Origin of the sequence: Streptomyces sp. NPDC052773, assembly GCF_044547145.1 — a bacterium.
Lineage (GTDB): Bacteria > Actinomycetota > Actinomycetes > Streptomycetales > Streptomycetaceae > Streptomyces.
In genome coordinates, this window is the sequence record NZ_JBITZX010000007.1 from 57,672 (window position 1) to 113,397 (window position 55,726).

Annotated in this window: 53 protein-coding genes, 4 tRNA genes, 1 other RNA gene and 1 pseudogene (2 of these 59 only partly in view); 29 read left to right on the plus strand and 30 right to left on the minus strand. The window is 73.0% G+C overall.

All coding sequences use genetic code 11. The features are described from left to right. The 5 genes from ACIG0D_RS17565 to ACIG0D_RS17585 all read left to right on the plus strand — a co-directional run. Positions 1–448: the 3' portion of an ABC transporter ATP-binding protein gene (locus tag ACIG0D_RS17565; RefSeq protein WP_399801368.1), read on the plus strand. It extends 524 nt beyond the left edge of the window; only the last 448 of its 972 coding nucleotides appear in the window; its start codon lies off the left edge, out of view; it ends in the stop codon at positions 446–448. Beyond that, the gene (locus tag ACIG0D_RS17570) at positions 445–1,242 is read left to right on the plus strand and encodes an ABC transporter permease (protein WP_399801371.1); all 798 of its coding nucleotides are present in this window, start codon (positions 445–447) and stop codon (positions 1,240–1,242) included. Before ACIG0D_RS17565 ends, ACIG0D_RS17570 begins: the two co-directional genes overlap by 4 nt. 26 nt (positions 1,243–1,268) lie before the next feature. After that, positions 1,269–2,588 carry a sensor histidine kinase gene (locus ACIG0D_RS17575; RefSeq protein WP_399801373.1) on the plus strand — a complete coding sequence of 440 codons (1,320 nt, stop codon included), beginning with the start codon at positions 1,269–1,271 and terminating at the stop codon, positions 2,586–2,588. Continuing rightward, entirely contained in the window at positions 2,585–3,193 is a 609-nt protein-coding gene (locus tag ACIG0D_RS17580; protein WP_399801376.1) for a response regulator, read from the plus strand. Before ACIG0D_RS17575 ends, ACIG0D_RS17580 begins: the two co-directional genes overlap by 4 nt. A gap of 23 nt (positions 3,194–3,216) precedes the next feature. Further along, a tRNA-Gly gene (locus tag ACIG0D_RS17585) sits at positions 3,217–3,292 on the plus strand. 92 nt (positions 3,293–3,384) lie between these two features. On the opposite strand, the gene ACIG0D_RS17590 is transcribed toward ACIG0D_RS17585, so the two are convergent. The 6 genes from ACIG0D_RS17590 to ffs all read right to left on the minus strand — a co-directional run bounded on the left by ACIG0D_RS17590 (position 3,385) and on the right by ffs (position 12,343). Next, entirely contained in the window at positions 3,385–4,284 is a 900-nt protein-coding gene (locus ACIG0D_RS17590) for a phosphoribosylaminoimidazolesuccinocarboxamide synthase (RefSeq protein ID WP_399801379.1), read from the minus strand. Between the two features lie 68 nt (positions 4,285–4,352). Further along, positions 4,353–5,861 carry a N,N-dimethylformamidase beta subunit family domain-containing protein gene (locus tag ACIG0D_RS17595; protein ID WP_399801382.1) on the minus strand — a complete coding sequence of 503 codons (1,509 nt, stop codon included), beginning with the start codon at positions 5,859–5,861 and terminating at the stop codon, positions 4,353–4,355. Positions 5,862–6,203: 342 nt separating this feature from the next. Next, on the minus strand, positions 6,204–7,946 hold the full coding sequence (locus ACIG0D_RS17600; RefSeq protein WP_399801956.1) for a hypothetical protein: 1,743 nt from the start codon (positions 7,944–7,946) through the stop codon (positions 6,204–6,206). Between the two features lie 341 nt (positions 7,947–8,287). Then, complete coding sequence (gene purD / locus ACIG0D_RS17605; protein WP_399801385.1) at positions 8,288–9,541, minus strand: phosphoribosylamine--glycine ligase; 1,254 nt, start codon at positions 9,539–9,541, stop codon at positions 8,288–8,290. Positions 9,542–9,755: 214 nt separating this feature from the next. Then, complete coding sequence (locus ACIG0D_RS17610; protein ID WP_399801388.1) at positions 9,756–12,104, minus strand: DNA polymerase III subunit gamma and tau; 2,349 nt, start codon at positions 12,102–12,104, stop codon at positions 9,756–9,758. A 140-nt stretch (positions 12,105–12,244) separates the two neighbouring features. Next, an RNA gene (ffs, locus tag ACIG0D_RS17615) (signal recognition particle sRNA small type) lies at positions 12,245–12,343 on the minus strand. Between the two features lie 72 nt (positions 12,344–12,415). Here ffs and ACIG0D_RS17620 point away from each other — a divergent pair. Further along, positions 12,416–12,503 (plus strand) — tRNA-Ser (locus ACIG0D_RS17620). Positions 12,504–12,570: 67 nt separating this feature from the next. On the opposite strand, the gene ACIG0D_RS17625 is transcribed toward ACIG0D_RS17620, so the two are convergent. The 8 genes from ACIG0D_RS17625 to ACIG0D_RS17660 form a co-directional block, all read right to left on the minus strand. Then, entirely contained in the window at positions 12,571–13,200 is a 630-nt protein-coding gene (locus ACIG0D_RS17625; RefSeq protein ID WP_399801390.1) for a hypothetical protein, read from the minus strand. Further along, positions 13,197–13,832 (minus strand): response regulator, encoded by a 636-nt coding sequence (locus tag ACIG0D_RS17630; RefSeq protein ID WP_399801393.1) that lies wholly within the window; start codon positions 13,830–13,832, stop codon positions 13,197–13,199. Before ACIG0D_RS17630 ends, ACIG0D_RS17625 begins: the two co-directional genes overlap by 4 nt. Continuing rightward, on the minus strand, positions 13,829–15,046 hold the full coding sequence (locus tag ACIG0D_RS17635) for a histidine kinase (RefSeq protein ID WP_399801396.1): 1,218 nt from the start codon (positions 15,044–15,046) through the stop codon (positions 13,829–13,831). Before ACIG0D_RS17635 ends, ACIG0D_RS17630 begins: the two co-directional genes overlap by 4 nt. 147 nt (positions 15,047–15,193) lie before the next feature. After that, positions 15,194–17,209, minus strand: a complete 2,016-nt coding sequence (locus tag ACIG0D_RS17640; protein WP_399801398.1) for a copper resistance protein CopC — start codon at positions 17,207–17,209, stop codon at positions 15,194–15,196. 80 nt (positions 17,210–17,289) lie between these two features. Next, positions 17,290–18,063: an SDR family NAD(P)-dependent oxidoreductase gene (locus tag ACIG0D_RS17645; protein WP_399801401.1), complete on the minus strand. Its 774-nt coding sequence runs from the start codon at positions 18,061–18,063 to the stop codon at positions 17,290–17,292. Further along, complete coding sequence (locus tag ACIG0D_RS17650) at positions 18,060–18,533, minus strand: cupin domain-containing protein (RefSeq protein WP_399801404.1); 474 nt, start codon at positions 18,531–18,533, stop codon at positions 18,060–18,062. The genes ACIG0D_RS17645 and ACIG0D_RS17650 overlap by 4 nt, the downstream gene beginning before the upstream one ends. Positions 18,534–18,774: 241 nt before the next feature. Then, positions 18,775–19,386 (minus strand): GNAT family N-acetyltransferase, encoded by a 612-nt coding sequence (locus ACIG0D_RS17655; protein WP_399801407.1) that lies wholly within the window; start codon positions 19,384–19,386, stop codon positions 18,775–18,777. After that, entirely contained in the window at positions 19,379–21,514 is a 2,136-nt protein-coding gene (locus tag ACIG0D_RS17660) for a penicillin acylase family protein (protein WP_399801410.1), read from the minus strand. Before ACIG0D_RS17660 ends, ACIG0D_RS17655 begins: the two co-directional genes overlap by 8 nt. Before the next feature lie 161 nt (positions 21,515–21,675). Between ACIG0D_RS17660 and ACIG0D_RS17665 the strand changes: the two genes are divergently transcribed. The 4 genes from ACIG0D_RS17665 to ACIG0D_RS17680 all read left to right on the plus strand — a co-directional run bounded on the left by ACIG0D_RS17665 (position 21,676) and on the right by ACIG0D_RS17680 (position 23,598). Further along, complete coding sequence (locus ACIG0D_RS17665; protein WP_399801412.1) at positions 21,676–22,269, plus strand: HhH-GPD-type base excision DNA repair protein; 594 nt, start codon at positions 21,676–21,678, stop codon at positions 22,267–22,269. Positions 22,270–22,342: 73 nt separating this feature from the next. Next, positions 22,343–23,008: an HdeD family acid-resistance protein gene (locus ACIG0D_RS17670; RefSeq protein ID WP_365757245.1), complete on the plus strand. Its 666-nt coding sequence runs from the start codon at positions 22,343–22,345 to the stop codon at positions 23,006–23,008. 78 nt (positions 23,009–23,086) lie between these two features. Continuing rightward, positions 23,087–23,422 carry a hypothetical protein gene (locus ACIG0D_RS17675; protein WP_399801415.1) on the plus strand — a complete coding sequence of 112 codons (336 nt, stop codon included), beginning with the start codon at positions 23,087–23,089 and terminating at the stop codon, positions 23,420–23,422. A 50-nt stretch (positions 23,423–23,472) separates the two neighbouring features. Continuing rightward, positions 23,473–23,598: a hypothetical protein gene (locus ACIG0D_RS17680; RefSeq protein WP_399801418.1), complete on the plus strand. Its 126-nt coding sequence runs from the start codon at positions 23,473–23,475 to the stop codon at positions 23,596–23,598. A 23-nt stretch (positions 23,599–23,621) separates the two neighbouring features. On the opposite strand, the gene ACIG0D_RS17685 is transcribed toward ACIG0D_RS17680, so the two are convergent. Beyond that, a complete protein-coding gene (locus tag ACIG0D_RS17685) occupies positions 23,622–25,361 on the minus strand; it encodes a helicase HerA-like domain-containing protein (protein ID WP_399801421.1) in 1,740 nt (579 codons plus the stop codon). Between the two features lie 130 nt (positions 25,362–25,491). Between ACIG0D_RS17685 and ACIG0D_RS17690 the strand changes: the two genes are divergently transcribed. Together ACIG0D_RS17690 and ACIG0D_RS17695 are read left to right on the plus strand one after the other, a co-directional pair. Then, positions 25,492–25,788 carry a type II toxin-antitoxin system VapB family antitoxin gene (locus tag ACIG0D_RS17690; protein ID WP_003991361.1) on the plus strand — a complete coding sequence of 99 codons (297 nt, stop codon included), beginning with the start codon at positions 25,492–25,494 and terminating at the stop codon, positions 25,786–25,788. A gap of 131 nt (positions 25,789–25,919) precedes the next feature. Further along, positions 25,920–26,543 carry a LytR C-terminal domain-containing protein gene (locus tag ACIG0D_RS17695; RefSeq protein ID WP_399801959.1) on the plus strand — a complete coding sequence of 208 codons (624 nt, stop codon included), beginning with the start codon at positions 25,920–25,922 and terminating at the stop codon, positions 26,541–26,543. Positions 26,544–26,570: 27 nt separating this feature from the next. Here ACIG0D_RS17695 and upp read toward each other — a convergent pair whose 3' ends face one another. Then, the gene (gene upp, locus ACIG0D_RS17700) at positions 26,571–27,206 is read right to left on the minus strand and encodes a uracil phosphoribosyltransferase (protein ID WP_086167719.1); all 636 of its coding nucleotides are present in this window, start codon (positions 27,204–27,206) and stop codon (positions 26,571–26,573) included. 123 nt (positions 27,207–27,329) lie between these two features. Between upp and ACIG0D_RS17705 the strand changes: the two genes are divergently transcribed. The 8 genes from ACIG0D_RS17705 to ACIG0D_RS17740 all read left to right on the plus strand — a co-directional run bounded on the left by ACIG0D_RS17705 (position 27,330) and on the right by ACIG0D_RS17740 (position 31,975). Further along, positions 27,330–27,536: a hypothetical protein gene (locus tag ACIG0D_RS17705; RefSeq protein ID WP_399801962.1), complete on the plus strand. Its 207-nt coding sequence runs from the start codon at positions 27,330–27,332 to the stop codon at positions 27,534–27,536. Positions 27,537–27,837: 301 nt separating this feature from the next. After that, positions 27,838–28,380 carry a hypothetical protein gene (locus ACIG0D_RS17710; RefSeq protein WP_399801964.1) on the plus strand — a complete coding sequence of 181 codons (543 nt, stop codon included), beginning with the start codon at positions 27,838–27,840 and terminating at the stop codon, positions 28,378–28,380. A gap of 68 nt (positions 28,381–28,448) precedes the next feature. Next, positions 28,449–28,880, plus strand: a complete 432-nt coding sequence (tadA, locus tag ACIG0D_RS17715) for a tRNA adenosine(34) deaminase TadA (protein WP_399801424.1) — start codon at positions 28,449–28,451, stop codon at positions 28,878–28,880. 90 nt (positions 28,881–28,970) lie between these two features. Further along, positions 28,971–29,055: transfer RNA gene (locus ACIG0D_RS17720), tRNA-Ser, on the plus strand. 94 nt (positions 29,056–29,149) lie between these two features. Beyond that, on the plus strand, positions 29,150–29,329 hold the full coding sequence (locus tag ACIG0D_RS17725) for a hypothetical protein (RefSeq protein ID WP_043502219.1): 180 nt from the start codon (positions 29,150–29,152) through the stop codon (positions 29,327–29,329). Beyond that, positions 29,326–29,619, plus strand: a complete 294-nt coding sequence (locus ACIG0D_RS17730) for a Dabb family protein (RefSeq protein ID WP_399801427.1) — start codon at positions 29,326–29,328, stop codon at positions 29,617–29,619. The genes ACIG0D_RS17725 and ACIG0D_RS17730 overlap by 4 nt, the downstream gene beginning before the upstream one ends. A 170-nt stretch (positions 29,620–29,789) precedes the next feature. Further along, positions 29,790–30,635 carry an RNA polymerase sigma factor SigF gene (locus tag ACIG0D_RS17735; protein WP_365757229.1) on the plus strand — a complete coding sequence of 282 codons (846 nt, stop codon included), beginning with the start codon at positions 29,790–29,792 and terminating at the stop codon, positions 30,633–30,635. A gap of 398 nt (positions 30,636–31,033) precedes the next feature. After that, positions 31,034–31,975: an RNA polymerase sigma factor SigF gene (locus ACIG0D_RS17740; protein ID WP_399801430.1), complete on the plus strand. Its 942-nt coding sequence runs from the start codon at positions 31,034–31,036 to the stop codon at positions 31,973–31,975. 156 nt (positions 31,976–32,131) lie between these two features. Here the strand turns inward: ACIG0D_RS17740 and ACIG0D_RS17745 are convergent, their stop codons facing one another. After that, positions 32,132–32,326 (minus strand): hypothetical protein, encoded by a 195-nt coding sequence (locus ACIG0D_RS17745; RefSeq protein ID WP_365757225.1) that lies wholly within the window; start codon positions 32,324–32,326, stop codon positions 32,132–32,134. Positions 32,327–32,568: 242 nt separating this feature from the next. Here ACIG0D_RS17745 and ACIG0D_RS17750 point away from each other — a divergent pair, with 242 nt between their 5' ends. The 3 genes from ACIG0D_RS17750 (at position 32,569) to ACIG0D_RS17760 (ending at position 36,572) form a co-directional block, all read left to right on the plus strand. After that, complete coding sequence (locus tag ACIG0D_RS17750; protein WP_399801434.1) at positions 32,569–33,090, plus strand: MarR family winged helix-turn-helix transcriptional regulator; 522 nt, start codon at positions 32,569–32,571, stop codon at positions 33,088–33,090. 13 nt (positions 33,091–33,103) lie between these two features. Continuing rightward, entirely contained in the window at positions 33,104–35,656 is a 2,553-nt protein-coding gene (locus ACIG0D_RS17755) for an MFS transporter (RefSeq protein WP_399801437.1), read from the plus strand. A gap of 91 nt (positions 35,657–35,747) precedes the next feature. Next, the gene (locus ACIG0D_RS17760) at positions 35,748–36,572 is read left to right on the plus strand and encodes a YceI family protein (protein ID WP_399801439.1); all 825 of its coding nucleotides are present in this window, start codon (positions 35,748–35,750) and stop codon (positions 36,570–36,572) included. Positions 36,573–36,579: 7 nt separating this feature from the next. Here the strand turns inward: ACIG0D_RS17760 and ACIG0D_RS17765 are convergent, their stop codons facing one another. The 7 genes and pseudogenes from ACIG0D_RS17765 to ACIG0D_RS17795 form a co-directional block, all read right to left on the minus strand. Next, positions 36,580–37,338 (minus strand): TetR/AcrR family transcriptional regulator, encoded by a 759-nt coding sequence (locus tag ACIG0D_RS17765; RefSeq protein ID WP_399801442.1) that lies wholly within the window; start codon positions 37,336–37,338, stop codon positions 36,580–36,582. Positions 37,339–37,397: 59 nt separating this feature from the next. Further along, a complete protein-coding gene (locus ACIG0D_RS17770) occupies positions 37,398–38,870 on the minus strand; it encodes an MFS transporter (RefSeq protein ID WP_399801444.1) in 1,473 nt (490 codons plus the stop codon). Between the two features lie 62 nt (positions 38,871–38,932). After that, positions 38,933–39,478 (minus strand): annotated as a pseudogene (locus ACIG0D_RS17775) (glycosyl transferase); the annotation flags it as partial. 134 nt (positions 39,479–39,612) lie between these two features. Then, entirely contained in the window at positions 39,613–40,353 is a 741-nt protein-coding gene (locus ACIG0D_RS17780; RefSeq protein WP_399801447.1) for a response regulator transcription factor, read from the minus strand. 117 nt (positions 40,354–40,470) lie between these two features. Continuing rightward, the gene (locus ACIG0D_RS17785) at positions 40,471–41,352 is read right to left on the minus strand and encodes a DUF2797 domain-containing protein (protein ID WP_399801450.1); all 882 of its coding nucleotides are present in this window, start codon (positions 41,350–41,352) and stop codon (positions 40,471–40,473) included. 127 nt (positions 41,353–41,479) lie between these two features. Further along, positions 41,480–43,243 carry an SDR family oxidoreductase gene (locus ACIG0D_RS17790; protein ID WP_399801452.1) on the minus strand — a complete coding sequence of 588 codons (1,764 nt, stop codon included), beginning with the start codon at positions 43,241–43,243 and terminating at the stop codon, positions 41,480–41,482. Further along, positions 43,240–44,115, minus strand: coding sequence for a M24 family metallopeptidase (locus ACIG0D_RS17795; protein WP_399801454.1), 876 nt, complete (start codon positions 44,113–44,115; stop codon positions 43,240–43,242). The genes ACIG0D_RS17790 and ACIG0D_RS17795 overlap by 4 nt, the downstream gene beginning before the upstream one ends. Positions 44,116–44,385: 270 nt before the next feature. Here ACIG0D_RS17795 and ACIG0D_RS17800 point away from each other — a divergent pair, with 270 nt between their 5' ends. The 6 genes from ACIG0D_RS17800 to ACIG0D_RS17825 all read left to right on the plus strand — a co-directional run bounded on the left by ACIG0D_RS17800 (position 44,386) and on the right by ACIG0D_RS17825 (position 48,561). Next, entirely contained in the window at positions 44,386–45,348 is a 963-nt protein-coding gene (locus tag ACIG0D_RS17800; protein WP_399801967.1) for an ABC transporter ATP-binding protein, read from the plus strand. Further along, positions 45,338–46,246 (plus strand): ABC transporter permease, encoded by a 909-nt coding sequence (locus ACIG0D_RS17805; RefSeq protein ID WP_399801457.1) that lies wholly within the window; start codon positions 45,338–45,340, stop codon positions 46,244–46,246. Before ACIG0D_RS17800 ends, ACIG0D_RS17805 begins: the two co-directional genes overlap by 11 nt. Continuing rightward, a complete protein-coding gene (locus ACIG0D_RS17810; RefSeq protein ID WP_399801459.1) occupies positions 46,243–47,154 on the plus strand; it encodes an ABC transporter ATP-binding protein in 912 nt (303 codons plus the stop codon). The genes ACIG0D_RS17805 and ACIG0D_RS17810 overlap by 4 nt, the downstream gene beginning before the upstream one ends. Before the next feature lie 11 nt (positions 47,155–47,165). Next, entirely contained in the window at positions 47,166–47,885 is a 720-nt protein-coding gene (locus ACIG0D_RS17815) for an ABC transporter permease subunit (RefSeq protein WP_365757196.1), read from the plus strand. An 80-nt stretch (positions 47,886–47,965) separates the two neighbouring features. Next, positions 47,966–48,172 (plus strand): hypothetical protein, encoded by a 207-nt coding sequence (locus tag ACIG0D_RS17820; RefSeq protein ID WP_399801461.1) that lies wholly within the window; start codon positions 47,966–47,968, stop codon positions 48,170–48,172. Positions 48,173–48,476: 304 nt separating this feature from the next. After that, a tRNA-Ser gene (locus ACIG0D_RS17825) sits at positions 48,477–48,561 on the plus strand. Positions 48,562–48,625: 64 nt separating this feature from the next. On the opposite strand, the gene ACIG0D_RS17830 is transcribed toward ACIG0D_RS17825, so the two are convergent. The 6 genes from ACIG0D_RS17830 to ACIG0D_RS17855 all read right to left on the minus strand — a co-directional run. After that, positions 48,626–49,435, minus strand: coding sequence for an HAD family hydrolase (locus ACIG0D_RS17830; RefSeq protein WP_399801464.1), 810 nt, complete (start codon positions 49,433–49,435; stop codon positions 48,626–48,628). After that, positions 49,432–50,709: a serine--tRNA ligase gene (serS, locus tag ACIG0D_RS17835; RefSeq protein WP_399801467.1), complete on the minus strand. Its 1,278-nt coding sequence runs from the start codon at positions 50,707–50,709 to the stop codon at positions 49,432–49,434. Before serS ends, ACIG0D_RS17830 begins: the two co-directional genes overlap by 4 nt. 540 nt (positions 50,710–51,249) lie before the next feature. Continuing rightward, on the minus strand, positions 51,250–52,182 hold the full coding sequence (pheA, locus tag ACIG0D_RS17840) for a prephenate dehydratase (protein WP_399801470.1): 933 nt from the start codon (positions 52,180–52,182) through the stop codon (positions 51,250–51,252). A gap of 142 nt (positions 52,183–52,324) precedes the next feature. After that, the gene (gene efeB, locus ACIG0D_RS17845) at positions 52,325–53,620 is read right to left on the minus strand and encodes an iron uptake transporter deferrochelatase/peroxidase subunit (protein ID WP_399801472.1); all 1,296 of its coding nucleotides are present in this window, start codon (positions 53,618–53,620) and stop codon (positions 52,325–52,327) included. Between the two features lie 10 nt (positions 53,621–53,630). Next, positions 53,631–55,607, minus strand: coding sequence for a copper resistance CopC/CopD family protein (locus tag ACIG0D_RS17850; RefSeq protein WP_399801474.1), 1,977 nt, complete (start codon positions 55,605–55,607; stop codon positions 53,631–53,633). Positions 55,608–55,620: 13 nt separating this feature from the next. After that, positions 55,621–55,726: the final stretch of a copper chaperone PCu(A)C gene (locus tag ACIG0D_RS17855; RefSeq protein ID WP_399801477.1), read on the minus strand. 416 nt of this gene lie beyond the right edge of the window; only the last 106 of its 522 coding nucleotides appear in the window; its start codon lies beyond the right edge, outside the window — the gene reads right to left on this strand; the stop codon is at positions 55,621–55,623.

Consider the following 55,726-nt stretch of genomic DNA (forward strand, 5'->3'; position numbering starts at 1 on the left):
CTGGGACCTGGTGCGCGCGCTGCGCGACGGCGGTACGACGGTGCTGCTGACCACGCACTACCTGGAGGAGGCCGAGGAGCTGGCCGACCGGCTGGCGATCCTGCACGAGGGGCGGATCGCGGCCCGCGGCACCCCGGAGGAGGTGACCGCCGCCCAGCCCTCCCGGATCTCCTTCGAGCTGCCCGAGGGCTGGTTCCTGGGCGACCTGCCGGCGCTCGGCGAGCTGGGCGTCGTCGGACACGAGGTGGACGGCCGGACCGTGCGGCTGCGGACGTACGAGCTGCAGCGGGCGGCGACCGGGCTGCTGGTGTGGGCCCGGGACGCCGGGGTGGAGCTGCGGCGGCTGGATGTGCGGCAGGCCTCCCTGGAGGAGGCGTTCCTGGGGATCGCCGGGCGGGCTTCGGCCCTCGCGGCGCAGCACACGCGCGAGGAGGGGATCGGCGTATGAGCACGACGACTGTCACCGGGCAGAGGAGCACGACGACTGTCACGGGGCGGATGGGCGCGCTGGCGCGGGCCGAGCTGACGCTGCTGGGGCGCAGCCGGGCCACGCTCGTCTCCGTCGTGCTTGTACCGCTGCTGCTGCCGTTCAGCGTCCGGGCAGCGGTCGACGAGATGGACCTGAAGGAGGCCGGGCTGACCGTCGGCACCGTGCTGCTGCCCGCCGCCGTCGGCTTCTCCCTGCTCTTCGCCGTGTACGGCGCCCTGACCACCGCCTACGTCACCCGCCGCGAGGAACTGGTGCTCAAGCGGCTGCGGACCGGTGAGCTGCGGGACCGGGAGATCCTGGTCGGGGCCGCGCTGCCGGCCTCCGGGATCGGGGTCGCGCAGTCGCTGCTGCTCGCGGTGGGCTGCGGGGTGCTGCTCGACGTCGGAGCGCCGTCCGCGCCTCATCTGGCCCTGCTGGGACTGCTGTCGGGGATCGTGCTGTGCGGGGCGCTCGCGGCGGTCACCGCGGCCTTCACCCGCACCGCGGAGAGCGCGCAGGTGACCGCGCTGCCGATGATGTTCGTCTCCATGCTGGGCTCCGGGGTGACCGTGCCGCTGGAGGTGCTGCCCGAGCGGCTGGCCTCCTTCTGCGAACTGCTGCCGCTGACGCCGGTGATCACCCTGGTGCGGGCCGGCTGGACCGGGGACCTCTCCGGCTACGACGCCCTGGGCGCCGTCGCCACCGCGCTGGCCTGGACCGTACTGGCGGTGTTTGCTGTACGGCGGTGGTTCCGGTGGGAGCCGAGGCGCTGAACGGAGCTGACGGAGGGGGCGGTCGGGTGGCCGGGCCGAGGACGTGGTGGCGGGGCAAGAGCACGCCGGCGAAGGTGGAGACGTACACACGGTGGTCGTTCCACTTCTTCGCGGTCATCCAGGTCGGGCTGTTCGGGCTGCCGCTGCTCGCCGTTCCGGGGATGCCCGCCCGCGGGGGGCTGTTCGCCCTGCTCTTCTCCCACGCCGTGCTGTGCGCGGTGACCGGGTCGCGGGCGCTGGACTGGGTGCGCGGCAGCCGGGAACGGCCGGTGCGGCTGATGTGGGCGCTCGGCGCTGCCAGTGCGCTGCTGGCGGCGCTGTGCTTCGCGCTCGCCCGGCAGGTGACCGGCGGCGAGGACACCGAGACCGCACTGGGCACGGCGGCCGGTGGGGTGCTCGTCTTCGGCGTCGGGGCCATGACGCTCGGCGTGCGGGGCCGGCGGCCCGCCGCACTGCTGGTGCTGGGCTTCTCGGCGGGTGTCGCCGCCGTGTCCCTGGTGTGCGGTGCCTCCCCCACCGGTGCGCTGGCCGCGGGGCTCGCGATCCTCGCCGCTACCGGCTTCTTCGCCTTCACATCCGTCTTCTCCGTCTGGCTGCTCAACGCCGTCTGGGAACTCGACGCGGCCCGCGAGACCCGGGCACGGCTCGCCGTCGCCGAGGAGCGGCTGCGGTTCGGGCGGGATCTGCACGACGTCATCGGCCGCAACCTCGCGGTCATCGCCCTGAAGAGCGAGCTGGCCGTGCAGCTCGCCCGGCGGGGGCGGGAGGAGGCCGTCGCCCAGATGGTGGAGGTGCAGCGGATCGCGGCCGAGTCGCAGCGCGAGGTCCGCGATGTCGTCCGCGGCTACCGCGAGGCCGATCTCGGCGTCGAACTCCTCGGCGCGCAGGGCGTGCTGAAGGCCGCCGGTATCGACTGCGAGGTGACGGGCGTGGCCGCCGGGCTGCCCGGCGAGGTGCAGTCGGCGCTCGGCTGGGTGGTGCGGGAGGCCACGACGAACGTGCTGCGGCACGGCGATGCCCGGCGGTGTTCGGTGGGGCTGGTGATGTCTGAGGGGTGTGTGGTGCTGACGGTGGAGAACGACGGGGCGGGGGTGGGCGCGTCGGAGGCGGGCGCGTCGGAGGCGGGGGCGCCGGGCCGGACCGGTGGCGGCGGTTCCGGGCTCGCCGGGCTGCGGGAGCGGTTGCGGGCGGTCGACGGGACGCTGGAGGCGGGGTTCGCCGGGGACGGGGTGTTCCGGGTGGTGGCTCGGGTGCCGGTGGCTGGGGGGCCGGGGGCCGAGGAGGGGTGCTCGGCCGACGGGGACGAGGCGGGCTCGGAGGCCGGGCGGCGGGAGGTCGTGGGGTGACCGTGCGGGTGTTGCTCGCCGACGACGAGCATCTGATCCGGGGCGCGCTGGCCGCGCTGCTCTCGCTGGAGGACGATCTGCTCGTCGTCGCGGAGGCGGCCAGTGGGCCCGAGGCGCTGGCGATGGCGCGGGCGCACGAGCCCGATGTGGCGGTGCTCGATCTCCAGATGCCGGGCGCCGACGGTGTGAAGGTCGCCACATCGCTGCGGACCGAACTGCCCGGCTGCCGGGTGCTGATCGTGACCGGTCACGGCCGGCCGGGGCATCTGAAGCGGGCACTCGCGGCGGGTGTGCGGGGGTTCGTCCCGAAGACGGTGAGCGCCCAGCGGCTCGCCGAGATCATCCGGACCGTCCACGCGGGAAACCGTTACGTCGACCCGGAGTTGGCCGCCGACGCGATCTCCGCCGGGGACTCGCCGCTGACCGCGCGCGAGGCCGAGGTGCTGGAGCTGGCCGCCGACGGCGCTCCGGTCGCGGAGATCGCGGAGCGGGCCGCGCTGTCCCAGGGGACCGTCCGGAACTATCTCTCGTCGGCCGTGTCGAAGCTCGGGGTGGAGAACCGTCATGCGGCGGTGCGTCTCGCACGCGAGCGAGGTTGGGTATAGTTGCTCTCGCGCCACGGCGCAACGCGGACGTAGCTCAGTTGGTAGAGCGCAACCTTGCCAAGGTTGAGGTCGCGAGTTCGAGCCTCGTCGTCCGCTCCACAGAGCAAAGGCCCCCGGTTCCCGCCGGGGGCCTTTCGCGTTGCCTGGGACCTTGCCCCCGGACGGGCCGGGGGCCGGGGGCCACGGACGGCTCAGCTCCAGGTGGTGCCCGTCAGGCGCTCGTACGCTTCCACGTACTTGGCTCGGGTCGCGTCCACCACCTGCTGCGGCAGCGCGGGCGGCGGCTGCTCGCTCTTCCGGTCCCAGCCCGACTCGGCCGAGGTCAGCCAGTCGCGCACGAACTGCTTGTCGTACGACGGCTGGGCGCGGCCCGGCTGCCACTGGTCGGCCGGCCAGAAGCGGGAGGAGTCCGGGGTCAGCACCTCGTCGGCGAGGACGAGGGTGTCCCCCTCGAAGCCGAACTCGAACTTGGTGTCGGCCAGGATGATCCCCCGGTCGCGGGCGATGTCCCGGGCCCGGGAGTAGACGGCGAGGGTCACCTGGCGCAGCTGGGCGGCGGTGTCCGCGCCTACCTGGCGGGCCACCTCCTCGTAGGAGACGTTCTCGTCGTGCTCGCCGACGGCGGCCTTGGTCGCCGGGGTGAAGATCGGGCCGGGCAGCTCGGAGCCGTCGGTGAGGCCTTCGGGGAGGGCGAGGCCGCAGACCGTACGGGACTCGTTGTACTCGACCAGGCCGGAGCCGGTGAGGTAGCCGCGGGCCACGCACTCCACCGGGACCATCCGCAGCGACTTGCAGACCAGGGTTCGGCCGGCCCAGTCGGCGGGGGCACCGGCGGGCAGCTCGGTGCTCAGGACGTGGTTGGGGACCAGGTCGGCGAGCTGGTCGAACCACCACAGGGAGAGCTGGGTGAGAATCCGGCCCTTGTCGGGGATCTCGGTCGGCAGCACCCAGTCGTAGGCGGACATGCGGTCGCTGGCGACCATCACGAGGTCGCCCGCCTCGTTCTGGTACAGGTCGCGCACCTTGCCGGTGTGCAGATGCACCAGACCCGGAACCTGGATCGGCTCGGGCTTTTCGACGAATCCGGACACGGTTCCTCCCCGTGGTTCTGTCCAATGCCTCGATTGTCCCGTACGGGCACGGGCCGGCGGACAGCGGGTCAGTCACGTTTGCAGATGCGGTCCAGGAGGTTGGCGGTGGCGCGCTGGATACGAGGGTCGACGTGGCCCGGGCGGTCCAGCGCCGGGGACCAGGCGAAGGTTCCGGACGCGAAGACCCAGGCGCCGGAGGGGGCGCGGTAGAGGGAGGTCTCCTGGTGGCGGGTGACGCCCTCGGCGTCCCGGTACGGCGAGTGGGCGAGCAGGATGCGCTCGTCGTGCTCGGGGAGAGGGACGCGCGGGAAGTAGCGGTCGGCCTCGCCCGCGACCAGGCCCTCGATCGGGTCGCCCTCGTGCGCGCCGGTCGCCTCCCACAGCCAGTGGTCGGCGTTGCGGACGATCAGCGGGTGGGGTTCGGGCACCGGGCCCGCGTACTGGATGCCGAGCAGTTCCTGCTCGGGGCGGTCGATCTCGCGCCACAGCACCGGCTTGCCGGGGCCCTGGCGTTTGCGGCAGGTGAGGAGGCGGTCGGGGCTGCCGGACGGGGACGGGCCCAGCTCGACCTGCCAGTACACGGAGTTGGAGGACAGGAAGACCAGGGACGTGCCGTGGTCGCGGGCCTCCTCGGCGGCGCGGCGCATCTGCGGGGACCAGTACTCGTCGTGGCCGGGGAAGACCAGGCCCCGGTAGCGGGTCGGGTCGACGCGGCCGGCGTGCAGGTCGCGGGCGTCGGCGTAGGCGAGGTCGTAGCCGTAGCGCTCGGCCCAGCGGATGACGTCGTAGGCGTGGCCGACGTGCAGCGGGAGGCCCGCGCCCGCGTACGGGCGGTCGAAGGAGACGGTGGTCGCGGCGTCGCGCTCGCCGAGCAGCCGGCCGTCCTCGTCCCAGGCGTGGTAGAGGCTGGCGCCGGTGCGGCCGTCCTCCGGGTAGAGGTTGTACGCCTGCCAGGTGACGTCCGGCAGCACCATCAGCAGGTCGGCCGGGCGGTCGTCGCGGACGGTGAAGGGCACGTGGGAGCGGTAGCCGTCGGCGGTGGTGAGAACGGCCACGTAGGCGCCGGTGCTCCAGTGGGCGGGGACCTGGAGGCGCCAGGACAGCCACCAGTGGTGGCAGGAGACCGTGCGGTCGGCGGCGAGCGGCGGGGGCTGGAGGATGCCGGACAGGCGCGGGCTGGTGGTGATCTTGGCGGCGCCGTGGCCGGCGTAGTGGCCGATGCGGTAGACGTCGACGCTGAATTCCTGGGGCGGGTCGACGGTGATGTGGAAGTCGACGGCCTCGCCGGGGGCGACCGCGCCGGTGGACGTGAAGCCCTTGATCTGGCGGTTCACGTCGTCGGCTGAGCGGATGGGTCCGGTCGAGCCCGGGCGCGGGGCGGGGACGCGGCTGCCGGGACGGTGGGCGGCGCCGGTGCGCTCGGGGGCGGCCGGGTCGACGTACCAGGGGACGACCTGGCCGTCGTCGAAGTAGGTCTCGCTGCCGCGCAGCCAGGGGAGCGGGCCCTGGCCGAAGGGGTCCGTCACGGCGTGCGCCAGTGCTCCCGACTCCCAGCGGCGGATGTGGTCCGAGCCCATGGCGTGCTCCCCTCCCTTGGGCCCCCGTGTGTGTCGTTGTCCCGTGCGGTGTGTCGTTGTCCGTGCGGTGTGTGGTGCGTTGGTGGTGCGGTGGTGCGGTCTTGCGGTGGTGCGTTCTGCGGTCGTGCGGGCCGCGGTGGGGCGGTGGTGCGGGCCTCGGCCGGGCGGACGCGGGGCCTGCGTGGTGCGTGTGACGCTGGTGCGGTTATGAGCTTGTCGTATGTCGCAAGCCCTTGCCATGTGCGTGTTCGGTCCCAGCACATCACATTGCGCACGGACTCCGTCACCGTTCGTTTCGAATTGACCGAAAGCGGAACGGTGGACTCCGGCGGGAGCGGGGGTTCAGCCGAGGCGTACCGGTTTCTCGGGCCGTATCCCGATCTCGGTCAGCCAGGCGCGCAGGGGCGCCGGGTCGCCGTCCTCGATGAGGCTGAAGACCTTCGGGGCGAGGTCGGCCGCGCGCTCGCCCTTGATCAGGAGGGAGGGGCCGTCCAGCCAGTCCAGGCCGGGGGTGGCGCCCGCGGTGTCCATCGCGGCGCAGCAGACCATCGCCGTGATGTGGTCGGCCAGCAGCTCGCGCGGGGTGCGCGGGGGCTGGAGTGGGAAGAGCGGGAGGCTGCCGTCGTCCCACAGGGGCGTGTCGGGGCTGGTGGCGGCCGGCTGTGCGGGGAGGGGCGCCGGAGCGGCGGCTTCCTCCTCGCGGGTCAGCTCCTCGCTGAGGCCGGCGGCGAGGGCGGTGCAGCGGGGGCTGGGCACGGGCTGCCCATCGGCCTCGGCGTCGGCGTCTGTGTCGTCGACGTGGGTGGGGGCATGGGTGCGGGCGGCGGCGGGTGCCGGGGCGGGCGTCTCCTCCGCGAGGTGGTCGAGGACGCGGGCCAGGGTGGGGCCCTGGCTGTCGGGAGCGGTGCGGCGCACGCCGAGGGCGTCCAGGACGCGGTGGAGGCGAGCCGCGTCGGTGCGCCACTTGCGGTCGACGACCTCCTCCGGATACTCCTGCCAGTCCACCGGGCACCAGTCGGGCCCCGGCTCGGCGGGGCCGCCGTGGAAGAGGCGGGCGGCGAGCAGCGAGGCGGCCTCGTCCACAGCGCCGGGCTCCTCCAGCAGATCGCAGGCGGGACGCTCGCCGAGCCGGGAGGCGAAGCCCTCGGCCAGCCGGTCGCGCCGGGACAGCTCGGTGAGGGCGGCGACGACGCCCGCGTCCAGCCGGGAGGGCCAGCGGCCCATCCGCCAGGCGGGCAGCGCGACCCGGGTCAGCAGCCGGTCCCAGCCCGCGTACGCCAGGCCGACCTGTTCCTGGGCGACGATCCGCAGCCCGTAGTCCACCGCCTGTGCGCGCTCGGCGGCGGCTGCCGCGACGCCGCGCTCCATCTCGGCGGCGTGCTCCCGGCAGCCGCGCAGCAGCATCCGGGCCAGCCAGGCGACGCCGGCGCCCGGGAGCCGGGTCAGGGGGCCGCGGCCCGCGGCGGAGGCGACGGCCACCGCCGCGTCCAGACCGCGCACGAAGCGCCGGGCCGCCGCTATGTCGGGGTGCGCCGACGGTCCCGTACCGGCGACGACCGGGGCGAGGACGGCGCGCAGCTCGCCCACCCGCATCCACCACAGGAACGGGGAGCCGATGACGAGGACCGGCGCGGCCGACGTACGGCGGTGGCCGACGTGACCGCGCGGGCCACGGCGGGCGAGGCCCGGCGGGAGGCCGGGGTCCTCGGGCCGGGGCGGGCCGTGGGCCGGGTGGGTGCGGTCCTCCAGCCAGCTGTCGCAGTCCGGGGTGAGCGCTATGGCCGAGGGGGCCGGGACGTCGAGGCGGTCGGCGAGGTCGCGCACCAGCCGGTACAGATCCGGGGCGGACTCCTCGGCGATCGGGACCGTGGGACTCACGGCCGGCCGGGCGCGGGCGACGACCAGCGCGAAGCCGGCGACGGCGAGCAGCACGAGCAGGGCGACGGCACCGGCCGCCCAGCGGGCCGCGTCCCAGCCCGGGCCCGTCAGCTGCCCGGTGGAGCCGCCGGCGAACAGGACCACGGCGGCGGCGGCCGGCAGCAGGGCCACGGCCAGCGCCCGGCTGCGCACCCGCAGCACGGCCATGGCCCGGGCCCGCGCGGCCTGGGCCCCCACCTCCACACCGATGGCGGTCACGACCGGACCTCACCCCCTCCCGTCCTGGCTGCACTGGCTGTCCTGGTGTTGCTCACTCCCCCACTGTGGCACCCACCACTGACATCGCAATGCCGGTGGGCCAAGTGCCGGAACGCTTGCGCCGCACCCTAGTTGGGGGTTCGGCCCCCGTCAGCCGGAAAGGACATCGGTCACTCGATGGAATGGCTTTGGGGAAAGGTGGATGACGCAGGGCAAAGGTCAGGCCCCGGATTCCGACTGGAGTCCGGGGCCTGGATCGTGCCTGGTGGGCAGGGGTGCCGCAGCGCGCGCTACCGGCCTTCCGCCGCCTTCGCCGCGATGTCCGTGCGGTGCTGGGAGCCGTCGAGGCGGATGCGACCGACCGCCTGGTAGGCGCGCTCGCGGGCCTCGGTGAGGTCCTTGCCGGTCGCGGTGACGGACAGCACCCGGCCGCCCGCGCTGACCACGGCGTCCCCGTCGCGCTTGGTGCCGGCGTGCAGGACGTACGCGTGCGGGGCGTCCTGGGCGGCGACCTCGTCCAGACCGGTGATGGGGTCACCGGTGCGCGGGGTGCCGGGGTAGTTGTGCGAGGCGACGACCACGGTGACCGCGGCCTCGTCGCTCCAGCGCAGCGGCTCCAGGTCGCCCAGGTTGCCGGTGGCGGCGGCCATCAGCAGACCGGCCAGCGGGGTCTTCAGGCGGGCCAGCACCACCTGGGTCTCCGGGTCGCCGAAGCGGGCGTTGAACTCGATCACCCGCACGCCCCGGCTGGTGATGGCCAGACCGGCGTACAGCAGACCGGAGAACGGCGTGCCGCGGCGGCGCATCTCGTCGACCGTGGGCTGGAGCACGGTCTGCATGACCTCGTCCACCAGCTTGGGGTCGGCCCAGGGCAGCGGGGAGTACGCGCCCATGCCGCCGGTGTTCGGGCCCTCGTCGCCGTCCAGGGCCCGCTTGAAGTCCTGGGCGGGCTGGAGCGGGACGACCGTCTCGCCGTCCGTGACGGCGAAGAGGGAGACCTCCGGGCCGTCCAGGAACTCCTCGATGACGACCCGGTCGCAGGCCCGCGCGTGCGCCCGTGCCTGGTCGAGGTCGCCGGTGACGACGACACCCTTGCCGGCGGCGAGACCGTCGTCCTTCACGACGTACGGCGCGCCGAAGGCGTCGAGGGCCTCCTCGACCTCCTCGGGGGTCGTGCAGACGTATGAACGGGCCGTGGGTACGCCCGCCGCGGCCATGACGTCCTTGGCGAAGGCCTTGGAGCCCTCCAGCTGCGCGGCCTCCTTGGAGGGGCCGAAGACCGGGATGCCCGCCTCGCGCACCGCGTCGGCCACCCCGGCGACCAGGGGGGCCTCCGGGCCTACGACGACCAGCTCGGCGCCGAGCCGGGTGGCGAGCGCGGCCACCGCCGCGCCGTCGAGGGCGTCGACCTGGTGCAGCTCGGCCACCTCGGCGATGCCGGCGTTGCCGGGCGCGCAGTGCAGCGCGGTGACGGCGGGGTCGAGGGACAGGGAACGGCACAGGGCGTGTTCGCGGGCGCCGCTACCGATGACGAGGACCTTCACGGGGTCAGCCTAACCGGAGCGGGGCGGGGCGGTTTGTGCGGGCGGCTGAAGGTGTGGGGGTGGGGTGGCTGTGGGTTCCTCCAAGGCGTGGGGCGTGCCGGGCGGGCGCGCCCCTGGCGCGGGGCTGTTCGGCGGGGCTACTTGGCCGGGCTGCTCGGCGGGGCTGCTTGGCCGGGCTGCTCGGCCGGGTGTTCAGCGGGGCTGTCAGGCCGGGCTATTCGTTGGTGAATTCCTCGACGACCGTCGCTCCCAGCTCGCGCATGATCAGCTCCTGGCCGGAGAGGGCCGACTCGTCGAGGTCCGGGTCGTCGTCCTCGGGGATGTCGTCCTCGGGGGCGACGGGGACCGGGGCCGGGTCCGGGCCGGGCGGCGGAGGTACGGGGGCGGGGGCCGCGGCGGGCGCCGACGTGGCCGTGGGGGTGGTGGGGGCGGCCGTGGCCTGGGGGCCCGGGGCAGCCGGGGAGGCGGGCGGGGACGGGCGCTGCGGGGTGGCCGTACCGGCGCCGCCGTAGCCGCCGCCCGCCGCGCCGCCGTAACCGCCGGGGGAGGGCGCGCCGCCGTGGCCGCCGGAGGGGCCGCCTCCGCCGTAGCCGCCGTGGCCGCCGCCGGACGGTGCGGAGCCGCCGGACGGGTCGACGATCGCGTCGATCTTCCACTGGACGTTGAACTGCTCGGCCAGCGCCTGCCGCAGCACGTCCTCGCTGCCGCTGCTCGCGAAGTTGTCGCGGGCGCCCGCGTTGACGAAGCCGAGCTGGAGGGTGGTGCCGTCGAAGCCGGTCACCTGGGCGTTCTGGCTGAGCAGGATCCAGGTGAAGCGGCGGCGGTTCTTCACCGCCTCCAGGATGTTCGGCCACAGGGCCCGGGGGTCCAGGCCGCCGACGGGGGCGACCTGGGCGGGGGCTGCCGGGGCCGTGGGGGCGGGAGCGGGCGGGGTGGGGGCGCTGGGGGTGGTCGGCGCCGACGCTCCGGCCTGCGTGGCCGGGGGGCGGCCGGGACCGCTGCCCGGGGCCGCGGCGGTGGGCCAGCCGCCGGGGCGACGCCCGGCACCGGCACCGGCGGGAGTGGCGGTGGGCCAGGCGCCGGGGGCCGGGGAGGCGGGGGGCGCGGCGGGTGCGGCGGCGGGCGAGGCCTCGGCGGGAGCCTGGGGCTGCGGGGCGGCCGGAGGCGCGCTGGGGCTGCTCACGGGCGCCGACGCGGGCGCGGGCGCGGGGGCCGCGGCGGCCGGAGCCGGTACCGCGGCGGGAGCGGGAGCGGGGGCCGTGGGCGCGCCGGAGCCCCGTACGGCGGCGCGGGCCGCGGCAGCGCCGCCGCCCGCGGGGATCGCACCGGCCGCCGCGGGAGCCCCGTGGGCCTCCGGTCCCGGCACGTACCCCATGGCGGGCGTGGTGCCGCCCGCCGAGAAGCTCACGCCGCGCTCCAGACGGTCCAGGCGGGCCATGACGGACCGCTCGTCGCCGTACGCGGCGGGGAGCAGCACGCGGGCGCAGATCAGCTCCAGCTGGAGGCGCGGGGAGGTGGCGCCGCGCATCTCCGTCAGGCCCTCGTTGACGAGGTCGGCGGCGCGGCTCAGCTCGGCCGCGCCGAAGACGCCGGCCTGGGCCTGCATCCGCTCCAGGACGTCGGCGGGGGCGTCGATGAGCCCCTTGTCGACGGCGTCCGGCACGGCGGCGAGGATCACGAGGTCCCGCAGCCGCTCCAGCAGGTCGGCGACGAACCGCCGAGGGTCGTTGCCGCCCTCGATGACCCGGTCCACGACCTCGAAGGCGGCGGCGCCGTCACCGGTGGCGAAGGCCTCGACGACGGAGTCGAGGAGCGATCCGTCGGTGTAGCCGAGGAGGGACGTGGCCATGGCATACGTCACACCCTCCTCCTTCGCGCCGGCGAGCAGCTGGTCCATGACGGACATCGAGTCACGCACGGACCCGCCGCCGGCCCGCACGACCAGCGGGAGCACGCCGTCCTCGACGGGGATGTTCTCCTTCCGGCACACCTCGGCGAGATAGTCCCGCAGCGTCCCCGGCGGCACGAGCCGGAACGGGTAGTGGTGGGTCCGCGACCGGATGGTCCCGATGACCTTCTCGGGCTCGGTCGTGGCGAAGATGAACTTCAGGTGCTCCGGCGGCTCCTCGACGACCTTCAGCAGCGCGTTGAAGCCGGCCGACGTGACCATGTGGGCCTCGTCGATGATGTAGATCTTGTACCGGCTGGAGGCGGGGCCGAAGAAGGCCTTCTCGCGCAGCTCACGGGCGTCGTCCACACCACCGTGAGACGCGGCGTCGATCTCGATGACGTCGATGGAACCGGGCCCGTTCCTGGCCAGGTCGCGGCACGACTGGCACTCCCCGCAGGGCGTGGGGGTGGGACCTTGCTCACAGTTCAGACAGCGGGCGAGGATGCGCGCGCTGGTCGTCTTGCCGCAGCCACGCGGACCGCTGAACAGGTACGCGTGATTGACCCGGTTGTTCCGCAGCGCCTGCTGCAACGGGTCGGTGACATGCTCCTGCCCGATGACCTCGGCGAACGACTCCGGGCGATAGCGGCGGTACAGCGCGAGAGACGACACGCATACGAGGTTATAGGCGCCCACTGACAACCGGATCCGCCCGAAGATCCACAGCACCAGGCCCGAAGATCGGCCACCCGGCCGCGCAGCCACAGCCGGAGCGACAGCCACCACCGCGGCCACGGCCACACGGGCCCGGCAACGCAAACGCCCCCCACGCACCCGCCAGAGCCGACCTACCCTTGCTGCCTTCCGGCCCTGGGGGAGTTCAGTCAGATAGCGCCGCGTGAGGGGCTGCGCCCAGGCTACCTGATCCCGGGGGCAGGGAACGAGTTCGCGAGCACTCCTCTCGGTCATGTAATGTTTCCGGCGGAGGATTCGCCTAGAGGCCTAGGGCGCACGCTTGGAAAGCGTGTTGGGGGCAACCCCTCACGAGTTCGAATCTCGTATCCTCCGCCAGTGCCTCACCGGGCACGATGTCGAAGGGCCCCACCGTTCGCGGTGGGGCCCTTCGACGTGTTCCGTCTCACTTCTCGGAGGAGGACGGTGTGGGGAGCGGGCTGATGCCGGGCTCGTAGTGCTCGCGGAGGTAGATGCGGGTGCGGTCGGGGGCGTAGTCGTGGACGTACAGCTCGAAGCAGTGGTCGTCGGAGTTGGGGTCGTCCTCAGTGGGTGTGTAGCCGGGGCAGACGTCGCCGTACCGCATGCCCTCCTTGAACGACTCCGGTTCCGGGAGGCCGAGGTGGGCGAAGTCGTGGGGGGTGGGGCCGGCGGCCGCTGTGGGTTCCAGCCACTTGCCCTGGGGCGGGTTCTCCGCCAGGTACTTCTCCGCCTCGGACCGCGTGAGCGTGAAGGTGAGCAGGCCGGTGTCGAACTGGGAGGTGATCTCGTACGCGGCCTCGGCGGAGCGGGCCGTGGGCGGGATGTCGAGGCCCATCTGCTCGCTCATCCACTCCGGCGTGATGCCCTCGGCCCATGTCGAGTCGTCGGCCGGGCGCTGCGATGTGGTGTCGCCGCCGCGGGTGCCGTCCGCGTCGTCGGCCTTGCCTCCGCTGCCGCACCCGGCCATCGGGAGTGCGGCGGCGGCCAGCAGGACCGCCACGGTCCAGCGGGTGCGCCCTCGGCGCCTGATGTCGTGCACAGGGGAATCGCTCACGGGATCAGTCGCTTCTCCTTCGCCGTCGCCACCGCTGCCGCGCGGGTGGTGACGCCGAGCTTGTCGTAGATGCGGCGGAGGTGGGTTTTGACGGTGGCCTCGCTGATGTAGAGGGTGCGGGCGATGTCGCGGTTGGTGAGGCCCTGGACGAGGTGGCCGAGGATGTCGCGTTCGCGGGGGGTGAGGGTGGGGCGGGGGGTGCGGAGCTGGGACATCACGCGGGTGGCGATGGGGGGCGAGAGGGCGGTGCGGCCCTCGGCGGCGGCGTGGATCGCGGTGAAGAGTTCTTCGGGGCGTTCCGCCTTGAGGAGGTAGCCGGTGGCGCCGGCCTCGATGGCGCGGGTGATGTCCGCGTCGGTGTCGTAGGTGGTGAGGACCAGGACGTGGGGCGCGCGGGTGCCCTCCTCGGCGGGCCGCAGGATGCGGCGGGTGGTTTCCACGCCGTCCATTCCCTCGCCCAGCTGGAGGTCCATGAGGACGACGTCCGGAGCGAGCTTGCGGGCCAGCGCGATCGCCTCCTCGCCCGTCGCCGCCTCGCCCGCCACCTCGATGTCCGGGGCGCTCGACAGCAGGGCGCGCAGGCCCGCGCGGACCACCGCGTGGTCGTCGCACAGGAGGATCCGTACGGTCATTCCGGCTCCGGGGGTGGGGTCGTGGACAGGGGGATCGCCGCCGACAGGACCGTGCCCTCGCCGGGGGCCGACTCGATCGTCAGGGTGCCGCCCAGCTGGCGCAGGCGGGCGCGGATGGCGGGCAGGCCGTGGCCCCGGACGGACCCCCGGTCGGCGGGCGTACGGGGGTCGAAGCCGCGGCCGTCGTCCGCGACGTCGAGGACGATCTGGTCGTCCAGGCAGGTCAGGGTCAGTGTCGCCGTGGTCGCCGCCGCGTGTTCCCGGACGTTGGCGAGCGCGCCCTGCGCGATGCGCAGCACCGCCGATTCCACCAGGGCGGGCAGCGGGGCGGCCGGCGTGCCCTCGGTGTGGAGGCGGACCGTGAGGTCGGCGTCCGTCTCGCGCTCCGCGAGCGCCGCCAGGGCCGCCCGCAGGCCCGCTCCGCCCGCCAGGTCCGCCGGGGTCAGGTCGTGGACGAAGCGGCGGGCCTCGGCGAGGTTGTGTTCGGCGACCGAGGCGGCCGTACGGAGGTGGGAGCGGGCCGTGGCCGGGTCGGTCTCCCAGACGCGGTCTGCGGCCTGGAGCAGCATCCGCTGGCTGGACAGGCCCTGGGCGACGGTGTCGTGGATCTCCCGGGCGAGGCGCTCGCGTTCGGCCAGCATGCCCTCGCGGCGCTCGGTCGCGGCGAGGACGCGGCGGGTGCGGACCAGGTCGTCGATGAGGGCGCGCTGGCGGGCCGACTGGCGTTCCATCGTGACGAAGACGGCGGTGGCGACCGCGGCCACGGCCGGGGGCGCGAGCAGTACGTTCGGGTCCGGCCAGCCCGCCAGTCTCAGCTGGGCGGCCACCACCAGCGCGGTGAGCACCGCGACCAGGGTGACGGCGGCGCGCTGCGGCAGGGTGCGCAGGCCGGTGTAGAAGAGCGGGACCGCGCACCAGGCGAAGCTCGGGGCGAGGGCCACCAGCGCCGCCCAGGTGGCCACCACCGCACCGAGCCAGAACACCCGCCGCGCGGTGAGCCGGGCGCCCAGGACGGGGCCCAGCACGTAGAGCGCCGCCAGCAGCACCGAGAGGGCGATGATCCACGGGGTGCGCGGCTCGGGGCCGTGGCGGGCGAGGTAGCGGGCCAGGGAGGCGCCCAGCAGCACGAAGAAAGCGGTGTGCATGACGACCGTGAGGGTGGTGCGGTCGTCGCGCTCGAGTTCTCGCGCGTCGCCGTCCGTGACGGGTGCCATGCCTCGCCGCCTCCCTTCCCCTCCGGGCTGCCTTCTTCTCCGGGCCTGCCGCTTCCCGCAGTGCTCGCCGCTCCGGGCTGAGCTGGGCAAACACCTTCATTGTCGGCCCTGGGAGGCGATCCGGGGTCAGCCGTTCGGATGATGGGTTCAGGCGATCCGTACCGTCCGCGCCACCGTGACCTGGTCGAATTCCGAAACCCGCACCGTCACCTTCATCCGCCAGCCGCCCGCCACCGGCAGGTCGAGGCTGTCGGTCGCCCAGTAGCCGCCGCGGTCGGCGAGTTCCGCGTCGATCGGGCCGATGTCCTGCGCGGGGTGGGTGAAGGTGAGACGGAGTTCGGGGACCGTGGCGATGCCGCCGTCGGGCGCGAAGACGACCGCCTGGACGGAGTTCTCGCCGGTGCGGGCCGGGTCGAGGGTGATCTGGACCGTGCCGCGTCCGCCGGGGGTGCCCACGTCGAAGGGCACGGTGGTCGTGGTCGTCGGCGGGAGCCCGGTCGCCGGTCCGGCCGCCGCCGCCTCGGCCGCGGCGCGGCCCGGAAGGGTGCCGGTCAGCAGGGTCGTCAGTGCCAGCACCACCACCGCGATGGCCAGCTCGGCCAGGACGGAACGGCGCAGGCGGCGCCGGTCCGGGTAGGGCGGCGCGGGATCCGGTTCCGGCTCCGAGTCCGGCTCCGAGTCCGGCTCCGTCGCGGGCTTCGTCCCCGGCGCGGGCTTCGTCCCCGGCGCGGGCTTCGTCCCCGGCGCGGGCTTCGCCTCCGTCGCGGGCTTCGCCTCCGTCGCGGGCTTCGCCTCCGGCTCCGGCGGTGGCTGCGGCTGCGGCTCTGGGGAGCCTCCGTCCGGTTCCCCGGCCGGAGGTCCTCCGGCCCCCTCCAGCACCTTCTCCGGTACGACGCCCGCCTCCGGCACCCGCCCCTTCTCCCGTACGGCCCCCGCCTCCGGCACCCGCACCCTCTCCCGCACGGCCCCCGCCTCCGGCACCCCCACCCTCTCCCGCACGGCCCTCCCCTCCGGCACCCCCACCAGCCCCCGCGACACCCACGCCGCCCCCAGCAGCACCACCACCGCCGCGGCCTTGGCGACCAGCAGGCGGCCGTACGACGTCTGGGTGAGCGCGTCGAGGGAGCCGAGGCCGCGCCAGGACTGGTAGACGCCGGTGACGGCGAGGACGGTGACCGAGGTGAGGGCGAGGCGGGAGTAGCGGTGCACGGTGGCCGTGGGGAGGCCGCCGCGGCGCAGGCAGGTGAGCAGTGCGGCGAGGCCGCCCAGCCAGGCGGACATCGCCAGCAGGTGCAGCACCGAGGACACCATCGCCACCGGTACCTGGATCCCGGCGGACGCGTGCTCGGCGGCGGCCCAGGTGAGGGCCAGGCCCACGGCGAGCAGTGCCTGCACGATCGGCGTACGCCGCCGGGGGAGCCGTACGGCGAGCAGGAGCAGGGCCACGCGGGCCAGCAGGGCGATCCCGGGGCGGCCGGTCGCGGTGCGGGTGAGGCCGTCCGGGTCGAACGCCGTCCACGGGGCCGTGCCCGTCTCGTACGGGGCGCGCAGCAGGAACAGGGCGAGGGTGGCCGCGAGCAGCGTCCACCAGCCGGTGACCAGCAGCCGGCGCAAGCGGCCGGGGTCGGGCGGGCGGCAGACGGCGGTGAAGGCGGCGGTGCCGAGGAGGAGGGCGACGGCAAGGTAGGCGAGGTGGCGGGCGAGGGTGTGCAGGGCCTTGGTCGCCGGGTGCTCGGGCGGGTTCGGGTCCGCGGCGGCCGTCGTACGGCTGGGTTTGCCGATGGAGAAGCTGAAGGCGCCGGAGACGGGGTGGCTGTCGGCGGAGACCACCCGCCAGGCCACCGTGTAGGTGCCGGTGCGCAGGCCGTCGGGCAGGGTGACGCGGACCCTGTCGTCGCCGTCGGGAGCGTGCCGGGCCTCGCCGACGCGGACGCGCCGGTTGTCGGGGCCGAGCAGGCGCACCGAGCCGTCGAGGAGGCCGACGGACTCGGTGAAGGAGAGGGTGAGCTGCCGGGGCGCGGACTTCAGGACGGCCCCGTCACGGGGGTCGGTGCCGGAGAGCGCGGCGTGCGCGGAGGCGGGGGCGGCGGAGCCGAGGAGGACGAGCAGGGTCAGCAGTGCCGCCAGGAGCGCCGGCCGGCGCAGTCGTCCGCCCTCGTGCATCAGATCCGTACACCTCCGTACTCCTCCGGCGAGATCCACTCAGGGGTCATACGGATGCCGCGGCCCGGGCGTTCAGCCGCTCACCAGGTCGGTCGTGCCGTCACCCCGCCGTCCACGACCAGGTCGTGTCCCGTGATCCAGGACGCGAGCGGGGAGGCGAGGAACACGCAGGCGTCGCCGACGTCCTCGGGGCGGCCCAGGCGGCCGAGCGGGGCCGCCCCCTGCCAGCGCCGTACGCCGTCCGGCCAGGCCTCCGCCAGGCCCTCGCGGTCGATGAGGCCGGGGGAGACGGTGTTCACGCGGATGCCGCGCGGGCCGTACTCCAGGGCCGCCGCGCGGGCGTGCATCACGACGGCCGCCTTGGCGGCGCTGTAGTGGGCGTGGCCGGGGGCGGGTGCGCTCGCCTCGATGGACGCGATGTGGGTCACCGAGCCGCCGCCCTCCCCCATGACCTCGACGGCCGCCTGGGTGCAGGCGAACACGCTGCCCAGGTTGGTGTCGACGACCGTCCGCCACTCCTCGGCCGTCATCGCGGCCAGCTCGCGCACCGGCTGCACGCCGGCGTTGTTGACCAGCGCGGTGAGCCGTCCGCCGCCCCACTCGGCGGCCTCGCGCACGACCCGGTGGCACTCGGATTCGTCGGTGAGGTCGCCGCGTACGACCGTGGCCCGGCCGCCCGCGTCCCGGATGCGGTCCGCCACGGCCCGGGCGTCCCGCACGGCGGTACGGCAGTGCAGGGCGACCGTTGCGCCGTGCTGGGCGAACCGCAGCGCGATGCCCCGGCCGATCCCGCCGCCGGCGCCGGTGACCAGGGCGGTCTGGCCCTCGAGCAGTCTCGTGGAAGGCGTCGTCATGGACGGCACAGTTCCACGATCCGCGCGGCCTCGGCCGGATAGCGCGCCGTCAGTTCGCCCGCGTCGCCGTGCTCGTAGTCGGCGTAGGTGAAGCCGGGCGCCATGGTGCAGCCGAAGAGCGTCCAGGAGCCGCCCTCCGCGACCCGGCCGCCCATCCAGGTGCCCGCGGGCACGGTGAGCTGGACCTGCTGGCCGCCCAGGACGTCCGGGCCCAGCACGGCGGTGCGGGTGGTGCCGTCGGGGGCGAGCAGCAGCAGTTCCAGCGGGTCGCCGAGGTGGAAGTGCCAGATCTCGTCGATGGGGAGGCGGTGCAGGGCGGAGTGGTCGTCCCGGGTGAGCAGGGCGATGATCGCGCTGCCCTCGGGCCGGCCGTCCGGGCGCTCGGGCCCGGCCCAGGTACGCCGGAACAGGCCGCCCTCGCGCGGGATCGGTTCCAGTCCGTAGTGCGCGATGAGCTCTTCTGGCGTCACACCGCGAAGGCTACTCCGACGATCTCGCGGAAGGGGCCCATCCGGAGATCACGCCGGAGAGACGCCCTCCCCGGGCGCCGCCGGGCAAGTTCCCCGCGGTCCCGCCGGGCAGGCTCCCCCGCGGTCACGCCAGGCAGGCCCCCGCGGTCACGAGCGGCAGGCTCCCCCGCCGTCACGCCAGGCAGGCCCCCGCGGTCACGAGCGGCAGGCCCCCGCCGTCACGCCAGGCAGGCCCCCGCCGTCACGCCGGAAACACCACCTCCCGGCGCAGGAACGCCAGTTGCGCCCGCTTCTCCGGCAGATACACGTCCGGCAGGTCGATCTCCGGCAGGACGACCACCGAGCCCGTGTCGAAGCCCTGCCTCACAAACCGGGCGATGGCCTTCTCGTTGCGCACGTCCGGGTCGACGACGATCCGGCGCCGGTCCAGGGTGCGGAAGGCGTACGCGGTGACGGCGGCCACCAGCCCCGCCGTCCAGCCGGAGCGCGGGCCGCCGGTCGCCGTGGCGGGTGCGAGCAGCAGGTGGATGCCTATGTCGCCGGGCTGGACGTCGTAGCACTCGCTGACCCGGTCGGCCTCCGGCTCGTAGGTCTGGAGGAGCGCCGCCGGGATGCCGTCCTTCAGCATCAGGAAGGCGTGGTGGGTGTCGAGGGTGTCCATGTGGGCGTAGATATCAGCGACCTGATCCCGGGTCAGGCCGTTCATGCCCCAGAACGAGGCCCGTTCCTCGCTGACCCAGCCGTGGATCAGCTCGGCGTCGCCCTTGGCGTCGAGAGCGAGGATGCGAACGGTGCCGAAGCCGCCGACCACCTCCTCGTGGACTGTTTCACGTGAAACGTAGGCGTCAGACATCGCTCTCCTTCTCCTTCACGAGCCGGTCCCAGTCGGTGACGACCGGGACGAGTTCTCCCCCGAGCCAGAGAGGGAGCTGATCACGATGGTGCGGTGAGCCGGGCACGCCGCACGCGCCGAACGGCACGACCCACAGGCTGTTCTCACGCCGCGCCAGGTCCCACACATAGCGGGCGGCCGGTCCGCGCGCGGCCAGGTCGGTGAGGCCGGGGACGGCGGAGGTGCACAGCACGCAGTCGTGGTCGCCGGACAGGCCGGGTTCGTCGTACGAGGTGCTGCTCAGCGCTCGCCAGGGGGCGAGGCGGTGAGTGTCGCCCCACGTGCCCTGCGGGGGCTGTGCGGCGATCTCCTCCAGCGCCTCCCGGACCAGCGCCGGGCGGTCGATGCCGTACAGTTCCTCCGCGCGCAGCAGGTGTTCCAGGGCGTAGCCGATGCGCACCGTGAGGTTCAGCCAGGGCAGCAGGGCCTCGGGGTAGGCGGGCACCTCGCGGAGCGGCGCGAAGGCCGGGTGCGCGGCCAGGCGGCGGACTAGGGCGCCGCGCACGGCGGCGAAGGCGGCGGCGTCGGCGCTGTCGGCGTCCATGTGGCGGTCCCAGCGCAGCAGGCGCTCGCGCAGCCGCTCCGCCTCGGGGCCGAGGCCGTCGAGGGCGGCGAGCCGGTCCAGGAGGGGCGCGGCGGAGGCAAGGTGGGCGTCCATGTGGATGGCGGACATGTCGCCGGGAGCCCAGCGCTCCTTCTCCGCGAGCAGCGCGGCGATGCGGTCGGCGCGGTGCGGCGGGGCGAACTCGACGCCGAGCGGGGCCGCGGGACCGCGCTGGTTGGCCATGACGGCGACGCCGTCGGTGAGGCCCGCGCGGGGCATGGTGTGCCAGCCGGTCCACTCGTGGCCGGGCTCCCAGGCGGGAACGGGGCCGAGGCGGTGGGCGGTGGAGCGTTCCGGCACCCGGCCGGCGACCCGGTGCAGGGTGCCGCCCTCGGTGTCGGCGGCCTGGACGACGTTGACCGGTTCGGCCCACTGGTCGAAGGCGCGGTCGACGTCGGCCACGGTGCGGGCGCGCAGCAGCGGCAACAGGGCGCCGAACCCCAGGTCGGCGGTGACACGCGGCGGGTAGCGCAGGCTGAGGGCGAGCGGGGTGCCGTCGTCGAGGCCTTCGGGGCCGCCCGCGATGACGGGGCCCCGGTCGGTCTCGATCACCTCGACGGGCACCTTCTCCTCGCCGCGCACCTCAACGTACTCGGTGTGCCTGGTGGCCCGGTGCCAGACCCCGTCGGGCCCGAGGGCCTCCACTCCGGCGCCGGTGCGGCGCAGCCGTTCCTCGTACAGGTCCTGGTAGTCGGCCATGGCGTTGGTGATGGCCCAGGCGACGGTGCCGGTGTGGCCGAAGTGGGCGATGCCGGGGACGCCGGGCACGGCGAGGCCGATGACGTCGAACTCCGGGCAGGACAGGTGGATCTGCTGGTAGACGCCGGGGTCCTCGATCCAGCGGTGTGGGTCGCCGGCGATGACGGCCTGTCCGGTCACGGTGCGCTCGCCGGACACCAGCCAGCCGTTGCTGCCGGAGGTGCCGGGCCCGTCGGTGGCGAAGAGGCCGACGGCCTCGGGGCCGAGATGGCGCGCCGCGTGCGCCCGCCACAGCTTGGCGGGGAACCCGGCGAAGAGGACGTGGGTGGACAGCCAGACGGCGAACGGGGTCCACGGCTCCCAGCGGCCGACGGGGGCGCTTCCCTGATCGAGCGAAGCCGGGACCGTGACGGAGAGGCCCGTCCCGTCGAACTCGGGGGTGCGGCGGGCGCCCTCCGTGAGGCCCTCGTTGACGCCGTCGACGTACGCCCGGACGAAGTCCGCCGACTCGGGGTCCCGCGCGGCGAGGGCGTCGAAGCAGCGGCGGGCGGTGTCGGCGAGGCGGGCGCGGCGGGCGAGCAGGTCCCAGGCGAGGGCGTCGGAGCCGAGGAAGGACGCCGAGGTGCCCTGCGCGCGGTGCCGCTCCACCTCCAGTTGCCAGGCCCGGTCGAGGGCGGTGACCCGGCCTTGGAGGCGGGCGAGTTCGCGTGCGCCGCCGGCCCGCAGATGCGGGATGCCCCAGGCGTCCCGGTAGATCCCTTGGGCCCCGAATCTCTCTGTCGTCACCCCAGTGACCCCTCTGCGCTTTAGGTAAGCCTTGCCTAATAAGTAATAGGTGCGGAATCGTACGCGATGTGTGAAGAGCCCCCGGGAGGCGGGGCGGCCACCCCTCGCGTCCGGAGCGGCCACCGCGCGCGGCCGGCCCCCGGACGCGAGATCATCGGTGCATGGACGTCACCCTCCGCCTCGCCCAGGACCCGGACGCCGACGCGCTCCTCGGCCGCAGCCCGCTCGCCGCGCTGGTCGGCATGCTGCTCGACCAGCAGATCCCGATGGAGTGGGCGTTCAAGGGCCCCAGGACCATCGCCGACCGTATGGGCACCGACGACCTGGACGCCCACGAGATCGCCGCCCAGGACCCCGAGGCCTTCGCCGCCGTCCTGTCCGAGAAGCCGGCCGTGCACCGCTACCCGGGCTCGATGGCCAAGCGGATCCAGCAGCTGTGCCAGTACCTCGTCGAGCACTACGACGGTGACGCCGAGGCCGTCTGGAAGGACGCCGGCAACGGCGCCGAGCTGCTGAAGCGGCTCCAGGAACTGCCCGGCTTCGGCAAGCAGAAGGCCCAGATCTTCCTCGCCCTGCTCGGCAAGCAGCTCGGTGTCACCCCCGAGGGCTGGCGCGAGGCGGCCGGCGACTACGGCCAGGCGAAGTCCTTCCGCTCCGTCGCCGACATCACCGGACCGGAGTCGCTGGCCAAGGTGCGCGCCCACAAGCAGGAGATGAAGGCCGCGGCCAAGGCCGCCAAGGCGGCCGGGAAGTAACGCGCGGTCACCCGGTCGTCCGGGTGGCCCGCCCCAGGTGGCGGACGGCTCGCGCGCGGTCCAAGCATGGACCATGAGCGAGGCACCGACGGGCTCCCCGTGGGGACCCGAGTACGACGACCGCAAGGTCCACCGCACCAGGCCGGCACCCACCGGCCGGGAACCCGAGCCGCCGTTCGAGGGCCCCCTGCACGCGCTGTCCCGCGCCGCCTGGCAGATCGTGCTGCTCACCGGGGTCGCCTCCCTCGTCCTGGGCGTCCTGGTGCTGCTCTGGCCGGGCGCGTCCCTGCGCGCCGCCGGAGTCCTCTTCGGCCTCTACCTCCTCCTCAGCGGCGCCTTCCAGCTCGTCTCCGCCTTCGGCACGCACAAGACGACCGCGCTGCGCGTGCTGGCGTTCGTCAGCGGCGCGCTGTCGATCCTGCTCGGGCTGTTCTGCTTCCGCGGCCCCCTCCAGTCGATCCTGCTGCTCGGCCTGTGGATCGGCATCGGCTGGCTGTTCCGCGGTATCGCCCAGACCCTCGCCGCCGCCTCCGACCCGGGGGTGCCCGCGCGCGGCTGGCAGATCCTGCTGGGCGTCGTCACCCTGCTCGCCGGTGTCGTCCTGATCGTCTCCCCGTTCGAATCGGTCGCCGTCCTCACCGTGGTCGGCGGCTGCTGGCTGATCGCCGTCGGCATCGTCGAGATCCTCACCGCCCTCCGCGTCCGCGGCCGGGCCCGGCACGTACCGCACGAGCTGTGAGCTCCGCCGGTACGCCGCCTGAGCGGATCTGGTCACCACCGCGATGAACGCCATACGCCCGCCGGGGAGATGACTTCCGTGAGCACCACACCCAGCCGTCCGCGCCCCGCGCGCAGCCGGAACTGGCCGCGGGTCTGGCTGCGGGTGCTCGTCATACTGCTCGCGCTGCTGATGCCCGGGGCGCCCGTGGCGGCGGCCGGGCTGCCGGTCGTCGTGGCGGCCACCCCGGAGGTCGCCGAGGGCGATCCGTCGGAGGCGGCGCTGCGGCCGGTGGCGCGCGGTCCCCGGCCTCCCGTCGTGACCCGGCGCCCGGCGCCGCCCGGCCCGGCGCCCGTCCGCCCGCCGCTGCTCCTCCCGGTGCCGCCCTCGCCGTACCCCCTCAGTGCCCTGCGGTGCGTGGTGCTGCGCTGCTGACCGGGGCCCGCTCCCCGGACACGTACCCCCACGACGCAAGGAGCACAGCCATGCCTGTCGATCCGTACGCGGTGCTGCGCGCCCTGCTGCGCGCCGAGGCCGCGCGCAGCGCGCCGAAGCCGCAGGCACAGCAGCCGCGCCCACAGCAGTCCTCGGTGAAGGAACAGGGCCGCTGAACCGCCGGTACGGCCCGGCCCGCCTAGCGCCGGCGCCGGGCCGTACCGAAGAGGGAACGGGTGATCTCGCGGCCGATCTGGGTGCCGACCGAGCGGGCGAGGGACCGGAACATGCCGCTCTCGACGACCCGTTCGACGACGGACTCGTCGCTCTTCTCGCGCGACCGCGACTCCCGCTCGCCCCCTGACCGTCCGCCCCGCGGCTCGCGATCCTCGCGCCCGCCTCGCCCGCCCCGCTCGCCCCCCTCGCCCCGCTCGCCCCGCTCGCCCCGCTCGCCCCGCTCGCCCCGCTCGCCCCGCTCGCCCCGCTCGGACTCCGGCCGCGGCGCGGCCGCCGTCTCCGCCGCCCGCTGGAGCTTCTCGTACGCCGACTCCCTGTCCACAGCCTGTGCATAGCGTTCGAACAGCGGCGAACCCGTCACCGCCCGCTCCAGGGCGGCCGGCTCGACCGGGCCCATCAGCGACTCGGGCGCCCGCAGCCGGGTCGCGGCGACCGGTGTCGGCGCGCCCCGCTCGCTCAGCACCGTCACCACCGCCTCCCCCGTGCCCAGGCCCGTCAGCAGCTCCTCCAGGTCGTAGGACGAGTCCGGGAAGGTCCGCGCCGTCGCCTTCAGCGCCTTCTGGTCGTCCGGGGTGAAGGCGCGCAGCGCGTGCTGGACCCGGTTGCCGAGCTGGGCGAGGACGTCGGCCGGGACGTCCTTCGGGGTCTGCGTGACGAAGAAGACCCCGACGCCCTTCGAACGGATCAGCCGCACGGTCTGCGTGATCGACTCCAGGAACGCCTTGGACGCCCCGTTGAACAGCAGATGCGCCTCGTCGAAGAAGAACACCAGCTTCGGCTTGTCGACGTCACCGACCTCGGGCAGATCGTGGAAGAGGTCCGCCAGCAACCACATCAGGAACGTGGAGAACAGCCGCGGCTTGTCCTGTACGGCGGGCAGTTCCAGCACGGAGACCACGCCCCGCCCGTCGGCGGCCGTCCGCAGCAGCTCCGCCGTGTCGAACTCCGGCTCCCCGAAGAACGCGCCCATGCCCTCCGCCTCGAACGCGGTCAGCGAGCGCAGGATCACCCCGGCGGTGGCCGGGGACAGCCCGCCGAGGCTCCTCAGCTCGGCCTTGCCCTCGTCGGAGGTGAGGAAGGCGACGACCGCGCGGAGGTCCTTCAGGTCGAGCAGCTCCAGACCCTTGCTGTCGGCGTAGTGGAAGACCAGGCCGAGGGACTGCTCCTGGGTCGGGTTCAGCCCGAGCACCTTGGCCAGCAGCAGCGGGCCGAAGCTGGTGACGGTGGCCCGCACCGGAATGCCGTGGCCGAGGCCGCCGAGGGCGTAGAACTCGGCGGGGAAACCGGTCGGCGTCCAGTCCTGGCGCACCTCGGCGGCCCGGGAGCGCACCTTGTCGCCCGCGACGCCCGGCGCCGAGACGCCGGAGACGTCGCCCTTGACGTCGGCGAGGAACACCGGCACGCCCTGCGCGGACAGCTGCTCCGCGATCAGCTGGAGGGTCTTGGTCTTGCCGGTGCCGGTGGCGCCCGCGACCAGCCCGTGCCGGTTGAGCACCGGCAGCGGCACGCGGATCCGCGCGTCGGGCAGGCACCGGCCGTCCCACAGCAGGGCGCCCAGGTCGAGGGCGGGACCGTCGAAGGCGTATCCGGAGGCGATCTCCCGGGCCTGCGGGGGGAGGGCGGAAGCGTGTCCGGGCGCCTCGCGAGCGTGGCCGGGCGCTTCGGGCGCGGTGGCGGCGGGCGGGGTCTCGCGGTCGCTCATGGCAGCCCTCTCACATCGGCCCGGCGCGGGCACCCGGTTTCCGTTTCGCCCCGGTTCACGGCATCTTTTCCAGCGTCGCACTCCCTCTTCATGGCTGCGCCCGGAACGTCGGGACCGGTAGGCTTTCCGTGTGATCTTCAAGCGCATCGGAAACGGCCGGCCGTACCCCGACCACGGCCGGGACAGCACCCGGCAGTGGGCGGACGTGGCGCCGCGCCCGGTCCGCCTCGATCAGCTCGTGACGACCAAGCAGCAGCTCGACCTGGAGACGCTGCTCGCCGAGGACTCCACCTTCTACGGCGACCTCTTCGCGCACGTCGTGAAGTGGCAGGGCGACCTCTACCTGGAGGACGGCCTGCACCGCGCGGTCCGCGCGGCCCTCCAGCAGCGCCAGGTGCTGCACGCGCGCGTGCTCGAACTGGACTGACCCGCCCGCGGGGCGTTCTTGGCCCTTTCGGGTTCTTTCACCTTTCCCGCACGGCGTCGAGTGATCATCTGATAGGCATCGCCGTCCGGGCGCACTACGCTGCGCTCATGAGCATGCTGACTCCCCCCGGCATGGGCGGCCAGTACCGGATCACGGGGGACAAGTACCCGCGGATGCGCCGCCCCCGCAGGCGCGGCAAGCTCGTGCTGCTCGTCACCGCCTCCACCGCCGTCCTCGGCATGCTCGGCTGGGGCACCCTTCAGCTGATCGACGTCTTCACCGGCGGGGACGAGGCCTCCGCGACCGGTTCGAAGACCGCCTGCGCGACCCGCAGCCCGTCGCCCGGCGCGAGCCCGGCCGCCGCCACCGCGGTGCCGAAGCCCGGCGCCGTCACCGTGAACGTGCTCAACGCGACCACCCGCACCGGCCTCGCCAAGAAGACCGCGGACGAGCTGAAGAAGCGGGGCTTCCGCATCGGTGAGGTGGGCAACGCGCCCAAGGAGTACGACAAGAAGGTCAAGGGCGCCGGGATACTCCTCGGCCCCGCCGCCTCCCTCAACACCTCGCTGCCGGTGCTCGCCGCCCAGCTCCCGGCCGCCGAACGCCGCACCGACGCCGCCCGCAAGGGCGCCGCCGTCGACCTCATCCTCGGCGACGCCTTCAAGAACCTCGCCCCGAAGCCGGACGCCGACCGCACCCTGGCCGCGCTGACCAGGCCGGAGCCGACGCCCACGGCGTCGAGGAAGACCTGCTGAACCCTTCCGGGGGCCTGCGGCTGAGAACTACTCCGCCGACCCGTACATCCGGTCCCCCGCGTCGCCGAGGCCCGGGACGATGTAGCCGTGCTCGTTCAGGCGCTCGTCGACCGAGGCGGTCACGACCGTCACCGGCGTGCCGGCCAGCTCGCGCTCCATGACCTCGACGCCCTCCGGGGAGGCCAGCAGCACCACGGCGGTCACGTCGTCAGCGCCGCGCTTGATCAGTTCCTGGATCGCCGCGACCAGGGTGCCGCCGGTGGCCAGCATCGGGTCGAGGACGTACACCTGCCGCCCGGAGAGGTCCTCCGGCATCCGGGTGGCGTACGTGGAGGCCTGCAGCGTCTCCTCGTTGCGGATCATGCCCATGAAGCCGACCTCGGCGGTCGGCAGGAGCCGGACCATGCCCTCCAGCATGCCGAGCCCGGCGCGCAGGATCGGCACCACCAGCGGGCGCGGATGGGAGAGCTTGACGCCGGTGGTGCGGGCGACCGGCGTCTGGATGTCGACCTGCTCGGTGCGCACGTCGCGCGTGGCCTCGTAGGCGAGCAGGGTGACCAGCTCGTCGGCGAGACGGCGGAAGGTCGCGGAGTCGGTGCGCTGGTCGCGCAGCGTGGTGAGCTTGTGGGCGACCAGGGGGTGGTCGACGACGTGGAGACGCATGCCCTAACAGTAACCGCGCCCGCCGGCCCCTTCCGTTCGTCGCACGATCGACGCACGGTGGCGTCAAACCGCCCGTCCGGGGGAAAGTGGAGGGACGGACTGGGAGGTGTGCCTGTGCCCGAGCTGCCGGACCTGCCCGCGCCCGACCCGTCGGACGATCGGCCGGACGAGGGGTCCCGACCGGAGACCGACGCCGAGCGCCGCCGCCGGCGGGCGCAGTTCCTCCGGGAACTCGCCGAGGCGCGCGAACTCCGTGACCGCGTCCAGCCGCGCCGCGCGAAGGTGGCCCGGCTGCGCCACGCGATGCGTATGCGCACGTTCCGCTGGTAGCCGTACCGGTCCGCGCGCAGGTGGGAAGATCCGCGCCGCGTACGGACGTTGTGGGGGTGGGCTTGCGTGGACGGCGCCGAAACCCGCGTACGATCCGCAGGTGGCGGCAACGAGTCTGCTGGTGAGTCGTTCGCGGACGTGCGATCGAAACAGCCGGACACAGGGAGCCGAAGACGTCCCCTGAACGCTTTGTTTCTGCCACGATTCCGAGTGGGTGGGGCCGGAGCCCTGAACTCCCCGCCCGCAACCTCCGCCGGGGGGACCCCCAACCGGCACGCCTATGACCAGTGGGAGAGTCACGGTGTACTTCGCCGCACTGCTCGCGCGCACCGAAGACGGGTGGGAAGCGAGCGACACAGAGCTCGACGATGTGGAGACCCTGTCGGATCTGGCCGACCTGGCCCGGGAAGCCTCTCCCGACGAGGACACGGTGCTCGTCCTGATCGAACAGGAGGACGCCTGGTTCGGCGTCGTCCGGGTCGACGGCGAGGACGACCCCCGGATCTACGTCTCGGACGCCGCTGCGGCCGCCCGCAGCAGCTACGGCGAGATCCTGCTCACCGACGAACTGCTCGGCCGGGAGCCCGGCGACGACGACGCCGACCTCGACGCCCTCGACCTCGACGGCACCGAGGACGGCGAACCGGAGACCTTCGACGCCGACGCCGCCGACACGGCCGACGGCCCCGCCGGCGAGGCGGTGCCGCACGGACCGGTCGGCGACGGCGGGCTCCTGGAGGACCTGGGCATCGACGCCAAGGAACTGCGGGGCCTGAAGGGCGACGCGCTCAACACGATCGCCGACGCCCTCGGTGCCGCGGACGTCCTGGAGGCGGTGCGCTGACCGCCCCCGACGGCACCGGCGGCGCACCGGAGCCCGTGGACCCGGTGCGCGACCGCTGGCGATCCGCCATGCGTCTCGCCCTGGACGAGGCACGCGAGGCCGTCCGGGGCGGAGACGTCCCGGTCGGCGCGGTCGTCCTCGCGCCGGACGGTACGACGGTGCTCGCGACCGGCCGCAACGAGCGCGAGGCCACCGGCGACCCGACCGCGCACGCGGAGGTGCTGGCCATCCGCCGGGCCGCCGCGCGACTCGGCGAGTGGCGCCTCGCGGACTGCACCCTGGTCGTCACGCTGGAGCCCTGCACGATGTGCGCGGGCGCCCTCGTGCAGTCCCGGGTGGACCGGGTGGTCTACGGCGCCCGGGACGACAAGGCGGGCGCGGCCGGCTCCCTGTGGGACGTCGTCCGCGACCGCCGGCTCAACCACCGCCCCGAGGTGATCGAGGGCGTCCTCGCCGAGGAGTGCGCGCGGTTGCTCACGGACTTCTTCCGCGCCCGCTGAGCCCCGTGAGCCCGCGGTGGCTCCCGTGCGCCGGGGTGGTGCGGGAAACGGATTTCAAACCACGGCCCGGCGTGCTGTAAGGTCTCCCTCGGTAGCGTGTCCGAGCGGCCGAAGGAGCTCGCCTCGAAAGCGAGTGTGGCGCAAGTCACCGAGGGTTCAAATCCCTCCGCTACCGCTTGAGAAGGGCCCCGTCGTCAGACGGGGTCCTTCGTGCGATCATGAGCGCGGTCGACGCAACGTTCGTGGCAGGAGTGACAGGGGAGGCCGCGGTGGCGGTGAACGCCAAGAAGATCGCCGTCTATCTGGTCGTGGTCTTCGTGCTCTACGTGATCATCACGGACCCGGCCAAGGCCGCCGACTACGTGCAGATAGGCTTCGAGGGCATATCGGACGCCGCGGGGGCACTGGGCGACTTCGCGACGTGGGTCGCCAACGGAGGAAAGTCATGATCCGCCACCTGGTCCTGTTCAAGCTCGACGAGGGCGTCGACCGCGACGACCCGCGCGTGGTCAAGGGAGTCGAGGCGTTCCGCGCGCTCGACGGCAAGATCCCCGAGATCCGCTTCTGGGAGCTGGGCTGGAACCTCAGCGACCGCCCCGTCGCCTACGACTTCGCGATCAACTCGGGCTTCGACGACGCCGACGCGCTGCGCCGGTACGTGGAGCACCCGGAGCACCAGGCGGGCGTGGCGCTCTGGAAGGAGTTCGCCACCTGGGTGATCGCGGACTACGAATACTGAGCCGCGCATCCCCAGGGGGTGCCTCGCCCCCCTAGACCCCGGCCCTCCGCCGTCACGGCGGGGGGCTTTTTCGTGCCACTTATAGGGCCTTTTGCCCCAACTCATCCCCCAACACGGCGTTATGAGGTGCTTGCACACAGTGCACATGTCTTGTGATGCTATGACCGCTTTTGACGGATGAGTTGACCGATGAAGAGGTGGCGTTGACCGTGTCGGCCAGTACTGCGCCGCCCCAGGAGACCGCACCGCGCAGCCGCGGTGCCGACACCCGGGCCCTCACCCAGGTCCTCTTCGCCCAGCTCAAGGAGCTCGAGCCGGGCACGCCGGAGCACGACCGGGTGCGCGGGGCGCTGATCGAGGCCAACCTCCCGCTCGTGCGGTACGCCGCCGCCCGCTTCCGCTCCCGCAACGAGCCGATGGAGGACGTCGTCCAGGTCGGCACCATCGGACTCATCAACGCCATCGACCGCTTCGACCCCGACCGGGGCGTGCAGTTCCCGACCTTCGCGATGCCGACCGTGGTCGGCGAGATCAAGCGCTACTTCCGGGACAACGTGCGCACCGTCCACGTCCCGCGCCGGCTGCACGAGCTGTGGGTGCAGGTCAACAGCGCGACCGAGGACCTGACCACCGCCTTCGGGCGCTCCCCGACGACCGCCGAGATCGCCGAGCGGCTGCGGATCAGTGAGGAGGAGGTGTTGTCCTGCATCGAGGCCGGGCGGTCGTACCACGCCACCTCGCTGGAGGCCGCGCAGGAGGGCGACGGGCTGCCGGGGCTGCTCGACCGGCTCGGTTACGAGGACCCCGCGCTGGACGGCGTGGAGCACCGGGACCTCGTACGGCACTTGCTGGTGCAACTGCCGGAACGCGAGCAGCGCATCCTGCTGCTGCGCTACTACAGCAATCTGACCCAGTCACAGATCAGCGCGGAGCTCGGCGTCTCCCAGATGCACGTCTCCCGGCTGCTGGCGCGCAGCTTCCAGCGGCTGCGGTCGGCGAACCGGATCGAGGCCTGAGGCGGGGGACCGTCCCCGCAGACCTTCCAGGGGGCTCCGTAGGCCCCGCGAGGCGGGGCGCCGTGCGCCTTCCGGGGCGGGACACCCGTATGGAGGCGTTTGCGCACCCGGTGAATCGAACCGGCGCACAACCGAAAGCCTGATCCATCGATCACCGTCGCGAGCGAATCGCTCACCTGGGCGGTTGTGGGCGAACGCGTTCCGAAATGCCGTCAGACCCCTTGTTTCCAGGGCGTTTTCGCGTCTTGCATGTCGACATGTCACTACAGCGTGTTGCCGACATGTGACATTCTGCGGGAAGCGCGTTTGCCGGTGCCCCGGCGCCGGTATTCAGGTGAAGGCTGCGTTCCTCGGTGGGAGCGTCCGCCGCGACCGTCCCGCGACCCAAAGGGGGTGGCATGTCCGCAGACCAGGGCAGCTCGAAGGTGCTCACGCTCATGAAGAGCGAGGGAGCGACCGTCGAGCCCGACGTGCTCGACGACGTTACGGCCCTCGGGGCCGCGCCGGCCCCGGCCCTCCCGACGGCAGATGTCCCGGCGGATCTCCCGGCCGAGGTCCCGGCGCTGCCGGCCCCGGGGGACATCGACACCCGCACCCTGTCCCGCTCCCTGTTCCTGCGGCTGGCCGCACTCGACGAGGACAGCCCCGAGCGCGCCTACGTCCGGGACACCCTGATCGAGCTGAACCTCCCCCTCGTGCGGTACGCGGCGGCCCGCTTCCGCTCCCGCAACGAGCCGATGGAGGACATCGTCCAGGTCGGCACGATCGGTCTCATCAAGGCCATCGACCGGTTCGACTGCGAACGCGGCGTGGAGTTCCCGACCTTCGCGATGCCGACCGTCGTGGGCGAGATCAAGCGGTTCTTCCGGGACACCTCGTGGTCGGTGCGCGTGCCGCGGCGGCTCCAGGAGCTGCGGCTGGCCCTGACCAAGGCGAGCGACGAGCTCTCCCAGAAGCTGGACCGCTCCCCCACGGTCGGCGAACTCGCCGCGGTGCTGGGCGTGTCCGAGGACGACGTGGTCGACGGCCTGGCGGTCGGCAACGCGTACACGGCCTCCTCGCTCGACTCCCCGGCGCCCGAGGACGACGGCGGCGAGGGCTCCCTGGCCGACCGGCTCGGCTACGAGGACAGCGCGCTGGAAGGCGTGGAGTACCGCGAGTCCCTGAAGCCCCTGCTCGCCAAGCTCCCGCCCCGCGAGCGCCGGATCATCATGCTGCGCTTCTTCGCCAACATGACGCAGTCGCAGATCGGCGAGGAGGTCGGCATCTCCCAGATGCACGTCTCCCGGTTGCTGACGCGGACGCTGGCGCAGCTGCGGGAAGGACTCATCTCCGACTGACGCCGTGCGGTCCTCTTCTGACGGACCGCCGACCCAGCGGCACGGACTCGTGGCCGCCGAGGCGCCGTGATCGGCGCGTCGGCGGCCGTCGTGTGCCTGCCGTACTACATCCGTCGCACGGCTGTGGTGTGTCTGCCGTCCCCGAGGAACGGGTGGTTACTTCAGCGCGAGCCAGGCGACGGCGGCGACGATCGCGACGGCGACGACGACACCGATGATCAGACCGATCCGGGGGCCCGCCGGGGCGGACGCCTGCCGCTGGGCCTGGGGCGCCTCGTCGACGAACGCGCGGAACATCTGGGTGCTGCCTGCGGGGTCGTAGTTGCCCTGCGGGTTCTGGGTGTTGGCCATGCCCCGAGACCCTAGCGAAGAGACGGGAACGGCCCAAGGCCGGGGTTGCGAAGGGTCCACGCGGATCAGCACGGACGCGAGAGCGCGCCGGGTCCTCCCGTGACCGCTCCCACCTGCGCCTTTACAGTCGCCAATACTTGCCTTTGCCAAGTTTTTATGCCCCGCATGCCCGTTTTCGTTTGCCTGCGGCAACCATCCATTCCTATGGTTGCCCTAAGCAACAAACAATCGGGAGATGCCCTATGGCCGAGCAGGCGCTGTACGAGGAGCTGGTACGTCAGTTCAGTGCCTTCGGTGCCGTGAAGCGGGAGATGGGACGGATCCTGCCGTCCGACTGCCCCGCCGGCTCCGCCGCCGTGCTGACCCTGCTCGACCGGCACGGCGAGATGCGGATGAGCAGGCTCGCCGAGCTGCTGAGCGTCGACATGTCGGTGACCAGCCGCCATGTCGCCCACCTCGCCGAGCGCGGCTGGATCGAGCGCTCCCCCGACCCCGCGGACAAGCGCTCCCGGCTGCTGCACCTGACCCCGGCCGGCGAGGCGCAGCTGGACGAGCTGTCCCAGCGGACCACCCGGCTGCTCGCCGAGCGGCTGAGCGACTGGACCGACGAGGAGGTCGGCCAGCTCACCCGGCTCATGGCCCGGCTGCGGGCGAGTTTCGGCGACTGCCGCGCCGTACCGCCCCGGCCGCCGCTGCGGCCCCCCGCACCGCCTCAGGCCGCGCGGCCCGCTCCCACCACCCGTACACCCGCATCGACGACGTAAGAAAAGGAAGCCCATGGCAACGACCACACCAGCCGGTGTGCGGGCTCACGCCAAGCACGGGGCAGGCTCCCACTCCTCCGGCGGCGCTTCGATGACCCACCGGCAGATCATGGAGGCGCTCTCCGGGCTGCTGCTCGGCATGTTCGCCGCCATCCTCTCCTCCACGATCGTCTCCAACGCCCTGCCCGAGATCATCCAGGACCTCGGCGGCGGACAGAGCGCGTACACCTGGGTCGTCACCGCCGCCCTGCTGTCGATGACGGCATCCACCCCGCTGTGGGGCAAGCTGGCCGACCTGGTCAGCAAGAAGGCGCTGGTGCAGATAGCCCTGCTGATCTACATCGTCGGCTCGGTCGTCGCCGGTCTGTCGCAGAACAGCGGCATGCTGATCGGCGCGCGGGTGATCCAGGGCCTCGGCGCCGGTGGTCTCACCGCGCTCGCCCAGATCATCATGGCCGCGATGATCTCCCCGCGGGAGCGGGGCCGTTACTCGGGCTACCTGGGTGCGACGTTCGCGGTCGCGACGGTCGGCGGTCCGCTGGTCGGCGGTGTCATCACCGACACCGACTGGCTCGGCTGGCGCTGGTGCCTCTACGTCGGTGTGCCGTTCGCGCTGATCGCGCTGGTGGTGCTCCAGAAGACCCTGCACCTGCCGGAGAGCAAGCGCCGGGTGAAGGTCGACTGGGCGGGTGCCTTCTTCATCACCGCCGCCGTCTGCCTGCTGCTCATCTGGGTGACCTTCGCGGACGACAAGTACGACTGGCTGTCCTGGCAGACGTACACCATGGTCGGCGGCGCGATCGTGCTCACCCTCGTCTTCCTGTTCGTCGAGACGAGGGCCGCCGAGCCGATCATCCCGCTGCACCTGTTCCGCAACCGCACGATCGCGCTGGCCTCCCTCGCCTCGCTGTTCGTGGGTATCGCGATGTTCGCGGGCACCGTGTTCTTCAGCCAGTACTTCCAGCTGGCCCGGGACAAGTCGCCGACGATGTCCGGCGTCATGACGATCCCGATGATCGCGGGTCTGTTCGTCTCCTCCACCGTCTCCGGCCTGATCATCACCAAGACCGGCAAGTGGAAGGCGTGGCTGGTCACCGGCGGTCTGCTGCTGACGGCGGGCCTCGGTCTGCTGGGCACCATGCGCTACGACACCGACTACTGGAAGATCGGCGTCTACATGGCCGTCATGGGTCTCGGCGTCGGCATGATGATGCAGAACCTCGTGCTGTCCACGCAGAACCAGGTCGCCCCGCACGAGCTGGGCGCCGCCAGCTCCGTCGTCACCTTCTTCCGGTCCCTCGGCGGCGCGGTGGGCGTCTCCGCGCTGGGCTCGGTGATGTCGACCCGCATCACCCACTACGCCGAGGACACCATCGGGCAGCTCACCCCCGAGCAGCAGGCGGGTGCCGCCAAGGCGATGGGCACGGGCCAGATCCCCGACATGGACCTGCTGCCCGCCCCGATCCGCGGCTGGCTGGAGAGCGCCTACGGGCACGGCATCGCCGACGTCTTCCTCTACGTCACGCCGATCGCGTTCATCGCCTTCCTGGTGACCCTGTTCATCAAGGAGGTCCCGCTGCGGACCTCCGGCGCGCTGGCGCAGGCGGCGGAGGCCTCCGCCCCGGCCGAGGCGAAGGCGGAGACGATGGCCGAAGTGAGGACGGAAGCGAAGGCCGAGGCTCCCGCCGCCCCTGCGGAGAAGGTCCCGAGCTGGGCCACCGCCACCACCACCGAGGCCGGCCCCGAGGGCACGCGGCGGCACGCCGCCGTCGCCACGGTGGCCCCGCCCTCCGGGTCCGCCGGCGGGGGCATCCCGGTGCGCGGCCAGGTCCGCGGCGCCGAGAGCGCGCCCGTCCCGCAGGCCGCCGTCACGCTGATCTCCCTCTCCGGGCGGCAGCTCGGCCGGTCCGTCGCGCAGGCCGACGGCTCCTACGCGCTCGACGCGCCCGGCGCGGGCTCCTACGTCCTGATCGCCTCCGCCGACGGCTTCCAGCCGCAGGCGTCCACGATCGTCGTGAACGACGAGCCGGTGTCGTACGACATCCTGCTCAGCGGCACGAGCGGGCTGAGCGGTGTGGTGCGGGCCGCCGAGACCGGGCTGCCGGTGAAGGACGCGATGGTCGTCGTCACCGATGTGCGTGGTGATCTGCTGGCCGGCGCGGCGACCGGGGAGCAGGGCGAGTTCGGCTTCGCCGAGCTGGTGCCCGGCCCGGTGACCGTCGCGGTGAACGCCGCCGGGTTCCGGCCCCGCGCCCTGCCCGTCGAGGTGGGCGGCACCGGGGTCACCCGGGTCGAGATCGACCTCGACGCGGGCGCCCGGGTGCGGGGCGTCGTACGCGCCCCGCACGGTCCCCTCGCCGACGCCCGCGTGACGCTGGTGGACGCGGCGGGCAACGTCGTCGGCACGGCCACCACCGGGGCGGACGGGGCGTACGCCTTCACCGACCTGGACAGCGGCGAGTACACGGTCATCGCGACCGGCTACCCGCCGGTGGCGACCGGCCTGACGGTCGCCGGCGCCGGTGTCGACGACCACGACATCACCCTCGCCCACCCCGGCGAGTGACCGGACCCCGGCCCGTGGCGCGCGCTCTGAGCGGAGGCGCGCGCCACGGGCCGGTCTCAGTCATGCGAGAGCTTCGAAGGACACAGAGGACATGGGACTGACCGCGAGGATCCGTACCCGGGACGGATGGGCCGTGTCGCACGCGGTCGTCACGCTGACCGACATGACCGGTACGCAGGTGCTGCGGGCCGAGGCGGACGCGGAGGGAGTCGTGCGCGACACGACCGCGCTGGCGCCCGGGGCGTACACGGTGATCGTCACCGCCGTCGGGTACGCGCCGCACGCCGCGAGCGCGCTCGTCACCGTGAGCGGGCGGGCCGAGGTCGGCACGGTGACGCTGGCCCGGCAGGGCGGGGGTTCCGAGCTGCCGCCGCCGGGGCCGTGGACGATCGACCCGGCGCACTCCAGCGTCGCCGCCGTCGCCCAGCACCTGGGCATCTCCAGCGTGCACGGGCGGTTCACCGAGTTCGGCGGGGCGATCGAGATCGCGCCGGACGACGTCGTGAAGTCGCGGGTGGAGGCGGTGATCCGGGCCGCGTCCATCGACACCGGCAGCGGTATGCGCGACACCCATCTGAGGTCGGCGGACTTCCTGGACGTCGAGCGGTTCCCGGAGATCACCTACCGGTCGACGGGCCTGTCGGTGGCCGGCCCGGACCGCTGGACGGTCCACGGCGAGCTGGGCATGCACGGTGTCGTACGCCCGGTCGACCTGGACCTCTCCTACCTCGGCACCGGCGCCGACCCATGGGGCGGGACGCGAGCGGCGTTCCGCGCGACGGCGCAGCTGCGGCGCGAGGACTTCGCCATGAACTACAACCAGGTGGTCCAGGCGGGCATCGCCGCGATCGGTACGACCCTGCGGGTGGAGCTGGACATCCAGGCGGTCCGGGGGGAGAGCCTGCCCCGGCCGTAGGCCGCGCTCAGCCGCGTTCGACCATCGCCTCGATGCCCGCGATCAGGAGGTCGAGCGCGTAGGAGAAGTCGCGGTCCAGCATCTCCGCGACGGTCTCGCCGCCCCGGGCCGCCATGATGTCCTTCGACTCCTGGAGGAACTCGCCGGTCCGGGGCACCTCGCTCACCGTGCGCATGGCCTGCTCATAGAAGCCGTCCGGGGTCTGACCCGTGTCGGCGACGCGGGTGTAGAAGTGGCCCTCGATCGTGCCGTAGCCGTAGACGAACTGGAAGACGGCGACGATCGCGCTCGTGATGCGGTGGGCGGGCATCCCGGTCCGGCGGATGATCTGCTGCACCACGCGGGCGAACGCCAGGTTGTTCGGACCGATGTTGAGGAACCGGCCGACCAGCGGGGACGCCCAGGGGTGGCGCACCAGCAGCGCCCGGTACTCCGCCGCCAGCGCCCGCAGCTGCGCCCGCCAGTCCTCGCCGGACTCCGGGTCGGGCAGCCGCAGCTCGCCGAAGGCGGCGTCGAGGGCGAGTTCGAGGAGGTCGTCCTTGGTGTCGACGTACCAGTAGACGGACATGGCGGTGACGTCGAGCTCGGCGGCCAGCCGCCGCATGGAGAACTTGTCCAGCCCCTCGGCGTCCAGCAGCCGCACGGTCACCTCGGTGATCCGGTCCCGGTCCAGCCCGGACGGCTGCCCGCCGCCGCGCCGGCGGCGTTCCCTCTCCTCCAGCCAGACGCTGGCCCGCGCCGTACGTTCCCCAGCGTCCCTGGCCATGACTCTCCTCACGCTCCGATGCAGGTCATGCTAGGCGCCCGGCGACACCGCCCGGGCTGCTAGGCATCTTCCCGCTCGGCCCTGCGCAGCAACGCCGCGGCGACCACGCCACCCAGCAACACGGCCACCGCGCCCACCAGCTGACTGACCGACAGCCCGTCGGCGTACGCGTCCACCACCCGGTCCCGTTCCGCCGCGGAACCGGCCGCCGCGAGCGCCACCGGCAGGGACACCGCCGCGAAGCGCGCGTTCAGCACCGCCCCCAGCACGGCCACCCCCAGCCCGTTGCCGAACTCGGCCAGCGTGCCGTTGACGCCGGCGCCGACACCCGCCTTCGCCGGCGGAATGGAGCTCATGATCGCGTGCGCCATCGCGGGGTTGGCGACCGCGCAGCCCACGCCGATCAGCACCAGCCCGAGCAGCATCCCGCCGTACCCGCCGGAGCCCAGCGTCGCGATCGACACCAGGCCGCCGGACATCAGCACCATGCCCAGCAGGACGGAGACCGGCGTACCGAGCGCGGTGGTCCACTTCGCCGACAACCCGGAGAAGTTGAGCGCCACGACCGCCAGCGCCAGCGGCGCCGTGCGCAGCCCCGCCTCCAGCGGGCCGTAGCCGAGGACGAACTGCAGATGCTGGGTGAGCAGGAACAGCGCGCCGCCCATCCCGAAGGTGATCAGCACCGCTCCGGCGACCGCGCCGGTGAACCGGCGGTTGCGGAAGAAGTGCAGGTCGAGCATGGGGTACGGGATCCGGCTCTCCCACCGGGCGAACACCGTGAGGACGACGGCCGCGACGGTGGCGCCGGCCAGCACCCGCCCGGACGACCAGCCGTGCTCCGGGCCGGAGATGATCGTGAAGACCAGCGACGACATGCCGATGGTGGAGAGCAGCGCGCCGAGCAGGTCGGGCCGGTCGCCCTGCGGGTTCTTGGACTCCGGTACGAGTGCGACCACGGCGGCCAGGCCGAGCGCGGCGACCGGCAGGTTGATCAGGAAGATGGCGCCCCACCAGAAGTGGTCCAGCATGAACCCGCCGACGAGCGGCCCGGTGGCGAAGCCGAGCGCGTTGACCGCGCTCCAGATGCCGATCGCCTTCGGGTGCTCCTCCGGGGCGAAGATCTGCATGGCCACCGCGAGGGTGGTGGTCAGCAGCAGCGCGCCGCCGACGCCCATGCCCGCCCGCGCGGCGATCAGCTGGGCGGTGGAGTCGGCGAGGCCGGCGACCAGGGAGCCGATGCCGAACAGCGCCAGGCCGAGGATCAGCATCTTCTTGCGGCCGTAGCGGTCGGCGGCGCTGCCCGCGGTGAGCAGCAGGCCCGACTGGACCAGCGAGTAGGCGTTGATCATCCACTGGATGTCGGAGGTGGCGGCGTCCAGTTCCTCGGTGAGGGACGGGATGGCCACGTTCAGGACGGTGTTGTCGAGCAGCACCGTGAGCTGGGCGAGACAGATGACGCCGAGGATCAGCCAGCGCTGCGGGTGGCCGCCCTGGGTGGCGGGTGGGGTCTGCACCGGGGAGGTCGAGGACATGCTGTACACCGTATAGGCGCCCCTATACGGTGTACAGCGATTAGGTGGTTGATCGGTCGGCGTCAGCTCTTCGGCTGGGTCAGGTCGTAGAAGGTGGCCGAGCCGGCCGTCACCTTCTCGAAGTTCTCCTCGACCCAGGTGCTGATCTGCGAGGAGGTGCCCTCACCGCCGCCGGGGCCCGTGCCGCCGCCGGTGCCGCTCGCGATGAAGTAGTGGATCCTGCCGTCCTCGACGTACTGCTGGAACTCGGCGAGCGTCGGGGAGGGGTCGGTGCCGTTGAAGCCGCCGATCGCCATCACCGGCTCGCCCGTGGCCAGCTGATAGCTCGCGGCGTTCTGCGAGCCGATGGCCGCGGCGGCCCAGGTAAACGCCGCGGCATCCGCCTCCAGGAGCTGCTCGGCCTCGGTGGAAACGGTGGCGCCGGCGAGGAGGCCGCCCATGCCGCCGCCCATGCCGCCGCCCTCGCCCATCCGCCCGTCGGCGGCCTGACCGCCGGGCGTCTGGTTCTGGCCCAGCCCCTGGCCCTGTTGGCCGTTCTGCCCGTTCTGACCGTTCTGACCGTTCTGACCGGGGGAGCCGCCGCCGACGCCGCCCGTCGGGGGCTGCCCCGTGAGGGTCGTCACCGTGCCGATCACCGCTCAGACGACGGCGATCAGCACCACGGAGGCGACGACGAGCCGGGTCCGCAGGGTGCGCGGCTGCCGCGCCCGGTGCCACCGCGGACGCGTCCGCCGCCGCCCGGTCACGACGCGGCGGGCTTGATCAGGTAACCGGCGCCGCGCCGGGTGTGGATCATCGGCTCCCGGCCGGCGTCGATCTTGCGCCGCAGATAGGAGATGTACAGCTCGACGACGTTCGCCTGCCCGCCGAAGTCGTACGACCACACCCGGTCCAGGATCTGCGCCTTGCTGAGCACGCGCCGCGGGTTGCGCATCAGGAAGCGCAGCAGCTCGAACTCGGTGGCGGTGAGGTGGATGGAGTCGCCGCCGCGGGTGACCTCGTGGCTGTCCTCGTCGAGGGTGAGATCGCCGACGACGAGGCGGGAGTCGGAGCGGCGGTGGGCGGCGCCGGAGCGGCGGATCAGTCCGCGCAGCCGCGCGACGACCTCTTCCAGCGAGAAGGGCTTGGTGACGTAGTCGTCGCCGCCCGCGGTGAGTCCGGCGATACGGTCCTCCACCGCGTCCTTGGCGGTCAGGAAGAGCACCGGGACGTCCGGGAGTTCGCGGCGCAGCCGCCCGAGCACGCTCAGCCCGTCCATGTCCGGCAGCATCATGTCGAGGACGACCGCGTCCGGACGGAACTCGCGCGCGGCCCGCACGGCCTCATGGCCGTCGCCCGCGGTCCGGATCTGCCATCCCTCGTAGCGCAGGGCCATGGACAGCAGCTCGGTGAGCGACAGCTCGTCGTCCACCACGAGCACCCGGACGGGGCTCCCGTCCGGCCTCAGCAGTTCGGTGCGCCCCTGGGGCGAGATCGTGGTCATGCCGGACACCTTGTCGGGACGCTCTGAGAGCGCCCTTTCGGCAACCTGTGATTTGCCTGAGAAACAGGCGGGCCACCGCGCGGGCCCTCGCTCGCCGACGGGGAAGGCGGGCGTCCCTCAGAAGAGCCCGCCCTGCTCGTGATCCGCCGCCTTGCGCAGCTCCCGCACCGGCACCGACAACTCGTCGCCACCGGCGGGCACCAGCTCCCATCCCCTCATCAAGCGAGTGTCGAGGACGACGACCCCGCCGCCACCACCCGTCGCCACATGCAGGTCGGGCCCGGCGGCGGCGACCAGCTCCCCGCTCACCGCGCCGCCGGGCACCAGCTCGGTGACCTCCGCGACGGCGGGCGGCGCGGTGGCGAGCCCGAACGCGGCCACGTGGTCCACGGGCCGGAACGGCTGGGCGGCCAGGGACTCGGGCCAGCCGTCGAGGGCGACCGCGCGGGCGTGCAGCTCGGCCGGCTCCGCCGCCCGCTCGGCCTCCGTGGGCGGCAACGCGGCCCGTACGGCGCGCTTCTCGGCGTACGGAATCCGGTCCGGCACCCCCAGCGCGGCCCGCAGCAGTTCCTCGGCCCGCCGCGCCGCCATCAACGGCCCCACCCCGAGCCAGCTGAAACAGACCGCCCCCTGCTCCAGCAGCCGCGCGGACCCCCGCTCGACGGCGGTGATCCCGACCTTGCTCAGCCCGGGCCCGAACCAGGCGAGATAGACCCGATAGGGCCGCGGATCGTCCGCGACCGTGTCGGCGGCCACGGAGTGCGCCCGCTCCAGCCGCGCACACTCCTCACACCGCGCCCCGACACCGCGCGCCGCCACCCCGGCCCCCACCGGACACGCGTTCCCCCGGGCCCCCACACACCGCCGCTCACTCCCCTCCGCCACCCGAAAGGCCACCCTCTTCCCCCAGCTCAGCGCACTGCGCGCCCCACCCTCCCACCGCAGAACCGGCCCTCCGCCGTCCCACCGCAGCCCCGAGCACTTCCAGATCCGAGTCATCGCTTTCGAGCGTAGGGGGAGGCACCGACAGTGCCGTCGGGGAACCTGTGCGGGGGGGGCGAGGCGAAGCCGGCGGCCCCCTCACCGCACCCACCCGCACCCGGCGAAGCCGAGGCCGAGCGCGCCCTCACACAGGCGGCCGCAGCCGGGCCAACCCCCGCAACACCCGCGGAGCGACCCGCGCCAGCACCCGCGCCCCCCGTGCCTCCGGCGTCACCGCCACCACCGCCTCGTTGCGCACCACGGCCCGCAGCACCGCGTCGGCGACCTTCTCGGGCGGATAGTTCCGCCACCCGTACAGCTTCGCCACCCGCTTCTGCAGCCGCAGCTCCTCCTCCGCGCCCACCCCCGCGAACCGCGCCGTCGCGGTGATGTTCGTGTTCACCAGCCCGGGACAGATCGCGCTGACCCCGATCCCCTCCCCGGCCAGCTCCGCCCGCAGGCACTCGCTCAGCATCAGCACGCCCGCCTTGGACGTGCTGTACGCCGCCAGCACCCGGGACGGCTGGTACGCCGCCGCGGACGCGACGTTGACGATGTGTCCGCCCTGCCCCCGCTCGGCCATCCGCTTCCCGAACAGCCGGCAGCCGTGGATGACGCCCCACAGGTTCACGTCGAGGACCTTCTTCCAGTCCTCCGTCGTGGTGTCGAAGAACGACCCGGACATCCCGATCCCCGCGTTGTTGACGAGCACGTCCACCACGCCGTGCTCCGCGGTGACCCGCTCCGCGAGCTTCTCCATCTGCTGCTCGTCGGAGACGTCCACCGTCTCCGCCCACGCCTCGGGCGCCCCCAGCAGCCGCGCCATCTCGGCCGTTCGGCCCGCCGCCTCCGCGTCCCGGTCGACGGCGATCACCCGTGCCCCGGCCTCGGCGAAGGCGTACGCCGAGGCCCGTCCGATCCCGCTGCCCGCGCCGGTGACCAGCACGAGCTGCCCGCCGAACCGCTCGGCGTACGGCCCGTTCCCGGCGGCCGGGGCGCTGCGCCCGTCCTCGATTCCCATGACGAACTCCCCGATCCACGCGGCGAGCTGATCGGGCCGCGTCCGCGGCACCCAGTGCCGGGCGGGCAGCGTCCGCCGGGTCAGCTGCGGAGCCCACCGCTCCAGCTCGTCGTAGAGCCTGTCGGACAGGAACACGTCCCCGAGGGGCGTGATGAGCTGCACGGGCGCGTGCGCGTACGCGTCCGCGCGGGGCCGGCGCAGCCGCGCGCGGACGTTGTCCCGGTAGAGCCAGGCGCCGTGCGCGGCGTCACGGGGCAGCGAGCCGGTGGGGTAGTCGTCACCGCGCGGTGTCCTCTCGACGCGCTCCAGGATCCGCGGCCACGCTTTCCCGAGGGGGCCGCGCCAGGCGCGTTCGGGCAGGACGGGCGTATGCAGCAGGTAGACGTACCAGGACTTGGCGCCCTGCCCGAGGAGCTGCCCGACCCGGCGCGGAGTGGGGCGCTTGAGCCGCTTGTCGATCCAGTGCCCGAAGTGGTCCAGGGACGGCCCGGAGATCGAGGTGAAGGAGGCGATCCGGCCCTCGGTGCGCTTCACCGTGACGAACTCCCAGGACTGCACCGAGCCCCAGTCGTGCCCGACCAGGTGCACCGGCCGGCCGGGGCTGACCGCGTCGACGACGGCGAGGAAGTCGTCGGTCAGCTTCTCCAGCGTGAACCCGCCCCGCAGCGGCTGCGGAGCCGTGGACCGACCGTGGCCGCGTACGTCGTACAGCACGACGTGGAAGCGGTCGGCGAGCCGTGCCGCCACCTCCGACCAGACCTCCTTGCTGTCCGGATAGCCGTGCACCAGCACGACCGTCGGCCGGCCGGGGTCGCCCAGTTCGGCCACGCACAGCTCCACGCCCCCGGTCCGCACCCAGCGCTCCCGCGCGCCCCTGAGCACCGTCACTTCTCCTCCGTCCAGCGCCGCGTGTGCGGCAGATCGTCGTCGAGCCAGAAGGCGCTCTCCTCGGGATCCCGGGAGTCGGTGACGACCAGGATCTCCTCGAACTTCGCGCCGGTGCCCCGGAAGCCGAGGTGCGGTTCGACCGCCCACAGGCCGGGCCGCGGCGGGTGGTCGGAGAAGCGGTACGGCGACCACAGCGGCGACCAGCCCTCCCGGTGCCCGTGCAGCGCGTCGGCCGCCAGGCCCTTCAGGGACTGCGTCCCGAACCCGAACAACCGGGGCGAGAAGCGCCGTTCGCGCACCCGGTCGACCTTGTGCGCGATCACCCCGAAGGGATACGCGCGGTGCCGGTTGGCGTAGCCCTGGCGGACCATGAGGCGGTCGACGTCCTCGTAGATCTCCCGCAGCGAGCGCCGTTCGCGCACCTCGCGCAGGATCAGCTCGCGGTGCGCCTCCAGGTCGGCCATCAGCTTGTTCTGCACGGGGTTGAGGCCGAGGGAGCCGGAGTAGCCGATGTCGGCCGTGTACCCGCCGTACACGGGGGCCATGTCGAGGATGAACGGCATCCCGGGCTCCAGCCGCCGGCCGGTGGGGAAGAACTGGAGCGGGACGCGGAAGTTCACGAACGCGGTGCGGTCGCCGAACCAGGCGAACGGCAGGTGGAACCAGTCCCGCACGCCGCGCTCGCGCAGCCACTCCCGCTGCATCCGCGCCGCCTCGCGCTCGGTCACGCCCGGCTCGAGCCGGGCGGCCACGGCCTCCGCGCACTCGTACGCCAGCCGCTGGACCCGCCGGAATCCGCTCAGTTCCGCGGAGAGCCCGCCTGTCACCGCCGTCGCCGCCGTGGTCGTCGTGGTCGTCGCCGCTGTCGTCATGCCCGGCCCCTTCGCCTGCGCCGCACGCCTCCCGGCTGCGCTACGCGTCCGTAACTTGACGGGAGTGAATCTCGCAGCTTGTTAGAGTCCGCGTCAATAGGCGTGATCCAGGTCGTCGGAGGGCGGGCGCAACGCCCTGGTCGTCGGGCGTTCCGTAGCTCTCAGGCACGGCATCCCCTACGGGCCCGTACGACTGGAGTCTGAGGCGAGGACAGCTCTGCGGGTTGACGACCGGGCGTGGTCGGCGTCACTACGGTCGTGGACGTGACTGTGATCGCGACCGAAAGCCTGAGCAAGCGGTTCCCCCGGGTGACCGCGCTTGACCGGCTCTCCGTGGACGTCGGGCCCGGTGTCACCGGACTCGTCGGAGCCAACGGGGCCGGCAAGTCCACACTGATCAAGATCCTGCTGGGCCTGTCCCCGGCCACCGAGGGCCGCGCCGAGGTGCTCGGACTCGACGTCGCCACCGAGGGCGCCGCCATCCGCGAGCGCGTCGGGTACATGCCGGAGCACGACTGCCTGCCGCCCGACGTCTCCGCCACCGAGTTCGTCGTGCACATGGCCCGCATGTCCGGCCTCCCGCCCGCCGCCGCCCGCGAACGCACCGCGGACACCCTCCGGCACGTCGGGTTGTACGAGGAGCGGTACCGCCCGATCGGCGGCTACTCCACGGGCATGAAGCAGCGCGTCAAACTCGCCCAGGCCCTCGTCCACGACCCCCAGCTGGTCTTCCTCGACGAGCCCACCAACGGCCTGGACCCGGTCGGCCGGGACGACATGCTCGCCCTGATCCGCCGTATCCACACCGACTTCGGCATCTCGGTCCTGGTCACCTCCCACCTGCTCGGCGAGCTGGAACGCACCTGCGACCACGTGGTCGTCATCGACGGCGGCAAGCTGCTGCGCTCCAGCTCCACCACCGACTTCACCCAGACCACGACCACCCTCGCGGTCGAGGTCACCGACAGCGACGAACACCCCGACGGCACCCGCGCGCTGCGCGACGCGCTCGCCGCGCGCGGCGTCACCGTCGAGCACGGCGGCAGCCTCCCCGGCGCGGGCCACGTCCTGCTCCTCACCGCCCAGGGCGAGGAGACGTACGACCTGGTCCGGGACACCGTCACCGACCTCGGTCTCGGCCTGGTCCGCATGGAGCAGCGCCGCCATCACATCTCGGAGGTCTTCCAGGAGACCGGCGACCAGCGGAAGGAGGCCGTGGGCCATGGCAGTTGAGCAGCCCGTCACCGCCCCCGCGGGCGACCAGACCCGTATCCACAACATCGGCTACCGCAGCTACGACGGCCCCCGCCTGGGCCGCGCCTACGCCCGCCGCTCCCTGTACTCGCAGTCCCTGCGCGGCGCGTACGGCCTCGGCCGCTCGGCCAAGTCCAAGGTGCTGCCGATGCTGCTGTTCGTGGTGATGTGCCTGCCGGCGGGCATCCTGGTCGCCGTGGCCGTCGCCACCAAGGCGGACGAACTCCCGGTCGACTACACCCGCTACGCGATCCTCCTCCAGGCCGTGATCAGCCTGTACGTCGCCGCCCAGGCCCCGCAGTCGGTCTCCCTGGACCTGCGCTTCAAGACGGTCCCGCTGTACTTCTCCCGGCCCATGGAGACCGCCGACTACGTCCGCGCCAAGTACGCGGCGCTGGCCTCGGCGCTGTTCCTGCTGACCGCCGCCCCGCTGCTCGTGCTCTACATCGGCGCGCTGCTCGCCAAACTCGACTTCGCCGACCAGACCAAGGAATTCGCCCAGGGACTCGTCTCCGTGGCCCTGCTCTCGCTGCTCTTCGCCGGGATCGGCCTGGTCATCGCCGCGGTCACCCCGCGCCGGGGCTTCGGCGTCGCGGCCGTGATCGCCGTGCTGACCATCTCCTACGGCGCGGTGTCCACCCTCCAGGCCATCGCCTTCGAACAGGAGACGACCGACGCCATCGGCTGGATCGGCCTCTTCTCCCCGATCACCCTCATCGAGGGAGTCCAGTCCGCGTTCCTCGGCGCCCGGTCGACGTTCCCCGGGAACGTCGACCCCACCGACGCCCAGGGAGCCGTCTACGTCCTCGTCACCCTCGGCCTCATCGCCGGCTGCTACGGCCTGCTGATGCGCCGCTACCGGAAGGTCGGCCTGTGACCACGCTCAGCATCGACCACGTCTCCCGCTGGTTCGGCAACGTGGTCGCCGTCAACGACATCACCATGACGATCGGCCCCGGCGTCACCGGCCTGCTCGGCCCCAACGGCGCCGGGAAGTCCACCCTGATCAACCTCATGGGCGGCTTCCTCGCCCCCTCCACCGGCACCGTCACCCTCGACGGCCAGCCCGTGTGGCGCAACGAGAAGATCTACCGCCACATCGGCGTCGTCCCCGAGCGGGAGGCGATGTACGACTTCCTCACCGGCCGCGAGTTCGTCCTCGCCAACGCCGAACTGCACGGCCTGGGCGCCAAGGCGGCCCAGAAGGCGCTCGCCACGGTGGAGATGGAGTACGCGCAGGACCGGAAGATCGCCACCTACTCCAAGGGCATGCGGCAGCGCGTGAAGATGGCGAGCGCCCTCGTCCACGATCCGTCGCTGCTGCTGCTCGACGAACCCTTCAACGGCATGGACCCCCGCCAGCGCATGCAGCTGATGGACCTGCTGCGGCGGATGGGCGACGAGGGCCGCACGGTGCTGTTCTCCTCCCACATCCTCGAAGAGGTCGAGCAACTGGCCTGGCACATCGAGGTGGTGGTCGCGGGACGGCACGCGGCGAGCGGCGACTTCCGCCGGATCCGCCGGCTGATGACCGACCGCCCGCACCGCTACCTGGTCCGCTCCAGCGACGACCGGCGCCTCGCCGCCGCGCTGATCGCCGACCCGTCGACCGCCGGCATCGAGGTGGACCTCGCCGAGGGCGCGCTGCGGATCCAGGCCGTCGACTTCGGCCGCTTCACCACCCTGCTGCCCCGGGTGGCCCGGGACCACGGCATCCGCCTGCTGACGGTCTCGCCGTCCGACGAGTCCCTCGAGTCCGTCTTCTCGTATCTGGTCGCGGCGTAGGAGGCCGAAAGATGTACGACCCCACCGTCGCCCGGCTCACCTACCGGGCCCTGCTCGGCCGGCGCCGGGCCCTCATCCTCGGCGCGCTGCCGCTGCTGCTGATCGTGATCGCCGTCGTGGTGCGCCTGCTGTCCGGCGCCGACGACCAGACGGCCGTGAACGTCCTCGGCGGCTTCGCGCTCGCCACCATGGTGCCGATCATCGGCGTCATCGCCGGCACCGGCGCGATCGGCCCGGAGATCGACGACGGCTCCGTGGTGTATCTGCTGTCGAAGCCGCTGAAGCGGCCCACGATCATCTACACCAAGCTGATCGTCGCCATCGCCGTGACCATGGTCTTCTCGGCGGTCCCGACGCTCGTCGCGGGGCTGATCCTCAACGGCAACGGCCAGCAGATCGCCGTCGCCTACACGGTCGCCGCGCTGGTCGCCTCGATCGCCTACGCGGCACTCTTCCTGCTGCTGGGCACCGTCTCCCGGCACGCCGTGGTCTTCGGCCTGGTCTACGCGCTGGTCTGGGAGGCCCTGATCGGCTCCCTGGTGCCGGGCGCCCGCACGCTGAGCGTCCAGCAGTGGTCGCTGGCCGTGGCCCAGAAGGTCGCCGGCGGCGAGCTGATCACCTCCGACGTGGGACTGACCACGGCGACGGTGCTGCTGGCCGCGGTGACCGTCCTCGCCACCTGGTACGCGGGCCAGAAGCTGCGCTCGCTGACACTGGCGGGCGAGGAGTAGCCGCTCCGCTCACTGACCGGGACTTGATGCCGGCCCGGGCACACTGTCCGCACGCGGACACTCTCACGGGGAGGACGCCGATGGCAGACGACGACGGGGACGACGACCTCGTCCTCGACGAGGAGTTCATCCGCTCCGCGGAGACGTCCGAACCCTCCGCCCGGGCCCGGATGCTCGCCGCGCGCTGGAGGCGCGAAGCCCCGGAGCCCCAGCCCTGGCGCTCCGACGAGCCTCCCGCGGGGTGGTTCTTCAGCAAGGCCCGTCGCCGCAAGCGGCGCCGCCGCTGAGCCCGGACCGATCCGTCCGGGCAGGCCCACCCGGACGGACACACCAAGGAATCGAACGTACAGGCGCATTTAATCGGTGGCGCCGGACTCCCCGCACCGGCACAGTGGTGGTCGTCCCACCACGAGCCGGGAGAGGAGTTCGGCGATGTCCATGCACGGCAGTACGCCGGGCTCCCGACAGGGCAGCCTGCCCACGGACTCCGGAGCAGCCGTTACCGCTCCGTAGAGCCCGCGGCGCACGGGGAGCTGCCCGGGGCGGCCGCTTCGAGCACGCGAGCGCCGAGCCCGCGTGGGCCGCCCACCCGGAGGATTGGCCGAGAGGTAAGGCACCGGCTTGCTAAGCCGCGGTCGGGGGTCACCCCGCGCACGTTCGATCCGTGCATCCTCCGCAGAAGCAGAGACAGCAGCACAAGCAACAGCGGGACGACGCCGAGGCGGCAGCCCACCCGGCCGCTACGGCAGCAACCGCTCCAGCACCACCGCGATGCCGTCCTCCTCGTTCGAGGACGTCACCTCGTCGGCGACCGCCTTCAGCTCCTCGTGGGCGTTGAGCATGGCCACCCCGCGGGCCGCCCAGCCGAACATCGGGATGTCGTTGGGCATGTCGCCGAAGGCGATCGTGTCGGCCGCCTTCAGGCCGAGCCGGCGCGCCGCCAGGGACAGGCCCGTGGCCTTGGACAGGCCGAGCGGCAGCAGTTCCACGATCCCCTCGCCCGCCACCACGACGGTCACGAAACCACCGGCCGCGCGGGTGGCGACCCGGGCCAGCTCGTCGTCACCGAGGTCGGGGTGCTGGATGTAGAGCTTGTTCAGCGGGGCGGTCCACAGATCCGCCGCGTCCGTGAAGGGGGTCGCGGGCAGGGTGCCCTGCACCTCGTAGCCCGGGCCCACCAGGACGTCGCCGTCCAGGCCGTCCCGGCTCGCCGCGAGATACAGCGGGCCGACCTCCGCCTCGATCTTGGCCAGCGCCACCCCGGCCAGCTGCCGGTCCAGCGTCACCGAGGTCAGCAGCCGGTGCTCCCCGGCGTGGTAGACCTGCGCGCCCTGGCCGCACACGGCGAGGCCGTCGTAGCCCAGGTCGTCGAGGATGTGCCGGGTCCACGGGACCGCGCGCCCGGTGACGACGATGTGCGCGGCGCCCGCCGCGGTGGCCGCGGCGAGCGCGTCACGGGTGCGCCGGGAGACCGACTCGTCGGAGCGCAGCAGCGTCCCGTCGAGGTCGGTGGCGATCAGCCGGTACGGGAACCCGGGGGCCGTACTCACTTGGCGACCGGCTCCAGGACCTCACGGCCGCCCAGGTAGGGGCGCAGCACCTCGGGCACGCGCACCGAGCCGTCGGCCTGCTGGTGGTTCTCCAGGATCGCCACGATGGTGCGCGGTACGGCGCACAGGGTGCCGTTGAGCGTGGCCAGCGGGCGGACCTGCTTGCCCTCGCGGACGCGGATCGACAGGCGGCGGGACTGGAACTCGGTGCAGTCCGAGGTCGAGGTCAGCTCGCGGTACTTGCCCTGGGTCGGGATCCACGCCTCGCAGTCGAACTTGCGGGCGGCCGAGGAGCCGAGGTCGCCGGTCGCGACGTCGATCACCCGGAACGGCAGCTCGAGCGAGGTCAGCCACTGCTTCTCCCACTCCAGCAGCCGCTGGTGCTCCGCCTGGGAGTCCTCGGGAGCCACGTACGAGAACATCTCGACCTTGTCGAACTGGTGCACGCGGAAAATGCCGCGGGTGTCCTTGCCGTGCGAGCCGGCCTCGCGGCGGAAGCAGGGCGAGAAGCCCGCGTAGCGCAGCGGCAGGCGGTCGGCGTCGATGATCTCGTCCATGTGGTACGCGGCGAGCGCCACCTCGGAGGTGCCGACCAGGTACAGGTCGTCGTTCGGGAGGTGGTACACGTCCTGCGCGGCCTGGCCGAGGAAGCCGGTGCCGGCCATCGACTGCGGGCGCACCAGCGCGGGCGTCAGCATGGGCGTGAAGCCCGCCGCCGTGGCCTGCGCCATCGCGGCGTTGACCAGCGCCAGCTCCAGCAGGGCGCCGACGCCGGTGAGGAAGTAGAAGCGGGAGCCGGACACCTTCGCGCCGCGCTCCACGTCGATGGCGCCGAGCCGCTGGCCCAGCTCCAGGTGGTCCTTGGGCTCGAAGCCCTCGGCGGCGAAGTCGCGGATCGTGCCGTGCGTCTCCAGCGTGACGAAGTCCTCCTCACCGCCGACGGGCACGTCGGGGTGGACGAGGTTGCCGAGCTTGAGCAGCAGCTCCTGGGTCTCGGCGTCGGCCGCGTCGCGCTCGGCGTCGGCGGCCTTGACGTCGACCTTCAGCTGTTCGGCACGCTTGAGCAGCTCGGCCTTCTCGTCACCGGAGGCCTTGGGGATCAGCTTGCCGAGCGACTTCTGCTCGGAGCGCAGCTCGTCGAAGCGGACGCCGGACGACCTGCGCCGCTCGTCGGCAGACAGGAGAGCGTCGACGAGCGCGACGTCCTCTCCACGGGCACGCTGAGAGGCGCGCACACGGTCGGGGTCCTCACGGAGCAGGCGAAGGTCAATCACGCGCTCCAGGCTACCGGTGCGGGGTGACGGCTCACGAACCACTGTTCCGCGTCGCGGCTTACGTTCCGTTATGCGTTAATTGCCCGGTGTGGTGGGTGACGTCAATAAAAGGATCTCACTCGCCGGAACGGGGCATGCCGCATGAGCCCGCGTTGACCCGATTTCCTTGCGGGGAACGGGACTTGAGGCCGCTTCGTCCACAGGAATCCACAACCCAGAGAAGTTATCCACAGGCTGTGCGAAAGATCTGTGGACGCCGGAATCGATCATTCCGAATCGGGCGATCGGGGCGATGAATTCCTGATCCAAACCGACTCCCACCCCACTTTCGAGTGGAAATGGGTCGCCCCAAAGGATTGATCGAAGGAAACAGGTGGACGAAGGGTGACCTGTGCGCCTGTGGACGGCCTTGCCGTCTCTAGGGCGATTTGTCGACCTGACAGCGCTTCCGTGTCGACTTGTCCCCAGGTCGAGAAGCGGACCTGTGGATAACTTCTGTGAATAACGAAAATCAGCAGGTAGGACTGGCCGGAGACGGCACTAGAAGCGGCCGTCCTGGCAGCGCGCCACCCAGTCCGCCGCCGCCGTGAACTCCTCGTCCGAGGTGCCCTGCCGCGGCGGCTGCACCTCACCCGGCCGGGCGTCGGCCCGCGGGTACGAGCCGAGGAAGCGCACCTGGAGGCAGATCCGCTTCAGCCCCATCAGCGCCTCGGCGACCCGGCGGTCCGAGATGTGCCCCTCGGCGTCGATGCAGAAGCAGTAGTTGCCGATGCCCGCGCCCGTCGGACGGGACTGGAGCAGCATCAGGTTGATGCCCCGGGAGGCGAACTCGCCCAGCAGATCGCGCAGCGCGCCCGGATGGTCGTCGCGCTGCCACAGCACCACGGAGGTCTTGTCCGCGCCGGTCGGCGCCGCGGGCCGGGCCGGGCGGCCCACCAGCACGAAACGCGTCTGCGCGTTCTCCGCGTCGTGGATCCCGGTCTCCAGCGGCTCCAGCCCGTACCGGGCCGCCGCGAACTCACCCGCGAAGGCGGCGTCGTAGCGTCCCTCCTGCACCAGCCGGGCGGCGTCCGCGTTCGAGGCGGCCGACTCCCAGGTGGCGTCCGGCAGGTTCCGCTTCAGCCAGTTGCGCACCTGCGGCTGGGCCGCCGGGTGGGCGGAGACCGTCTTGATGTCCGACAGCTTCGTACCCGGCCGGACCAGCAGCGCGAAGGTGATCGACAGCAGCACCTCGCGGTAGATCATCAGCGGGTCGCCCGCGACCAGTTCGTCGAGGGTGGTGGTGATACCGCCCTCGACGGAGTTCTCGATCGGCACGAACGCCGCCTCGGCCTCGCCGCCCCGCACCGCGTCCAGCGCCGACTGCACGGACACGTAGGGGATCAGCTCCCGCGTCGCCGCCTCCGGCAGCGTGCGCAGGGCGACTTCGGTGAAGGTGCCTTCGGGGCCGAGATACGCATAGCTGGCTGGCATGACCTCACCCTAATGGGCCCGTCGAACGGCGGGCTCGTACGTCTCACCAAAGCCCCACCGGCGAGTGACACCGGCCAGGGCCGACCCCTGGGGAGAACGAGCAGCGACACCCGCCGGCGCCGCCTCCTGGAGGCACCCCCGCTCAGCCCTCCAGCAGCCGCTGCCCCACGTACTCGCCCTCCGCCGCCCCACCCGGCACCGCGAACAGCCCGCTGGCCTCGTGCCGGATGAACCGCGACAGCGCGTCCCCCCGGTCCAGCTTGCGCTGCACCGGCACGAAGCCACGCAGCGGATCCGCCTGCCAGCAGATGAACAGCAGCCCCGCGTCGGGCACCCCGTCGGCGTCGATGCCGTCGTGGAAGGAGAAGGGCCGCCGCAGCATCGCCGCGCCGCCGTTCTGGTCGGGCCGGGTGATCCGGGCGTGCGCGTCGACCGGCACGACGAGATGGCCCTCGGCGTCGGTCTTCTCCAGGTCCATCTCGGTGGTCTCGTCGCCCCCGGACAGCGGCGCCCCGTCGGACTTGCGGCGCCCGATGACGTCCTCCTGGGCCTTGACCGACAGCTTCTCCCAGTCGTCGAGGAGCATCCGGATCCGGCGTACGACGGCGTAGGAGCCGTTGGCCATCCAGTCCGGCTCCCCGCCCTCGGGGACGAAGATCCGCTGGTCGAAGTCGGGCTCGTCCGGCTTCGGATTGCGGGTGCCGTCGACCTGGCCCATCAGGTTGCGGGCGGTCATGGGGTGGGCGGTGGCGCCCGGCGAGCGATTGAAGCCGTTCATCTGCCAGCGCACCCGGGCGGCCTCGCCCGCGTCCTTCTGGATCGCGCGCAGGGCGTGGAAGGCGACCAGGGCGTCGTTGGCGCCGATCTGCACCCACAGATCGCCGTTGCTGCGCGCCTTGTCCAGCCGGTCGGACGAGAAGTCGGGCAGCGGGTCGAGGGCGACGGGGCGCTGCTTCTCCAGGCCCGTACGACCGAAGAAGCTGTACCCGAAGCCGAAGGTGACCGTGAGGGAGGACGGTCCGGCGTCCCGGGCGATGCCGGTGTCGTCCGGGCCGGCCGGTTCACCCGCCATCAGCCGCCGCGCCGTATCCGACCAGCGGCGCAGCAGTGCGGCGGCCTCCTTGCGGCCCGCGCCGGGGGCGAGGTCGAAGGCGATCAGATGCCCGCGGGACTGCATCGGGGTGGTGATGCCGGGCTGATGTTTCCCGTGAAACATCACCTGCTCGGCGCCCAGCGAGGTGAGCGGGGTCGCCGCGGAGGGTGCCGCGGCGTAGCCCACCGCACCGCCCGCGGCGCCGAGCACCAGCCCGGTCGCCCCGGCGGTGCCGAGCAGCCGGCGGCGGGAGATGCCCTCCCCTGGGCGCGACGGGGCCCCTGCGGGGGTCGCGCCGGGCCTTCGGGTCTGGGGAAGGGACGGGTCAGCCGTGTGGTCAGCCATGGTGTGCGGTTCAGCCGATCTGCGCGTTCTTGTCGACGGTCACCTGGTCGATGTCGGAGGTCCGCACGGTCACGGCGATCTTCCATTCGCCCGCCATGGGGATCTGCACTCCGCTCGCCGACCAGTGTCCGGTGGTGATGTGGTCGGGGACGACGGGCAGCGGCCCGATGTCCTGGGACTCCAGGGTGAAGGCGACCTTCACCTCGGGGACGTCGAAGACCCTGCCGTTGGGCCGCGTCACATAGACGTGCATGTCGTTGGCGCCGGTCCGCGCGGGGTCGAGGTCGATCCGGACGACGCCCTTGCCGTCCTCGCCGCCGGTGTCGAACGGCATGTCCAGCGTGACGGTCCCGGACGCGGAGGCCGACGACGAGGCCGCCGTGGCCGCCTTGGCCTCCTCCTCGGTACGGCCCGGCTCGGTCGACGTCAGCATGGTCGTGACCGCCAGCAGGACGACCGCGACACCCGCCTCGGCGAGCACCGAGCGGCGCAGGCCGGACCGGTTCGGGTCGGCGTCCCGCAGCCGCTTCTCCCGCGCGGCGTCGACGGCGGCCCGCTGCCGGGCGAGCTGGGCGGCCCGCTCCGGGTCGGCCTCGGCCGTGTCCGTGCCGCCACCGCCGGTCCGCGCGGCCACCCGCTCCTCGTTCACCGCGACGCCCGGGTCCGTAACGGCGGTCGTGTCCGCCGTCGTGTCGGTCAGCCGCCCGGTCCACCGCCGCGAGATCCACGCGACCCCGACCAGCAGGACCACGAGCGCGACCTTGACGCACAGCAGCTGCCCGTAGCGGGTGCCGGTGAGCGCCGACCAGGAGCCGACCTGGCGCCAGGACTGGTAGAGCCCGGTCGCGACCAGGGCCAGCACGCTGCCGAACGCCACCCGGGAGAACCGCCGTACGGCCGCGGCGTCCAGCGGTGTCCCGGCGGGGGCCCGGTACAGCGCGACGAGCAGCGTCACCAGCCCGCCGAGCCAGGCCGCGACCGCCAGCAGATGCACGACGTCGACGGGCATGGCGATCCCCGGCTGGAGCCCGGTGGAGGCGTGCTCGGCCATGGCCCAGCTCGCGGCGAGCCCGGCGGCCACGACGACCCCGCCGACGGCGAGCCCGAAGGCCAGGTCCCGGCTCTCCTTCTCGCCCTCACCGGCACCCTCACCGTCACGGGCGCCCTCACCGTCACCGTCACCCTCGCCCTGAAGGTCGCCCTCGACCCTCTTGGCGTACGCCCCGAAGAGCACCGCGATGAACAGCGCCGCCGCGGCGAGCAGCAGCAGCCGCGACACCAGGGCCGCGCCGGTCTTGGTCTGCAGCACCTGTCCGAGCAGCTCCAGGTCGAACACGTCCCCGAACTTCCCGGACGTCGTGTACGACCCGCGCAGGAGCAGCAGCCCGAGCGTCGCCGCGGTGAGCGTCACCCAGCCGGAGACCACCAGCCGCTGCACGGCCCGTACGCCCGTGCCACGCGGCCAGCACGCGAGCGCGAACGCGGCACCACCGGCGAGCACGATGAACCCGGCGTACGACGCGTAGCGCCCGAGACCGTAGAGGGAACCGACGAGACCGCCGCCCGCGGTCTGCTCGGACACGGTGACGGTGGTCGCGGAGGGCGCGCCGATGGAGAAGGTGAACGCCCCCGCGACGGGATGGCTGTCCGCCGACACCACCTGGTACGACACGGTGTACGTGCCGTCGGGCAGGCCCGGCCGCAGCTTCACGCTGTACGTCGCGCCCACTCCGCGCGCCTCGCCGGTGTCCGCCCGCTCGCCCTTGGGGCCGAGCACCCGCAGCGCGTCGTCGGAGAGCGAGACCGTCTCGGAGAAGGTCAGCGAGATCTGCTCGGGCGCCTGGTCGACCACCGCGCCCTGCCGCGGGTCGCTGCCGGTGAGCGCGGCGTGCGCGGAGGCCGGCGCTCCCGCGGCGAGCAGCGCCGCGGCGACGGCCAGAAGCAGCAGCACCAGGCTCCGGACACGCGGGGCGATGGTCTGCGTCACGGTGTTCCCTCCCTCAGTGTCCGGACGTGGGGCGGTACGTCGCCGGCTTCACCGGCAGTTCCACCGTGACCGGATCGGCCCCGGCGAAGTGCAGTGCGACCTCGACCGTCTCACCCTGC

What these genes read in the sequence shown, in the direction of transcription:
- ACIG0D_RS17570 (WP_399801371.1), top strand. Translation starts at nt 445, where the DNA reads ATGAGCACGACGACTGTCACCGGGCAGAGGAGCACGACGACTGTCACG.
- ACIG0D_RS17595 (WP_399801382.1), bottom strand. Translation starts at nt 5,861, where the DNA reads ATGGGCTCGGACCACATCCGCCGCTGGGAGTCGGGAGCACTGGCGCAC.
- ACIG0D_RS17600 (WP_399801956.1), bottom strand. Translation starts at nt 7,946, where the DNA reads ATGGCCGTGCTGCGGGTGCGCAGCCGGGCGCTGGCCGTGGCCCTGCTG.
- ACIG0D_RS17630 (WP_399801393.1), bottom strand. Translation starts at nt 13,832, where the DNA reads ATGACCGTACGGATCCTCCTGTGCGACGACCACGCGGTGGTCCGCGCG.
- ACIG0D_RS17635 (WP_399801396.1), bottom strand. Translation starts at nt 15,046, where the DNA reads ATGGCACCCGTCACGGACGGCGACGCGCGAGAACTCGAGCGCGACGAC.
- ACIG0D_RS17640 (WP_399801398.1), bottom strand. Translation starts at nt 17,209, where the DNA reads ATGCACGAGGGCGGACGACTGCGCCGGCCGGCGCTCCTGGCGGCACTG.
- ACIG0D_RS17645 (WP_399801401.1), bottom strand. Translation starts at nt 18,063, where the DNA reads ATGACGACGCCTTCCACGAGACTGCTCGAGGGCCAGACCGCCCTGGTC.
- ACIG0D_RS17655 (WP_399801407.1), bottom strand. Translation starts at nt 19,386, where the DNA reads ATGTCTGACGCCTACGTTTCACGTGAAACAGTCCACGAGGAGGTGGTC.
- ACIG0D_RS17665 (WP_399801412.1), top strand. Translation starts at nt 21,676, where the DNA reads ATGGACGTCACCCTCCGCCTCGCCCAGGACCCGGACGCCGACGCGCTC.
- ACIG0D_RS17670 (WP_365757245.1), top strand. Translation starts at nt 22,343, where the DNA reads ATGAGCGAGGCACCGACGGGCTCCCCGTGGGGACCCGAGTACGACGAC.
- ACIG0D_RS17680 (WP_399801418.1), top strand. Translation starts at nt 23,473, where the DNA reads ATGCCTGTCGATCCGTACGCGGTGCTGCGCGCCCTGCTGCGCGCCGAG.
- ACIG0D_RS17685 (WP_399801421.1), bottom strand. Translation starts at nt 25,361, where the DNA reads ATGAGCGACCGCGAGACCCCGCCCGCCGCCACCGCGCCCGAAGCGCCC.
- ACIG0D_RS17695 (WP_399801959.1), top strand. Translation starts at nt 25,920, where the DNA reads ATGGGCGGCCAGTACCGGATCACGGGGGACAAGTACCCGCGGATGCGC.
- upp (WP_086167719.1), bottom strand. Translation starts at nt 27,206, where the DNA reads ATGCGTCTCCACGTCGTCGACCACCCCCTGGTCGCCCACAAGCTCACC.
- tadA (WP_399801424.1), top strand. Translation starts at nt 28,449, where the DNA reads ATGCGTCTCGCCCTGGACGAGGCACGCGAGGCCGTCCGGGGCGGAGAC.
- ACIG0D_RS17730 (WP_399801427.1), top strand. Translation starts at nt 29,326, where the DNA reads ATGATCCGCCACCTGGTCCTGTTCAAGCTCGACGAGGGCGTCGACCGC.
- ACIG0D_RS17740 (WP_399801430.1), top strand. Translation starts at nt 31,034, where the DNA reads ATGTCCGCAGACCAGGGCAGCTCGAAGGTGCTCACGCTCATGAAGAGC.
- ACIG0D_RS17745 (WP_365757225.1), bottom strand. Translation starts at nt 32,326, where the DNA reads ATGGCCAACACCCAGAACCCGCAGGGCAACTACGACCCCGCAGGCAGC.
- ACIG0D_RS17750 (WP_399801434.1), top strand. Translation starts at nt 32,569, where the DNA reads ATGGCCGAGCAGGCGCTGTACGAGGAGCTGGTACGTCAGTTCAGTGCC.
- ACIG0D_RS17755 (WP_399801437.1), top strand. Translation starts at nt 33,104, where the DNA reads ATGGCAACGACCACACCAGCCGGTGTGCGGGCTCACGCCAAGCACGGG.
- ACIG0D_RS17760 (WP_399801439.1), top strand. Translation starts at nt 35,748, where the DNA reads ATGGGACTGACCGCGAGGATCCGTACCCGGGACGGATGGGCCGTGTCG.
- ACIG0D_RS17765 (WP_399801442.1), bottom strand. Translation starts at nt 37,338, where the DNA reads ATGGCCAGGGACGCTGGGGAACGTACGGCGCGGGCCAGCGTCTGGCTG.
- ACIG0D_RS17770 (WP_399801444.1), bottom strand. Translation starts at nt 38,870, where the DNA reads ATGTCCTCGACCTCCCCGGTGCAGACCCCACCCGCCACCCAGGGCGGC.
- ACIG0D_RS17780 (WP_399801447.1), bottom strand. Translation starts at nt 40,353, where the DNA reads ATGACCACGATCTCGCCCCAGGGGCGCACCGAACTGCTGAGGCCGGAC.
- ACIG0D_RS17785 (WP_399801450.1), bottom strand. Translation starts at nt 41,352, where the DNA reads ATGACTCGGATCTGGAAGTGCTCGGGGCTGCGGTGGGACGGCGGAGGG.
- ACIG0D_RS17795 (WP_399801454.1), bottom strand. Translation starts at nt 44,115, where the DNA reads ATGACGACAGCGGCGACGACCACGACGACCACGGCGGCGACGGCGGTG.
- ACIG0D_RS17805 (WP_399801457.1), top strand. Translation starts at nt 45,338, where the DNA reads ATGGCAGTTGAGCAGCCCGTCACCGCCCCCGCGGGCGACCAGACCCGT.
- ACIG0D_RS17815 (WP_365757196.1), top strand. Translation starts at nt 47,166, where the DNA reads ATGTACGACCCCACCGTCGCCCGGCTCACCTACCGGGCCCTGCTCGGC.
- ACIG0D_RS17820 (WP_399801461.1), top strand. Translation starts at nt 47,966, where the DNA reads ATGGCAGACGACGACGGGGACGACGACCTCGTCCTCGACGAGGAGTTC.
- pheA (WP_399801470.1), bottom strand. Translation starts at nt 52,182, where the DNA reads ATGCCAGCCAGCTATGCGTATCTCGGCCCCGAAGGCACCTTCACCGAA.
- efeB (WP_399801472.1), bottom strand. Translation starts at nt 53,620, where the DNA reads ATGGCTGACCACACGGCTGACCCGTCCCTTCCCCAGACCCGAAGGCCC.